We start from the raw sequence: 45,682 nt of genomic DNA, 5'->3' as shown, positions 1-45,682 counted from the left end.
CGAACGTGGTCACGGACATCTATGGCGATACCGCCGTCATGCACGGTCGCATGTGGATGGATGTGTTCGTCGTCGACGAGCGGCGCAAGGTCCCGATCGACAATCAGTTCACCGCTGTATGGATCAGGGGGCAGGAGGCTTGGCTGATCGTCGCCTGGGCATCGACACCGGTTTCGGAATCGGCGCGCGCGCGTAGCGGTTCTGAAGCTGATTCATCAGCCCAATCTTCTCCATCTCCTCGCTCAGCATGAGCCTCGCAAACGTGCGCACCGGGGCGACGTTCGAGCCTCCCTCGGCCACATTCATCGATGCCCCGAAGTCTTACTAAGGCGGAAACATACAATGGACAGAATCGAAGCAAAGGCTGGCGAAATGTCATCGAAGCACCTCGTCGATCCGGAACTTCTTGCCGCACTGGAGACATTGCCGAGCTTCACCTTTTCGAGCGAAGTCCTGCCTTTGGTGCGGCAAGGCCTGGACGATATGCTCGCCGCCCTGCCGGCGCCCGAGGGGCTGCAGGTGGATGTCACGGAGCGGCGGATTGCGACGCCGCAGGGTCATGACATCGGGGTGCTGATCTACACGCCGAGCGGCACCGGGGTGCGCCCGGCCGTCCTCCATATGCATGGTGGCGGCTACATCCTCGGAAGGGCACGGATGAACGACATCTCCAACCGTATGCTTGCGATCGATGCGCAATGCGTGATCATTTCGGTCGACTATCGGCTGGCGCCTGAGACGCCGCATCCGGGATCGTTGGAGGATTGTTATGCGGCGCTCAAATGGGTGCACGACAACGCCGAGGCGCTAGGGGTCGACCGACGCCGGATTGCGGTCTCGGGCGAAAGTGCCGGCGGCGGGCTGGCGGCCGCTCTGGCGCTACTCGCACGTGATCGCGGTGAGGTGCCGTTGATCTTCCAGCGACTCATCTATCCGATGATCGATGACCGGACCGGCACTGGCGCCCATCCGCACCCGTATACCGGCGAGTTCGTCTGGACCGCAGCATCCAACCGTTTCGGCTGGTCGTCGCTGCTGGGCCGGGCGCCTGGCGGGGAGGGCGTCTCTGCATACGCCGCTACGGCGCGCGCCGAAAATCTGGCCGGCCTCCCGGCGGCCTACATCGGAGTCGGGGCGCTCGATCTTTTCCTGGAAGAGAGCATCGAATATGCGCGGCGGCTGACGCGGGCCGGCGTGCCGACCGAATTGCATGTCTATCCCGGTGCGTATCACGCCTTCGATGCGGCGCCCGAAGCCAGGGTAACCCAGGCCGCGCAGCGCGATGCCCTGCATGCTTTGCTACGGGCGCTGCACCCGGAGATCGACTGAATCGCACAGCGGTTCCGCACCGTTTGCATCGGTGCGGTTTTCCAGGCCATGACGATGTTCGCCAGCAGGTGACCGGGCGGGTCTGAGCACTCTGGGATTCTCGCGAAAAAACGGAACACGACTGTAGGAGCGGACCTTGTCCGCGATTGTGCTCTTGAAGGCCTCACATTCAACGATCCGATCATGGATCGAGATTGACGGTTCACGAGACGTACCCGGAGGCGATGCGGATCGCCAGGCAGGAAAGTCCACGGCACTTTAACGCAGCACATCTTGAATTTTTTTGAGTGGAGAGAGAAATATAATGAGAACGTATAGCAGCAAGCGCGTCGGCGTGAGCTTGAAGCGCGTGGTAAGCCGCTCGATGTTGATAGCGGCGGCGGTCGGTGGCGGATGGGCCGCTCCGGCATTTGCGTTCCGTATCGACCTGGGCGATCCGGACCTCGATGTTCGCCTGGACAACACGATCCGGTACACCGCCGGCGTGCGCACCGGATCGATCGATTCGAGGATCGCCGACGATCCCAACTTCGACGAAGGCGAGTACAAGTTCAAGGGCGGCGATCTGGTCACCTCGCGTCTCGATCTGGTGACGGATCTCGACATCTCCTACCAGCGCGTTTTCGGCGTCCGTTTCGGCGCGGCGTCCTGGTACGACCCGGCCTACAGCAGGACCGTGAAAACCAATCCCGGCAACTACAGTTCCCATTTTGGCAGCGCTGCTGCGCTCGGCTGCGCCGGCGCCGCAACGGATCCACCGTATTGCTACACCAGCGTCCCGTATTCCGAACTCGGCAGTTACGAGGACAACCGCTATTCGAGCTATACGAGCCACTTTTCCCGAGGTCCGGGCGTGGATCTGCTGGACGCTTTCGCGTTCGGCAGCTTCGACATTGGCGATTCCACGCTCAGCCTGAGGGCCGGCCAGCACACCTTGTACTGGGGCGAAGGCCTGTATTTCGCCTACCAGGGCATCGCCTACTCCCAGTCGCCGATCGACGGCCTGAAAGCCTCGACCAATCCGGGCATCCAGGCCAAGGAAACCTTCCTGCCGATCCCGCAGATTTCCGCCGAACTGAATCTCACCGACCAGGTGCAGATCGGTGCCTACTATGACCTGGCGTGGAAGCCCAACCGCTTGCCGGAAGGCGGCACGTTCCTCGGCAGCGCAGACTTCCTCTTCAACGGCCCGGACCGGCTATTCACCGGAACCGTCGTTCCGCCGACGGTCGCCTGCGCCGGGTACTACAGCGCGACGAATTCCGCGTTGATCCCGACCTGCTTCGCCGGCGCCGCGGCAGGTTTCCCGGCCACGCCAGTTTTCTTTACGCGCATTGGTGCCGACGAACCGGATGGGCAGAACTTCGGCGTCAAGCTCCGCTACCGTCCGACCTGGCTCAACGACTCCGCGACGCTGGGCCTCTACTACCGGAAATTCGACGAAACCCAGCCCTACAGCGCTCCGCAAATTCTAAATCCCACAACAGCTGGCACCTACAACCTGGTTTACGCGGAAGGCACGCAGCTCTGGGGACTGAGCTACACCGACACTGTCGGCGTGGTCAGCGTCGCGGGCGAGGCCTCTTACCGGAAACGCACCGCGCTCAGCAATGGCGTTCCCGCGGGCGGCACCAGCGGTATTACCGCGGACGGCAAAGGGCCGCGCGGCGACATGCTGTTCGCCAGCGTCAATGCCGTCTACCTGCTGCCGAACACCTTCATCTCTCCGACCGGAACGCTGACCGCGGAGGCCGCATATGCGCGCGTGCTCAAGGTGACCGACCACCCGGAGCTGTACAAGGCAGAGGGCTATGACGGCTGCCCGACGGACGACAAATGGGATGGCTGCGCGACTCGTGATTCCGTCGCGGCCGTGATCTCCGCTACGCCGCAGTGGCCCAACGCTTTCCCGAGCCTGGACCTGTCGGCGCCGATCACCGTCCAGCATGGGATCTACGGCAACGGTGCCGGTCTCGGCGGCAGCTACCAGGGCACCACGAGCCTGGCCGTCGGTATCCAGGGTCTGTATCGCCAGGTCTACGACGTGAAGCTGCAGTACAACCTGTCCCGCGCGCATACCCAGGGCGTCGGCGCCGACGGCTACTACACCGGCGGCAACGGCGCCTACATGTACAACGACCGCGACTGGATATCGCTGGTCTTCAAGACGAGTTTTTGATGGGCTCGACTGCACGAACTGGGGAATGATGGCTTCGTGTTTTGGTGTGGCCTTCGCTGACGTAGCACTTGGCGGCCCAAACGGGCCGCTTTTTTTGGTTGCGCGATTGTCTGCGGCGCGGTGCAGTTCATTTTATGGGGCTCAACATATAAACAGTGAAACTGATTACTAGCTTCCACGATGTCGTCTGATCCGTGTTGTCCGCAGTACTGCCGGCAACGCCCACAGACTCCTTGCCATTCTTCGGGAAGCCGGTGTCATCCACCATCCAGGCCTCTACCGCGCCGGCCTTCGTCAGCTCCGTCAGCACCCAATCGCGAACCGCCGCCAGAACCGCCTCGTCGCTCCAGCGCGAGTTCGTCATGAAGTTCTGCAACTGCTGATGCCGCGCGCCCGTCGAAGCCGGCGCCAGCCGCGCCGCCATCGGCTCCATGCTCTTGCGGTCCCCATCCAGAAGCAGACCCAGACAGTAATCCCGGCACGGAACCTCCCGGTCCTTGTGCCCGAGTACCGCCACCAGTTTGTCCAGAAACCAATCCAGTCGATCCGTATCGCTGCGCATGCTTCAAGCTCCACTCGAAGTTGCGCTCACAATGCATTGAAATTAAGAACACAGTAAGACTAAGAAGCTGTGACTTCATTTTGTCCCGAAGGTTTTGATCACCTCGAGACCAATAAGTCGTGGGCTGCCTGGGCTGATGATGCCGCCCTCCTTAACATCGATATTCACCACGGTCGGGTATGCGTTGCCCTTGTACTTCTGGTTGGCCAAATTGGTGCCGAACAGACCGATCCGCGTATTCCAACGATCGAACTTTACGTAGGAGCTCGCCGTGATCAGGCCGAACGGCTTCTGCTGCAACAAGGCCGGATTGTCGTAGACGGGTTCGCGTTGTGGGTACAGGTTCGAACGGCTTCTCCACGAGTACCCGACCGCAGCGCCCCATTCGCCGAATCCGGTCTGCTGATGCCATGTCGGGCTCAGGTTGTACTGAAACTTGGATGAGTACGGCGGGATGTAAGTCGAATCATCGAACTTGAAGTCAAGGAAACTGCCGCTGGCATTGAGCAGGAGTTCATCGGTTACCGCGAAGCTGGCCTCAAGCTCCGCACCGTTGATCTTGGCGTCGCTGGCATTGATCACCTGTTGCTGATCGTCGGCGATGACGGACGTCTGGAAGTCGCTGTAGTCGGTGTGGTAGGCGGCGAGGTTGAGGCGCAGGCGGTGGCCGAAATAGTCGCCTTTGGCACCGAGTTCGATATCTTCCACGAACTCAGGCTTGAACGGCGCTGCGGTCCTGGTCGTGGTGGTGCGCGGCTGCTGGCCGCCCGAGCGCGCGCCGGTGGAGGTTTTGAGATAGATCAGCAGGCTGTCCACTGCCGGACCCAGATCCCACAGCTCGCCCGGTCGCCAGTCCAGGCCGGCGGTGTAGGTGGTGTAGTGGTACTTCTTTGTAACGTCGATATAGCACTGGGTTCCATCATTGACGACGCCGGGAGTGCTGGGGTTGAAGACACAATCCGGCGTTCCACCTAGTGTGTTGCCGTTACCTCCAACAAAGGGGCCGATCACCAGGTCGGAGGGGAGCTGGTTTAAGAGTCCGCTATCGAGGGTCGAACGGTGAGCCTGCTTGGAATCAATGATCGGACGCACGCCGGCGGTCAAGGCCAGCCAGTCGGTGAAGTGATAGGTGAGGCGCGCGAATATCGATTCGCTCTTGTTGTGAACCACCATGTCCTGCCGCGAGTTGATGATATAGGTCGTTGGCAAAATGCTGATAACGTCCGGCAGCTTGCCCAGCAGGGCCGCAAGATCCGCTGGCAGGTAGGGGCCTAAGCCGCCATTGAGACCGAGCAAAGTGATGGTCAAATCGGTATGGTCCTTACCCCGTTCCGAAAAGGCATAAACACCGGCGACATATTCGAGCCTGTCGTCGAAAAGTGTTCCGAGCAGCTGCAACTCGGTGGAGTCCTGGTGCACCTTCTGGTCGGTGTCGTTTAAGCCGGCGCCCGTACTGGTTCCGTCGACAGCCAGATGATAGGTGGCATCGAGCGCGCGGCCGCTCTGCACCAGTTTCAGGATGCCGAACGGGAGTTCATAGTTTGCCTTGAGGTAGTAGCCATCGGTTGTTGCTTCGACCTTATTCTCGTGAGCGGCATCAACGGCAGAGGTGTAAAAATCGTTTGATGAACGCACGAAGCTGATCGGACCACCCGGGATGGTCTGCTGCGCCAAGTCGCCGGAAGCCTCGTAGAGGGAGGAGCCGTTAGACTTCTGCTGCGTGTAGTCCAGGCCGAGTTCCACATCCAAGGACTCTGTCGCCCGCCAGACTCCGTTGAGCCGCGAGTAAATCTGGTCGCGGTCGTTGCTCGGCCGGCTGCCGTTAATCTGAGTCGGCGTGTCGGACAGGGTCTGCGGAACGGCGAGCAGCTGCTTCCCCCAGCCATCGAGCGTGCGCAGCGACCCGCTGAAACGGAAGGCCAGATCGGGGGTGACCGGAATGTTGCTCGCCCCTTCAACTTCGGCTGCGCCGTAAGAGCCGCCCGAGGCTCTCAGGAACCCGTCCCATCCGCCCCCGGGGACCGCCTTGACGGGGATCACGCGAATCGCCCCACCGGTGCTATTGCGCCCGTACAGTGTGCCCTGAGGTCCTTTCAACACCTCGACCCGCTCGATGTCGAACATATCCAGCAGCGAGCCCGGCGAGCGGCCCAGATAGACATCATCCAGATACATGCCGACCGAAGGATCGAGTGTCAGCGTGGTCGGATCGCTCTGCACCTGACCGCGCAAAGACACGATGGGAGCCAGTGAATTGCCCAGACCCGTGGTGACGTTGAGGCTGGGTGTCATGCGGCTCAGCCCTCTGAGGTCAAGCACCACATCGGTTTTCATTTGCTCCGCGGTTATCGCAGTGACCGCGATGTTGACGTTCTGTAGCGTTTCCTCCTTGCGCGTAGCGGTGACGACGACTTCTTCAACCTGAGGTCCTGAATGCGCGGCAGGAAGCGCCGGCTCTACCTTCGGCTCCTGGGCAACAGACACCGGCACTACATCATAATATTCGGCGTCCGCCGTGGGCGCTGCGTCCGGAGCCGGTGTGCGCGCGGTGCTGGATGGAGCAGTTATCTCCGATGTCTCCGGGGCGCTTGCGTCTTGCGGAGAACTTGGTTGTGCCGCGCCCGCTGCTTGATCCTGGGCCGCGGCGATCCTGCTGAAAGCTATGCAGATCGCCGATATAGCGATTTTCAGGAATTGCTGTTTCATTACTTCGCTTCCTTGGAAGTTGCGCTCCAACCAATGCGAGATAGGCTTTCGGCCTGCCCGCTACGGCTCGTCCTGCTCGAAGACGGTCCAAACGCGTGACGGCTTGCCGCAGAAGCGCTGGACAGCCGGCCCGCACTGCTGGCCGGGCCGTTTCCATGTAGTCGGATGCGCAAAGCGATACAAACGGCCGGCGCCGAAGTCCATCGGCTGATTGAAGCTGCCGGCGACGGCCTGGCGAACATGGCCGCCTCTGCAATTGGCGCTGGTCTTAAGCGAAGACATTGCGCATCGCGTCAGTTCAAATCGCGGATCGCCGGCTACAGACAGTTCTTTGCGTTCAAAGCAAGGCGCGCATCGTGAGAACAGCGCAGCGATTCCGATTGGCGCTGTGGCCACGAGAGTCCCATTTTCTCCCCCTGCATTTATTTATATATTTAGGCTGAAAAGATAGTCGGGTGACGCATCCACATTGTCCAATATCAAACACTGCGTTATTGATGTGAATTTGATATTGAGTGAATCCGAGGATGGGGCATCAGCGCTCCTGCGTGATGGCCTGATTCCGCGAATCACCCCGGTAAGCCGTGAGCTGCTTACCAGCTTCATTGGCGAGAAGGTGCTGCAGCTGCCGAAGTCTTACTAACGCGGAAACATACAATGGACAGAATCGGAGCAAGCGCTGGCGAAATGTCATCGAAGCATCATCCTCGGAAGGGCACGGATGAACGACATCTCGAACCGTATGCTTGCGATCGATGCGCAATGCGTGATTATTTCGGTCGACTATCGGCTGGCGCCCGAGACGCCGCATCCGGGATCGTTGGAGGATTATTATGCGGCGCTCAAATGGGTGCACGACAACGCCGAGGCGCTAGGGGTCGACCGACGTCGGATTGCGGTATCGGGCGAAAGTGCCTGGAAGAGAGCATCGAATATGCGCGGCGGTTGACGCGGGCCGGCGTGCCGACCGAATTGCATGTCTATCCCGGTGCGTATCACGCCTTCGACGCGGCGCCCGAAGCCAGCGTAACCAAGGCCGCGCAGCGCGATGCCCTGAATGCTTTGCTACGGGCGCTGCACCCGGAGATCGACTGAATCGCACAGCGGTTCCGCACCGTTTGCATCGGTGCGGTATTCCAGGCCATGACGATGTTCGCCAACAGGTGACCGGGCGGGTCTGAGCACTCTGGGATTCTCGCGCAAAAACGGAACACGACTGTAGGAGCGGACCTTGTCCGCGATTGTGGTCTTGAAGGCCTCAATCGCGGACAAGGTCCGCTCCTACAGTTCCCGTTCCTGAACCAAGCGGATGCGTTACCGCGAACCTGCTTTCAAAGCACTGCGCCGCTCGGGCGCAGCTACAGCCGCCGTCGCTGGCGCATCGTCTACCGCGCCGACATTGTCGCTATCGGGACTGCGCAGCAGGAAGTGCGACAGTGCCGGGATCAGGAACAGCGCGCCGAGCATGTTCCACAGGAACATGAAGGTCAGCAGGATGCCCATGTCGGCCTGGAACTTGATCGGCGACCAGGCCCAGGTGACAACGCCGATCGCCATCGTGAAGCCGATCAGCGCGACCACCTTGCCGGTGAACTTCAGCGCACGCAGGTAGGCCAGCGGCAGGCTGTCGCCGGCGCGCTGCCGCGCGAGCTGCACGCTGAGCAGATACAGCGCGTAGTCGACGCCGACGCCGACGCCTACCGCAATCACCGGCAGCGTCGCGACCTTGACACCGATGCCCATCGTCACCATCAGGGCTTCGCACAGGATCGAGCTGACGGTCAGCGGCACCAGGGCCACCAGCACCGCGCGCCAGCTGCGGAAGACCAGGAAGCACAGCAGGATGACGGACGCGTAGAGGATGAACAGCAGCTTGCCGTTGGCCCGGCGCACGACGATATTGGTCGCGGCCTCGATGCCGGCGTTGCCGGCCGCGAGCTGGAATTCGCGCCCGGGCACGTCATGCGCCTTGGCGAAATCCTCGGACGACTTGACCACGCGCGCCAGCGTCGCGGCGCGATGGTCCTTGAGGTAGGCCACGATCGGCGTCAGCGTGCAGCTGCGCTCACCCAGCTCGGGGCGATCCGCCTGCAGGCTTTCGATGCCGGCCTGGCGGTTCGAGGGATTGGGCGAAATCGTCGTCCACTTCGGGTTGCCCTCGTAGACGCCGCTCTGAATCAGGCGCACGACGTCGGCGGCGGAAACTACCGCGAGCACGCCGTCGACATCGCGCAGCTGCTCGGCCAGACGGTCGGCCTCGATGAGGGTCTCGTATTCGGCGCAGCCGCCGGGTGGCGTCTTCAGCATCACCACGAACTGGTCGCTGGAGCGCCCGTAGTTGCTGTTGACGAAGGCGTTGTCGCGGTTGTAGCGCGAATCCGGCCGCAGCTCGGGCGCGCCGGCGTCGAGGTCGCCGAACTGCAGCTGGGTGCTGATGGCGAAGCCGACTACCGCGAGCACCGCGGTGACGGAGATGGCAGCCAGGGCCATGCGCCGCTCGGTGAAACGCACCATGAACGGCAGCCAGAAGCCGTCGCCTGCCTGGCCCCGCTTGGCTTGCAGACTGTGCTGCGCCGCCTTCTGGCTGACGCCGACGTAGGACAGCGCGATCGGTACCAGTACCAGTTTAGTGAAGATCAGGATGGCGATGCCCATGCTGGTGGTCACGGCGAGATCGCGAATCACCGGGATGTCGATCACGGCGAGCGCGGCGAAGCCGAGAATGTTGGTGCCCAGCGCCGTCAGGCCGGCGAGGAACAGCCGGCGGAAGGTGTAGCGCGCCGCGACGTAACGATGCGTGCCGCGGCCGATGTCCTGCATGATGCCGTTCATCTTCTGCGCGCCGTGCGACAGGCCGATGGCGAAGATCAGGAACGGCACCAGGATCGAATACGGGTCGAGCACATAGCCGAACACCCGCAGCAGGCCCAGCAGCCAGACCACGCCGAGCAGCGCGGCGCCGACCAGCAGCAGCGTGCTGCGGATGCAGCGCGTGTAGAAGAACACGCAGATGCCGGCGATCAGCGTCGATGCGAAGAAGAACATCGCGATCTTGTCCAGCCCCTCGATCAGATCGCCCACGATCTTGGCGAAGCCGACGATGTGGATCTTGATCTTGTCGGACTGCAGTGCGCGGATCCGGGTTTCCAGGGCGCGTGAAAATTCGGCGTAGTCGAGCGGCTTGCCGGTGTCCTGGTCGACATCCAGCAGCGGCACCACGATCAGTGTCGAGCGGAAATTGCCGGCGACATAGCTGCCGACGATGCCGGAGCGCGCGATGTTGATGCCGAGCTGTTCGGTCGATTGGGGCGAGCCGTCCCAGTCGTCGGGCATCACCGGCCCGCCGCGGTAGCCTTCCTCGGTCACCTCGGTCCAGCGCAGGCTCGGCGTCCACAGGCCGCGCACCCAGGAGCGGTCCACACCGGGCATCACCAGCAGCGTGTCGGTGACTTTCTGCGCCACCAGCAGCGCGTCCTTGTCGAAGATCGTGCCTTGCGTGTTCTCGACGACGATGCGCACGGTATTGCCCAGGCCGCCGAGAATCTTGCGGTTCTCCAGATAATTCTGGATGTAGGGATGCGACACCGGCAGCATCTTCTCGAAGCTGGCGTTCTGTTTCAGCTGCGTGGCTTCATAGCCCAGGAACACGGTGACGATCGCGCATAGCGCGAGAATCAGCGGGCGATGGTTGAAGATCAGCCGTTCGAGCCGGTTGCCGGAGCGGCGATCGAAATCGCGCGGATCCGGCACCACCGGCATGTCGATCTGTTCGATTGGAGTAGCCACTATCGAGCCTTCCTTGGTCGCTGGGTGGGATCGTTCACGGAGCCGGAACGATCTGCGCGCCGCCCAGACCGACGATCGCCACCTGGCCGCTGCCGGTCAGCGTGACACCGGTCTGGAACATCGGAATCACGCGGGGCAGCAGTTCAAAATGCGTGGCCTCGCGGTTGCCGAGCAGCTGGCGGCCGTCCTGGGTCAACAGCAGCACGCGGCCGTCGGCGAGCCGGGTGCCGTCCATCAGGCTGGCCGCGACGGCAGCAGGAACGCTGGTCCAGTTCGCGCCGCCGTTGGCGGAGCGGTACAGGTTGCCGCGCAGGCCGTAGGCGAGCAGGTAGTCCTTCTCGCAGATCAATCCGAAGAAAGTTCCGGAATAGCCGGTCTGCGTGGGCACGAAATGCTGGGTCTTCGGGTCGAGCCGGTACACCGTGCCGCGCTCGGAGGCGATATAGACCTCGTTGCCGGCGCCGCGGATCGCGTTGTAGTGCAGGGCCCGGGTATCGTCGACGCGCTCGACCCAGGATTCCCAGGTCTGGCCGCCGTCCTGCGTGGCCATCAGCAGGCCGAAGGGGCCGCTGATGAAGCCTTCGCGCGGGTTCCGGAACCAGACATCCAGCCAGGGCTGTTCCGCGCCGTACTGGAAATTGGTCTTGATCAGTTCGAGAAAGGCCTGGGCGCCGGCATCGCCTGCGGCCAGGCGCTCCTTGAAGTGGCTCTCCAGAATCTTCTGCGCGATGCGGCCGTCGAGCTGCTTGGCCCAGCTATGGCCGCCGTCGGCGGTATGCAGCACGACGCCGTTGTGGCCGGTGACCCAGCCCTCGGACGGCGACACGAAGTAGACGGCGACCAGGTCGGAACTGAGCGGCACCTCGGCCTGCTGCCAGGTCTTGCCGTCGTCGTCGGAGAGCATGATCAGCCCGCGCTGGCCAACCGCTACCAGGCGCGTGCCGGCGCGGGCGACGTCGATCAGCGCCGCCGACGCGAGGTGTCCGGATCTGGGGGCTGGCGTGTCGAGGAGATCGGTAAACCGGCTGGCGGCCGCCGGCCCTGCGGCGAGCATTGCTGCCATGCAGATTGCCAGCGGTGCCCATTTGGAGCGATTCATCGGTCTCTTCACTAGTCGCATATTCCCGTGTATTCCCGCATATTTCTTGGCCCGGCGCAGATGCGGCCCATGCCGGCGCTCCTGCGTTGCGGATCATTGAAGGACACGGCTACCTTGCTCACAACAAAGGACGTGAGCAAGGAGTAAAGCGACGCGTCGAGCTTGAGCCGTTTGGGGATGAGGGCGACGAGGACGACGTAGAAGCGCTCCGTGCGGAGTTTCCTTAAAATGAGGTCTTGAAAGTGAGTGCCACCCAGTCTCGGTCGCTGTACATGAATTGACCATTGCCGGGGGCGTAAGTGTCGTTGGGGCCGCCCGTCTGATGATGCGCGCGCGCCATATTGTATTGAAGCGTCACCTCGTATCTCTGGCGATACAGACCTTCGATGCCGAAGGCTGCGGTCAGGGCGCCCTGGTTCCCACCGCCCACGCCGGCGTTGTTGCCGTAGATTCCGTAGTTGACACTGGTCGGAGCGCTCAGGTCCCAGCTTGGAAAGGCATTGGGCCATTGCGGCAAGTAGCTGATCTGCGCGACGACGAAGTCCTTCGTGGCACAGCCATCCCACTTGTCGTTCGTCGGGCAACCGGCATACCCGACTCCGCTGAAGAACTCCGGGTGCTGGGTGACGCTCAACACCCGCGAGTAGACCATTTCCCCGATCAGCTGCGCCGTCGGGGAAATGAAGGTGTCCGGTACCAGATAGACCGCGTTGAGGTCCGCATACAGCAGGTCGCCACGCGGACCGTTCCCATTGGCGTCGTAGCCGCCGGTGATGGCGCCCGCCGTGGAGCCCTGAGGTACGGCGTGATTGATGAGCGCGGCATGCTGACGGTAGGAAAGCTCGCCTGCGACGCTGACCGCGCCAACGGTATCCGTATAGCTGAGCCCGAACAGCTGCGTGCCCCGCGCATAAACCCCGCGATACGTTCCGGTACTCAGACCGCCGCCCGGCACGGGGGTGAACAAGGGCGCACCGGGAATTGCGCCTTGTTCATTCAAGGTGACTTCCGGCAGCGGATAAGCCTGGGTTTCGTCGAACTTGCGGTAATACAGGCCCAGCGACGCGGACTCGCTTAACCAGGTCGGTATGTAACGCAGTTTGACGCCGTAGTTCTGACCACCGGGCTTGCTTGAACCTACACGGGTGATGAACAGCGGTTGATCCTGCGCTCCGCAGACTGCGAGATTGGATAAGAGGCACGCGAGCAATGCCGGAACCACCTGGCCAGTGAACTGGCGATCCGGCCCGTTGAAACCGCCATCCGACGGCCCGAGAAAGGTGCCGCCTTCCGGCATGCGGTTATGCCGCCAGGCCAGCGCGTAATAGCCGCCCACTTGAAGCTCGTCGGTCAGCCTCACATCGCCGGAGATCTGAGGGATCGGCAGGAACGCTTCCTTCGCTTGAATCCCCGGATTGGTCGCGCCCTTCAGGCCGTCGATTGGCGACTGGGAATAGGCGATGCCGTAGGACGGAAAGAACAGCCCCTCCCCCCAATAATTCGCAAGCTGGCCTGCTTTGACGCTCACCGTGACGTCGCCAAGGTCAAAGGTGCCGAACGCAAAAGCGTCCAGCAGATTGATACCGGGACCCCGGTAGTATTTCAGGGTGTAATCAGAATAGCGATTGTCGTTATAGCTTCCAAGCTCGGAATAGGGAGCGCTGGTGTTGACGGCGGGGAGTGGGCCGAGGGCGAATTGCGATTCGTAAGTTCCCGAGCGCGTACTCACTGTGGTCCCGTATGCCGGGTCATACCAGGATGCGGCACTGACGCGAACGCCGTAGGCGCGACGGTAGGCAACGTCGAATTCTGTCACCAGATCAAATCGCGAGGTGACCAGATCGCCAGGCCCGAATGCGTTATCGCTATAGCCATCGATTATCGGGTTGTCGCCGATCTTGGGATCGATCGACCCCACCCGCACGCCCGAGGTGTAGCGGATGCTGTTGTCGAGCCGCATGTCGATATCAGGGTTGCCGAGATCGATCGGGAATGCTTGCGCGGAACCCACTTCGCCAGCTAAAGCAAACGCCATCAGGCTTGCGACGACATGCCTCGTTCCGGAAGCACCGTGGCTCTTCGATTTCATCGCTCTCTCCTCCAAATTATAGTCTTTGTCAGATTTATCTAACTTATATTTCTATATTTGATATAGATAATGATTGACTGATTCCAGCAAACGCCCGTTTGCCGATATCCATGCAGCAGGGAATCGGCCCTGTCCTTTAGAACAGCCTCTTCCCCCGGGCGTCTGAATGCCGTTCAAAGCATTCGTTAGAGCCTCGCGAAGGCTGCAGCAGCCCTGCAAAAGAAAGCCAGGGCTGCGCCGCGGGCTATAAATATGGCGACCGAACTGCGCTCAACGAACTGCCTGCGCTGCCATCGTCTCGGGAGAAAACAGCGAACTGGGCAGCTTGGTGACCGGAATGTACCCCGGCAAGCCGTAGGTTTCGTTCTCATTGGCATACGTTCCAGCGACCAGGGAATAAAAGACGGCAATTTGTGTGGGGAGCGGATAGTACGGCTTGGGGAATTGAAGGATGTAGCTCATGTTCTGCATCTGCCGCATCACTTGCCCCGCCTGGTCGATGCCGTCATAGAGCGCGATGTTCCAGCTGTCCTCGTCGATGTAGAACCATTTCTTGCTTTGAGCGTGGCGCTTGCCCGGCTTCAGCGTGGCTTCGACCACCCAGACACGATGCAGCTCCCAGCGCACGTAGTCCGGATTCATGTAATGCGCACCGAAGGCTTTCTCCGGCGGCGTATTGGTCAGCTGGGTATTGTTGTAGGGGGTGTACATCTCCTGCTTCCCCACCAGCTTGAAATCGAAACGGTCCATCCGGCCGTCGAATCCGGAGATTTCGTCGTAGAAAAATATGCCGCCGAATGTAGCGGCCACCGTGTCGTACTTGAACTCCGGCGCCAAGCGGACGCGGCGTTGCCCGGGCGTATACGCCCAGGAGTTGGAGTCCTTGATGTCGCCCCGCGTCGGGACGAAGCGCAGATTGGTCTCACCTACTTTCGCGGCCGGCGCGGTAAAGGCCACCCAAAGCCGATAGACATAGTCGCTCGCGGACTTCAGCGCAGGGTCCCAGTACGTTCTCTCGTATTCGAAGCGTTCCGTACTGATCAAGGAACGGGTCCCGTTCTGATCGATCAGCCACGAATTGATCGCCGGTCCCTCGAAATAGGGCGGGAATAAACTCAATTGGACGTTCCACATCGCCTCGTACCCGGTCTTGGGGATCGGGAACGGTGTACAGGCGTGCGCACCTTCCACACCCTCGCCACCGCCGACGGTTTTTGCGCTCAGCGCACACTGCTTGTTGTTTTCGACGATCCAGTCCGGATACGACACCGAGCGATGCGTGGGATAGACATCGACGCGGTAACCGGGACGGGTCCGCAATAAAACCTGCGTTCCCTGGTCCAGCTTGTCGGCATATTTATCCACGTTCTCCTTGCTGATTGAGAACAAGGGCTTCTCGGCGGCGTAGGGGTCATTCCATGGCTGGCCGCCGCGCGGGTCCTTCGGTTTGTAGATTCCAACGGGCCCGGTGATGGCCTTGGCCGGATCATAGGCGGGGATCGTGCCATCCTTGTTGCCCGCTTTTTCCGCCCCCCATCCGGTCAGCGTATTGCCCAACTGCGCGGCTTCCTCCGGGGTAACCGCCGCAGAAGCGGGGGCAAGCACAGCAACTGCGCCGCAAATAACAATCGCGACGGCACCAACGAAACCTATCTTGATCACGGTGAAATCTCCTCCGACATTCCGCATGCGTTTTGCCGCATCTGTTTTAGTGAGAACACCCTTGTTGGCGTGGTGCCAGTGTCCTGCTCGCGCTTCTGCGCCGTGACGACGATCTTCTAAAGTCCCGGTAGCGGCAGACGCCGCGGCGGTGTCTTCAGGTCGCGGTCACATCCTGCGTCCAATTCACGCTGGTGAGCGAGCCCACCCAGCAGAGTAGCGATGCCGTTTGGAACTGTGGCTGTGGGTGCCCATTTGGATCTCCTCCAAATTTGTTCTTGATTTAGCTGGAGTCGAAAATAGTGGGGGCGACGCTTCGTGTTGTCCAATATCGAACGCCGCATTATCAATGTGAATTTGATATTGATCTGCTGTGCGCGCTGACCAGCACCTGCTTCGAATCGACAGCGCCGTTCGATGAGGGCGACAGGCGCCCCTACAGCGACTCGCGCGATGAGCGCTCGGATTACGTGCAGATCGTTATCGCGCTGGTGGTGACGCCCGAAGGACTGCCGCTGGCCTGCGAAGTCCGCAGGCGCGTGGGCAGCTCAGACAGTAACACCGAGGATGCGCCTTCAGCCAGGCCCTGGCGAGATCAGCAGAATGAAACTTACTTGCCGCCCGCGATTTCGAGCAGCTTGGTATTGCCGGTCTGATAAAAAGTCTCGAGCTTCATCGCACGGATCTTCCACATCGCCCCGTCTTTGCCGATCTGGAAGACATAGTGGCCGGCGATCATCCACTCATCGCCACCAACGGTTTCCTTCATATAGTGATAACCGCGGACGTGGCACCGGGCAGTTGCCGAGGCGCCGTTCACCTCTATGACGATCGGGCCAAGCAAATGCTGCGTCACAATGGGCGTCAAGAGCTTGCGCCAGGCCTCGATGAGCTCGTCCCCGCGCTGATTCTGAATCGTGCCGCCGAAAAGCGACGTGTAATCGAGTTGCACCGTATCGGCGTAGAGTCCGCGCAAGTCGCGCCATTGTTTGTGATCGATAAAGTGGGCAACATTCGACACGAGGGCTCCAAGCTCTTCGCGCTCGCTTATTTCCGAATTGGCCATCACAGCTCCTTTCGAGGTTGATGAGGTGTGGGCGCACCGCCCACACCGAGGCAGAGGTCGATGGCGCCGACCGCCATCGCTCTAATCAAAGCGTATTCTCAAAGCGTATTCCGAAGATGCTCGATGCTCTTGATCCCCGGTTCATTCTTCTCATTCTTCATGGCCAGAACCGTATAGCCCGCGCTGGCGCAAATCGCCAGCACTCCCATCCGCTTCGCATCCACGTTGGCGTTCCCTTGCAGAAAGCGAACGGCTGCTCCGATGTCTTCGGCTTTCGCAGCCGCAAACTCAAGGCCATGTGGCTGCCCTTCGCTTTCACCGTATCCGCGGAAATCGAACGTTACTCGTTCAACCGTAATGGGTTCAACCCTCGTGGCCATCGCCGACTCCTGATGAATTGTTGAGAGATGCTGGCCGCGACTCGATTCGCATCCAATGTGCGGCATGAATCGACTATGCCCTCCCTTCAGGATCAACTCTTGAACGAAATTGACCGTGAGCGAGGTGCTGGCCGCATGGCGAAAACGCTGCGGCGGATCTGCTTTGCATACTCGCCCGGTGTGATTCCCACGATGCGCGTAAAGTGACGCGCCAGATGCGCCTGGTCGGCGAACCCAACTGCGGCCGCCACATCCACCGGTGCGCTGCCCCTCGCGTCCGCAGTAGGTGGGCGAAAAACTCACAGCCTCTCAGGCCAGCGCTCTGTCGATCATGCTTCGAGCCATGTCCGATATGGCGTCCGATGTCGAACGCAAATCCCGGCCAAGCAAGCGCTGCCCGCTCGATGCGTCATATTGACGAACAATACCGAGATAACTGCGTCCATCCCTCAGAGAGCTATCGAAGAGGCCAAATACAACGGCGAGCCAGCCTGGCATCCGCCGCCCGGAAATTTTGTCGGCACGATCTGGCTCTGCGATACGCAGCATTTCGGCAATCGCGGTGAGGGACACAGCCGGATTCGTCAGAATATGGCGACTTCCTGCGGCAGGAGATCTCGATATCGCAGCCACATGCGCCGCGGCGACATCGCGAACGTCCACATAGGGCAGGATCATGTCCGGCACCATCGGCACCTTACCCTTCAGCAGCCGCTGAATCACCAGGCCGGAGGTACCGGGATCGTCGTCGAGCAGCGGTCCGACGATCGATCCCGGATTGATTACGCACAGACGATCCCTTGCGCCGCGAGCCTCGACAAGTTTCCAGGCCTCGCGTTCGGCGAGCGTCTTCGACTTGATATAAGCGTTCACTTGCGGGCCGTTCGGATCGCTCCAGTCCGCCGTTGTGAATACCCGATCGTAGTCAAGGTGTCCGCTGTCGACCGCGGCCAACGACGAGGTCAGCACGATGCGTTCATGCCCTGCATCCAGAGCGGCGCGAATGGCGCGTCGGGTCCCTTCTACGGCAGGTGCGATCAGTTCGTTCTCGTCCTCCGGCATCACCAGAAGGAACGGCGAAGCGACATGCAGCAAATAGCGACACCGACTGGCAGCCTCGCTCCAGCCAGCATCGTCGAGCAGGTCGAGCTCGCAAAACTCCAGCCGGGTTGTATCGGCGCCTGCTGCGCCCAAGGCCTGTCGGACGTGTGCCGCCTTTGCAAGATCGCGGACGCTGCCGAGAACGGAGTAGCCCTGTCGCAGCAGTTCCAGAGCAACGTGTCCGCCGAGGAATCCGGAGACGCCCGTCACCAAAACACGTACCAAAACACGATGGTCTTGAGTCATACTGAGCTCCTATCTTTACGCCGTAAAGATTCGAGGGCATCATGAAGCCGAAACCTGACAGTGTCAAGATTGAGCGGGCATACCATCACGGGAGCCTGCGTGCCGCATTGATCGACGCCGCAGAGGACGTTCTGGCCGAGCGCGGCGTCGAAGGCTTCAGCCTGCGTGAAACGGCACGCCGCGCCGGAGTGTCGCCCGCGGCACCGAAACACCACTTCGCGGATACGCGCGCCCTGCTCACCGCACTCGCCGCCGGCGCCTACTCGCAACTAGCGGAGCGACTCGAATCCGCAGAGGCCGAAGCAGGGAAGCTGCGCGCGCACCGCATCCGCGCGCAGGGCCTCGCTTATGTCGGATTCGCGCTCGACCAACCCGCGCTCTTCGATCTCATGTGGCGGGCGGCCTTGCTCGATTTCGGCGACGAGAATCTGTTGATGGCTAAGGAACGAGCCTTCAATGCGCTGGATCGGCTTGTGCGGGCAGGGGCCTCGCCACCTGCGAGTAATACTGACGCGGCGATGGCGCCGACGATGGCCTGCTGGTCACTGGTGCACGGCTTCGCACGACTTGCGCTCGATGGCGCATTCGGCACCGACAAGAAATCGCGACAGCGCGCGGTATTGGCGCTGCTTCCTGCGGTGATTGACCTGCTCGTGCTGCGCGGCAAGGGTATATGAAAGGGTCCTTGTCGAAACAGTTCTTTCGCGGCCCCGACGTTTGAATTCACCGAACGCGCGCCGCAGGCGCGAGATCCGGTGGAATCATGGGTGTACGCCCGACACGGGCATGAACTGATGGGGTGTAAGTCCCCTGTGGGACTCCGGCTAGTCGGCCGCACTCTTGGAATGTTTCAGTATTTTGACCTTGTGCCAGGCGATGATGTCCATGAGTTCAGGCGAGAAGGCATCATAAGAGGGGATGCCGAGGGCCGCGAGGCGCTTGCGGATCGCCGTCATGTGTGACGGGCTTTTGCCGGCTTCGACGAGAGAGGAGGTGAACCCGGCGAATTCCGGCGCGGGCATATCGGCCTCGATCGCAAGTTCGGGGTGCACGAATTCGAGGCCGTAGAAGTGATGATCGACATCATCGACACGCCCGAACATGTGGACGCCGCAGTCGCGGCACGCATGGCGTTTTATCGACTGAGACGCGTCGACAAGGCTGAGCTTGTCTTCGTTGGCGATGACATGCAGCGTTCCGGCGGGCACGACAGCGGTCTGCGCAAAGAGCGCGCCGCCGGGCTTCCAGCATTTGCTGCAACCGCAAAGATGGTTATGCACGAGCTTCACATCGATCCGCACTTCCACCGGATGCTCGGCGCAATGGCAGCGGAGCGTGGCGCCGGCCGATCCGCTGCCGGTCGTGACTCCGCCATCGACGGCGGGGTGCAGCATCGGCCGTATCGCCTCCATGGCTTCGGCGCGCGCTTTCAGCGCTTGGTTCATGTTGATATAGACGGGCCGCGTCACGGCTTCGATGCCCGGCCACATTACCGTGACAGCGGGACCCTCGAACTCCTCGTTGTGCACGAAATGCGTGCCGCCCGCCGCGGTTGGCGTGAGGATGAAGTAATGCTCACCGCTGATCCCCTGCTCCTCGGCCACGGTGATCCAGCGCAATTCGCGCGCGCCGACAACACGGAGCAAGGTCGGCGTGAGCGGAAACGCCGGCACGTTGTGCAGCACAATCGTACCGCTCAGCACCCGGCCCACGGTTGTGCGGCCGGAAAACTCCGGCACGAGCGGGTTCCATTCGGGATAGCGTTCAAGATCATCCATCACGCTCCACACCGTTTGCGGCGATGCATTGATCTCGATTTCGGTTTCTACGCGCTCCATCCTCATCACCGCGGAACGAGCGTCAGCGGGAGGCGCTCGTAACGCCGAACCTGCAGGCTCTCGACCCATTGGGGCGGCTGGTCCGCGTCGAGAGTGAAGCTGCTGGTGCGTTCGAGCAGCACGCTGAGCACCGTCCGCCCCTCGATGCGGGCCAGGGGCGCGCCGACGCAGTGATGGATGCCCTTGCCGAAGGTCAAGTGGCGTCGCGGCCGTTCAAGGACGAGTTCTTCGGGGTTTTCGAACGCCGCGGGATCCCGGTTGCCGGCGCTCCAGAACAGCAGGACCGTGGAGCCGGCCGGAATCTCGACCCCGCCAAGCGTCGTATCCTTGGGGACGGACCGCAACATGGAGCGGAAAGGGGCCTCCAGCCGGAGCACTTCCTCCACGAACGCCGGGATGAGGTCTGGTTGTTGGCGCAGCTTCTGTTGCAGCTCGGCGTTGTCCGCCAGGATGCGCACGGCGTTGCCGAGCAGACTCGTCGTGGACTCGCCGCCAGCGGCCAGCAGGATCATCAGAATCCCCGTGCCCTCTGAGGCGCTGAACGCCCCGCTTTCCACGCCGTTCCTGATCGAGGTCAAGATATCGTCACCCGGCTCGGCCGCCGCGGCGGCGACCTGTTCGGCGATCCAGGACTGGGTTTCAACGCTGCGCCCGACGCACTCGAACAATTGTTGTTGAGATAGCGCTCCTCCCACCAACGCGGTTGAATCGAACGCGGTTTGCAGAAGGCGTTCCAGATTGCTGTTCCGAAAGCCGATCAGACGGTTGATGACGGTGATCGGAATGAGGTTGCCGACTTCGGCCATGAAATCGACGTTTCGCCGATCGATGGCCCGCTCCACGAGGCTGGTGGCGAGCTCGGCGATCTCCGGCTCGAGAAGGCTCATGCGTTTCCCGACGAACTCCGGAAAGACAGCACGCTTGTGCACGCCGTGGGACGGCGGATCAGCGGTGGCGAGAGCCTGGATACCCGCCTCGCCGAAGGAAAGACGCGCCGGCAGCCCGTCCTCATCGCGATAGAGCAGGCAGCGCATATTCGATGAGAAATCTTCGACCCGGGCGGCAGCCTCCTCCAGCAGCGCGTAGGAGGTCACGACAAACACCTCGGTGCCGGGAACCCGCCATACCGGAGCCTGAGTCTGGAGCTGGAGGTAGAACGGATACGGATTCTCGAGAACGGCGCGATCAAGCAGCATCGTTCCGGGTATCTCCTGTGTCATCGGGTGCCCCTCTTCGAAGGCGGTGGTGATGTGTCGGAAGCGTTTCGAACTTCGGTTTCGAACTTCGGAAGCGGACCTTGGCAAGAAGTGGATCAAGCAGCATCTGCGCATCGAGCAGTTCTACCGCACCGGCGAGAACGCGGTCAAAACGCAGACTTGTTGCCGCGTCTGCCTATATCCACTGGTCGCATTGTCAAGAAGGAGCTGCAACTCATAGTGGAAGAGCGAAATGGCTTGAGTCCAATATGATTTGATGCCTTATTAGTATCCTGATGGTATCGATGGATCCGCTATGGCCTCCATCAAGGTCGGATTTATTCGGCAAGTTCAAGCTGGCAGGAACCAAGCGCGCCTGATTGAGTCCGCGCTATATTGATATGAGATTGGTATGGATAAGCGGTTTCATTGGCGGGCGAGGGCATAGTATCGATGATGGATTTCAGGGCGCTGCGGCACTTTGTCGCGCTGGCGGAGGAGTTGCATTTCGGACGGGCCGCACAGAAGCTGGGCATGACGCAACCACCGCTCAGTCAATCGATCAAACGCCTGGAAAAGCAGCTCGGCGTGCGGCTCGTCGAACGCTCCAGCCGGTCGGTATCCCTCACTCTCTCGGGTGCTACGTTCGCCATCGAAGCCCGCCGACTCCTGCAGCAACTCGAATTCATCGAACGGCGGGTCAAGCAGACGGCGGCCGGCGAAGTGGCAACGCTGACGGTGGGCCTCATCTCGCCGGCGCTGTATCGAATTCTGCCGCGCACCTTGGACCTGCTGCGGGCGCGCATGCCCCAGCTCGAAGTGCGTCTCGTGGAATTGCCGTCCGAAGAGCAGATCAAGCTTCTGCGCTTTGGCCGTCTTGATCTGGCGATGATCTCTCCCACACCGATAGATTTGCGGGGACTGGCGGTGCGCCCGGTGGAGAGAGGCAGCACGGTCCTCGCGATTCCCGCCGATTGGCCGTTTGCCAATCGGACCGAGCTGCATCTGGCCGAACTCAAGGATTATCCCTTCGTGCTCATACCGTTCGAGCGCAACCCGGCAAGCCGCAGCGCATTTTTCAACGCCTGCTTCAATGCCGGCTTCACTCCGAAGGTGGTGCAGGAAGCCACCCAGACCAACACCCGACTGAATTTTGTCTCAGCCGGGCTCGGCGCTGCCATCGTCACCGCGACGGCGCGATACACGCAGTACCACGGAGTGCGCTTCCTCTCCATCGTCGACCAGCGCGACGAGGCCCTGAAATGGGAGCTCTCGATCGTGTGGCAGCCGCAGGGCGTCAGCCGCGCGCTACGCACGCTGATCGAATGTTTCGGCAAGGCCAGCGGCGATCTCGAAGCGCTCCCGGTGAGAATACTGCCCGAGCGCTAGCTGGAACTGTAGGAGCGGACCTTGTCCGCGATTGTGCCGGTGCAGCCTCAATCGCGGACAAGGTCCGCTCATCCAGTGCCGCGAATCGGGCGGCCGTGCTGATCGATCAGGGTTTGCCGGGTTCTTGTTTTGTGGGTGCAAGGCTGCTGCAGATCAAACCGCTGGCTCCGGTTCGAGCTCAGGCCCGCTGGTTAAAGCGACGTCCTACCATCGCCGCGGCAATGTTGACCTTTTGTATGTCGACGGCGCCACCGGCGATCCCCCAGCCCCAGGCATCGCGCAGCCGGCGCTCCATCGCATATTCAGTCGAATAGCCGTAGCCGCCCATGAGCTGCAACGAAGCGCCGGTGACTTCACGACAGATTTCGTTGGAAAAGCACTTCGCCAGAGAGGAGTCGAGAATGTTCGGCAATCCATCCTCGGCGTTGCAGACGGCCCGATGAATCAGCAGCCTTGCCGCTTCGACCTTCATTTTCATTTCGGCGAGACGCAACTGCACCGCCTGGAATTCGACGATCGGGCGTCCGAACTGCTTGCGTTCCTGAACATAGGCGGTGACGTCTTCGAGGGACGCAGCGGCCTGGCCCAGCGCCATGGTCGCGTTGCCGCAGCGCTCCAGATCGAAGGCTTCCATCAGCTTTGGAAAGCCGCCGGCCGGCACGATCATATTGTCGAGTGGCACTTCGACCGCATCGAGATAGATATCGCTCGATGGAACGCCGCGAAAGCCCATCAGACGTTCTTGCGCCCCGAAGGTCAGGCCCGGCGTTCCCTTCTCGACGAAGACCGCGCCGATTCCCTTGGCGCCCGGTGCGTCCGACAGCCGGCAGTAGACCACATAGCCGTCAGCATGACCGCCGCCGGAACACCAGCGCTTGGTCCCGTTCAAGACGATCTTGTCACCGTCGATGATGCCCCTGGTGCGAAGATCGGTGAGCGCGGTTCCGGCCTCCGGTTCGGACATGGACACGGCGACCACGATTTCGCCGCGGCAAACGCGAGGGATCAATTTCTCCTTCAGTCGTTCGCCGGCGAAATGTTCGATGGCCCGGATCGGGCCTACACAGGATTCGAAGACGGGGAAAGCGACCGCCGAGGAGATCTTCGCAAATTCCTCGAGCACCAGCAGGGCCTCGATACTGCCGAGTCCCGCGCCGCCGTAACGCTCGGCGACATTGATTCCCAGGAATCCCATCTCGCCATAACGCCGCAACCAGTCCTGCGGTACCGGTTCGGACGTCTGCTCGAGTTGCTTGGCAAGCTGCGGCAGTTGCTCGGTGGCGAAACGACGGGCAGCCAATTGCAGCGCGAGTTGCTGCTCGCTCAGACGGAAATCCATGACCGGGCACCATTTACGTTGGAAAGAAAATTTGGATAGCTCGCGTCGGCGCGACTTGTCAGGCCATCGCCGCCTCCCGATGGATCCAAGGCATGACGAGATCGGTGAATCTGCGCGTTATAGATATTTTCCCGGATATCTTCCCGATGTTGCCAGGCGCCGGCGTCGAGGCATGAACCGCGATGTTTTATGGACCTTAATAAGTCTTTTTAGTCGGAGCGCTTTCAAAGGTCCAATATCATTTGGCGCGGCACTCAGTCCGCTTGCATATCGTCCGGGGATCGGTGGGCATTGCGCACAACAACCGCGTCGCCACGCCGTTCGTACACTTTGTACTCACTGAGGATTCAGCTAAATAATTCCCTTGGCCGCGAGTTCGTCGATCCGCGATGCCGATAGCGCGAGCCGCTCGGCGAGGACCTCACGTGTGTGCTCACCGAGCAGCGGCGGTGCGCTGCGATAGGCCACCGGAGTCTCCGAGAAGCGCAGCGGATTCGCGACCAGGGACACTTTCCCGGCGACTGGATGCGGCAGCTCGATTTGCATGTCGCGGGCCCGAACTTGAGGATCGGCGAATACCGCATCGATGGCGTTGATCGGACCGCAGGGCACACCGGCGCTTTCAAGGGCGGCAAGCCAGTGCGCGGTCGAGCGGGTTCTGGTGACCGTGCACAGCCGATCCACCAATGCGATGCGATTCGCGACTCGCTGCTGGTTGGTGGTGAAGCGCGGATCCGTTGCGAGATCCGCCAGACCCAACTCGGCGCATAGACGATTGAACTGAGTGTCGTTGCCCACGGCAATGATCATGAAGCCGTCAGCGGTCGGGAAATCCTGGTAAGGCACGACGTTGGGGTGCGCGTTGCCCAGACGCTGCGGCACCTTGCCGCCGACCAGGTAGTTCATTGCCTGATTCGCAAGGCAGGCGACCTGCACGTCCATGAGCGCCACATCGATGTGTTGACCGACGCCCGTTCGTTCGCGATGAGTGAGCGCAGCGAGAATCCCGATCGTCGCGTAAAGGCCCGTCAGCAAGTCGGTGACGGCAACGCCCGATTTTTGAGGTCCGGCACCCGCCTGGCCGGCTTCGCGCCCGGTAATGCTCATCAACCCGGCCATCGCCTGGATCAGGAAATCGTAGCCCGGTCGTGAAGCATAGGGACCGGTTTGACCGAAGCCGGTGATCGAGCAATAGACCAGCCGAGGATTGATGGCCTTGAGTGATTCATAGTCGAGCCCATAGGCCTTCAGTCCGTCAACTTTGAAGTTCTCCAGAACGACGTCCACGTCGCGCGCCAGATCTCGCACGATAGACTGGCCTTCCGAGGTCGTGATATCGACCGTCACGGATTTCTTGTTGCGATTCGCGCACAGGAAATAAGCGGCGTCCGCGCTGTCCTCACCCGCAGTGCCACGCAGGAAAGGCGGACCCCAACTGCGCGTGTCGTCGCCCATGCCCGGACGCTCCACCTTGATCACATCCGCGCCCAAGTCGGCGAGTAATTGCCCGGCCCAGGGACCGGCCAGGATGCGCGACAGATCGAGCACGGTGACGTGCGACAGCGAATGATTCATGAGTGCCATTTTTCCGATACCCGAGGCGGACTCAGCGTTGGTTCCAGCACTCCCTTCGCTGGCAGTGCCTCGAGATCTGCGACGGCCTTGTCAAAGCTTTCGATCAGCGTGCGCAGCGCGCGCGAGGCGCCGCGCGGTTCCCACACGATGGATAGCTCCCATATGAAGGCGTCGTCGCACAGATCGACCGCGGAAAGAAAGCGCACCCCCTGATAGTGCCGGTATCGTGCCGTCTCGGTGACGAGGGCGGCGCCCAATCCCGCCGCGACCAGGGCCAGCCTGGTGTTGGTCAGGGTGGCTTCCTGGACCACCTTCGGAGTGAAGCCGGCTTTATTGCAGGCGTCGACAAAGGCGGCGCTTACTGGGCCGCGATCGAACGGGGTGAGCACGAAGGGATAATCCTTGAGTTCGGCCAGCCGCACCTCGGTCCGGTTGGCAAACGGCCAATCGGCGGGAATCGCGAGGACCGTGCTGTTTCTCTCCACCGGGCGCACCGACAAACCCTTCAAGTCCATGCGGGTGGGCGATATGACGGCCACATTGAGCTGGCCATAGCGCAAGCGCTTGATCTGCTCGTCGGGCGCCATTTCCTCGAGACGCACGTCCACACCCGGCATACGTACCCGCAATAGTTCCAGGGTGCGCGGCAGAATTCGGTACAGCGCCGGTCCGATGAACCCCACCATCAGCCGGTCCACTTCCCCGGCGGCCGTCTGCTTGACCAGCCGTTCGACAAATTCGACCTGTTTCAGCAGCTGGCGCGCTTCGGCGGCGAAAGTGGCGCCCGAGAGGGTAAGGGATACCGACCGGCTGGAGCGTTCGACGAGTTGTACGCCGAGGCGCTGCTCCAGCCGCTTGATTGATTGACTGAGCGGCGGTTGGGACATGTGCAGTTTTTGTGCGGCTCGTCCGAAATGCAGTTCCTCCGCCAGAGCGACAAAGTGCCGCAGTGCCCTGAAATCCATCATTGATACCATGCTCCCGCCGGGCCAATGAAACCGCTTATCCATACCAATCTCATATCAATATAGCCATATACACGCGCGTGTTTCAAATCAAGTCTCCTGTCAGCGAGGACTGAGGGGCGCCAACTTCGTCATAAGCGACTGGAGCTTGGCTGTCTAATGACAACTCCCGCGTCACGAAGCTGCGGCGTCGGGCTGTTGCCGCCGACAATCGGCTTTACCATCGTCATGCCTATCGTCGAGGGTCGATTTATATCCCCATTCGTATCGATCCGCTGCGAAATGCTATTGGACTTGGGGTGGCTGCCCTCGCATTGTGACGACAACAAGCGAAGGGGAAGGCATGAAAACCTGTGGCGAAATCATCCTTCGGCACGGACGGCGAAGCCCGGATCGCGTGGCGGTGGTCTTCGAGGGACGGCGCACGACCTACGGCGAACTGCTGTCGCGCTCGAAGCGCCTGAGCCAGTCCCTGCGTCAGCGCGGGGTAGGCGCCCAAGACCGGGTGGCCGTGCTTGCGATGAATTGCAATGAATGGTTCGAGCTGGGCTTCGTCTGCCACTTGAATGCCTTCGTCATGGCGACGGTGAATTTCCGTCTGGCTCCCCCCGAGATCGCCTATATTCTCAAGGACAGCGCGCCCAAAGTGCTGATCTTCGAGCAGCAATATGCGGAAACTGTAGCGGCTCTGCGCGAGCAGCTACCGTCTATCGAGCACTACATCTGTATTGGCAAAGCGCCGGACTGGGCGTTGGACTATGAAGGCCTGCTGGAGGGCCTGCCGGCAAGCGGCCGCGAAGACGAGCCGCCAGTGGAGCCGCAGTCTTCCGATTTGGCCCTACTGATCTACACCAGCGGCACCACCGGCCGGCCCAAGGGCGTGATGAAGACCCAGGCCGCGACCTTGGCCAGCTTCAAGGTCAATGCCTACAATCTCGGGCTGCGTCCCGACAGTCGCATTCTCATCATCATGCCCATGTTCCATGTCGGCGCCATGTCGGAAGCCAATGCCATGATGTATGCCGGCGGCACCGTGGTCCTGCAGCGCAAATTCGAGCCGATTGAGGTTTTAAGGACTATCGAAAGCGAACGCATCACTCACGTCCATATGGCGCCGACCATGGTACAAGCGCTGCTGGACGAGCCCTCGATCCAAAGCCATGACACGTCCAGTCTGCGTATTTTCAACTATGCGGCGGCGCCAATGCCGGTCAGCCTGTTAAAGCAAGCGATCGACCGCTTCGGACCCATTTTCATGGACATTTATGGCAGCACCGAAGCGCCCGGGACCATTCTCTTTCCGCACCAGCATGTCCTGGACGGCGACCCCGAACAGGTGAAGCGCCTGGGATCGGTTGGCCAATCCAATGCCATTACCGATTTGCGCATCGTCGACGATGGCGGAAAACCCTGTGCGCCGGGAATCGCCGGGGAAATCCTGGTGCGGTCCGAGGCGGCCATGGCGGGTTATTGGAACGACAGCGTAGCGACCCAGCAGGCGGTGCGGAATGGCTGGTTCCATACCGGCGACATCGGCTACCTGGACGACCAGGATTATCTGTTCCTCGTCGACCGCAAGAAGGACATGATCATCTCGGGCGGCGAGAACATCTATTGCCGCGAAGTCGAAGAGGCGCTGATGGAGCATGGCGGCCTGCAGGACGTGGCGGTTATCGGCATTCCGGACAGCTATTGGGGCGAGGTCGTGCATGCGGTTGCCGTGGCCAAGGCCGGTGTCAGTGTGACGGAAGCCGATCTGATCGCCTTTGTCGGCACGCGGATCGCCCGTTATAAACGGCCCAAGAGCGTGGAATTCGTCGCCGAACTGCCGCGTTTGCCGAGCGGCAAGGTGATGAAGCATGTGCTGCGCGACCGCTACAAGTCGAAGTAATACTTTGGCGAAGACGGTATCTCCCGTCAGGGAGGAGCAAAGTGCAAGAACAGCCATTGGCCGGTGACACGGTTACCGCTCTGCAGGCAAAGACGAGCCTGGCCGGCATGGCCGGAAGCCGTGCCTATTACGCGCTTGGGCTGTTGTCGGCTGCCAATCTGTTTAACTATATCGACCGCAATCTTCTCTCGATCCTGGCCGAGGCCATCAAGAAGGATCTGCAGATAAGCGACGCGCAACTCGGCTTCCTGCTCGGCACCTCATTCGCGACTTTGTTCGCGGTCGTCGGCATCCCGGCCGGCCGCATCGCCGATCGGGTCAGCCGCAAAAGCATGATGGCAGCGGGCCTGGCGCTGTGGTCCACCATGACCGCACTATCGGGTTTCGCAGTGACTTTCACATCGCTGGCGCTTGCCCGGGTCATGGTGGGAGTGGGCGAAGCCTCGGCCAATCCCTGTAGCCATTCCCTGTTGTCGGACATCTTTCCGCGCCGCCGCCGTGCCAGCGCGCTGAGTATCTATCTGGCCGGAAGCTATGCAGGCCAGGCGCTGTCGCTGGCTATCGGCGGGCTCATTCTGGCGCGATGGTCCGATATCTGTAGCGTTTCGCCCGAGCTCCTGTGCGGCGTGCGTCCGTGGCAGGCGGCTTTTTTTATTGTCGGCCTGCCGGGGCTGGCCTTGGCTGTACTGATCACCAGACTGCAGGAGCCTGAGCGCGCCACCGCTCCCAACCACGATCTGCCGAAATTGATCGGCACCGAATTCGCCGCGTCGGTACCGCCTTTCACTTTTTTCAGCTTGCTGCGTGTGGGCGGCATCGCTGCCGCTCGCGCCAATTTGCTGCTGCTGGCAGCGGTGGTGGTGTCGGCATGGCTGCTGGTCTGGGCAACCGACAGCGCAGCACAATGGATTTGCGTTGCCATCGGCAGCTACTCGATCGGATCCTGGATTCAAGGTCTGAAATGGCGGGATCCCGCCCTTTATCGGGTTACCTTCGGTTCGCGCCTGTTTTTGCTGCTGGTTGGGGGCATGGCCACCCTCGGCTGCATGAACGCGACGGTGAATGTGTGGTCGGCACCCTATGCCATCCGGGTATTGGGCTTGTCGCCCAAGGTGGCGGGCCTGGCCATTGGCGTGTCCATGGCCGCGGTCTCCATTATCGGCACTGTCCTCGGCGGCTTCATCACCGACCGTTGGAAACAGCGTGACCCGCGAGCGCCCATCTGGGTGGCGCTGTTGTGCATGGCGGGCGCCTTGCCGGGTGCGGGAATGATGTATCTCACCCATGAACCCACGTTCTTCTTCGTCGGCTTGGTTCTGCAGGGGCTCTTCTCGACCGGCTGGGGCGGCGCCGCCGCCGCCTTGATCCAGGATCTGATCGAGCCTCGCATGCGCGGCACGGCGGCGGCTGCCTTTTCGCTCGTTCTGACCCTGGTTATCCTGGCAATCGGCCCTTACTGGGCCGGCAAGGTCAGCACGGTGACTCATTCACTCGGTTTTGGCGTCGCCAGCATTCATCTCCTGGCGCCGTTCACGGTGATTTTGCTGCTGATGGCAGCCAGGCAGATGGGAATCGCATCCCGGCAGGGCGAGCCGCAGTGAACGTCGCCGACCGAACTGCCATGGTGGTCGGTGGTGGCGGCGGCATCGGGACTGCGGTTTCGGCTCGTCTGGCGGCGGAAGGGGCCCAGATCATTATCGTCGGCCGCTCCGTCGAACGGGGTGAACGAGCCCTGGTTCGCTTGCGTAGCGAGGTTCCCGCTGGGCGTTTTCTGTTTCGCCGCGCCGACATCAACCAGATCGATTCCTGCCGCGATCTGTTCAGTTGGGTGAACGGCGCAGTCGGCGGGCTCGATGCGCTGGTGAACTGCGCCTCTCCGGAGACGTCGGAAAGTGGCGAAGCCAACCGAGCGGAGGGGTCCATTGCCGGGCCGTTCGCTGGCATCGATCCGGCAGCAGTCGGCACTTTTCTGCAAGCCAGCCTGGGATCGCTGTTCTTGCTGTGCCATAGCGCCTTAACCAGTCTGCGTGCGGCGAAAAGCGCATCGTTGGTGTTGTTCGCCTCGGATTCCGGGCGAGTTGCCGCGCCCAACCAAACGATGATCGGCGCCACTCGCGCTGCCATCATGATGTTCACCCGGTCGCTGGCATTGGAACTGGCGCGCGAGGGTATTCGCGTTAATTGTGTGTCGCCATCCTTCGTCGCCCACACGCCTGTTTATGACCGCGTCATGCAAGGCCCGGGAGCGTCGCGGGCGCAGAGCGCGGCTGCACGCGCAGGTCTTGGATTGGCAGTGCCGGAAGACATCGCGGCACTGGTTGCCTTTCTGTGTGGCGCGGGTTCCGCTCGATTGACCGGTCAGATCATCAGCGTCAACGGCGGCCTCACGGCGGCATAAGAGTCAGATGCTCAAGCGCGAACGACATTCGAAGATGGTTTGTGATTTTAGGATTTGTAATTTCAAAAGTGAGGCGATATGACTGAGACATTCGAGGCCGTGGTTCACTACTCCCAGAATGATGAAATTGCCGTGGTGACGATCGATGCACCGCCGGTCAATGCCATGGGAGTGGCCGTCCGTGCAGGGCTGCATAAGGCACTGTCTCGCGCTTTCGCCGAGCCCTCGGTCAAAGCGGTGGTGTTGATCGGTGCCAACGACAAATTCATTGCCGGCATCGATATCAAGGAGTTCGGTGGTCCGCGCAATGGGGTCAAGTTATCCGATCTGCAGGCATTGATCGAACAGGCCGACAAGCCGGTGGTGGCCGCGATCGATGGCTTCGCCCTCGGCGGTGGCTTGGAACTGGCGCTGGCGGTGCCGTTCCGCATCAGCGCAGCACGGGCACGACTGGGCTTGCCCGAAGTCAATCTGGGTCTGTTGCCCGCCGGCGGCGGCACCCAGCGTTTGACCAGGCTGCTAGGCCCTGAAGCGGCGCTCGATATCATTCTTTCGGGGCGTCACCTGACAGCAGAGGAAGCACTCAGGAAAGGTTTGGTCGACAGGACCGTCGCGACGGCATTGCTGCCGGCGGCCCTGGAGTTCGCCCGTACCGTGGTAGCGGCCTCGACGCCGATCCGCAAGATCATCGAGCTGACCGACAAGGTAAGCGGCGTCGATTTCGAGATTTTCACCGCCATTCGCAAGAAAAACGAGTCGAAATGGCGTGGCATGGTGGCGCCGTACAAGATCGTCGAGTGCATCGAGGCGGCCTGCCGCCTTGGCCCGCGCGAAGGGCTGGAGGTCGAGCGCAATGCTTTCCAGGTCTGCCTTGATGCGCCGGCACGCGCGGCCCAGGTGCATTTGTTTTTCGCTGAACGCAAGGCGGCGAAACTGCCGGCTGGCGATGCTGCGGCGCGGCCGCGGCCGATCAAGAGCACAGCAGTAATCGGTGCCGGGACCATGGGGGGTGGCATCGCCATGGCGCTGGCCAATGCCGGTTATGAGGTGAAGATTCTGGAAATATCCCAGGACGCGCTGGATCGCGGACTGGACCGGGTGCGCTCCAACTATGCGACCTCGGTTACGCGCGGCTCCACGTCCCAGGCAACAGCCGACGCTGCGCTGGCGCGGATCAAAGGGGTGCTCGACTACGGCGCGCTCGGCGACGCCGATCTGGTGATCGAGGCGGTGTTCGAGGACATGGCACTGAAGCAGGAAACCTTCCGCAAGCTCGATGCGGTCGCCAAGCCGGGCGCGATCCTGGCCACCAACACTTCGACCATGGACATCGACGCCATCGCGGGTGCGACGAATCGCCCCGGTGATGTGATCGGTTTGCATTTCTTCAGCCCCGCCCACGTCATGCGTTTGTTGGAAATCATTCGCGGCACCAAGACCTCGTCCGAGACCGTGGCGACCGTCATGTCCTTTGCCAAGGAAATCGGCAAGATGCCGGTGCTGGCCCGCAACTCCGACGGTTTCATCGGCAACCGTATTCTCAAGGTCTATGGCCGCGAATCGGAATTCCTGTTGGAAGAGGGTGCGACTCCCTGGCAAATCGACAAAGCACTGCAGGCGTTCGGCTTTCCCATGGGCGTCTTTCTGATGCGCGATCTGGCCGGCCTCGATGTGAGCTGGCGGGTGCGGCAATATCGCGCCCGGTTCCGCGATCCGAACGATCGCTACTCGCCGGTCGCCGATCGGATCTGCGAACTCGGGCGATTCGGTCAAAAGACCGGAAAAGGGTATTACCGCTACGACGGCCGCACCGCTGTGCCAGATCCGGAAATCGAGGCGCTGATCGAGAAGGTGTCAGCCGATCTCGGCATCGGGCGCAAGCCCATCTCCGATGACGAAATCGTCACCCGCATTTTGACAGCGATGGTGAATGAAGGCGCGTTCATTCTGGGCGAGGGCGTTGCTCGCCGGGCCAGCGACATCGATGTCGTTTATGTCCATGGCTACGGCTTCCCGAAATATCGCGGCGGGCCGATGTTCTGGGCGGAGAATCAAGGACTGGCCAAGGTGTACGAGACGGTGCAGGGCTTCCATGCGCGGTTCGGCAAACTGTGGCGCCCGGCACCGCTGCTGGCCGAATTGGCCGACAGCGGCTCCGGTTGGCCGACCGGCGAAGAAAGCTAGACCGTCTGCGCTGCCGATAGTGCTATTTCGGACCGAGGCCCGTCGTGATACGGCGGACGACTGAATAAGCAGCGTTTTGATATTGGACGCCTACTGGAGGCTGCTCTCAGTATGAGCGCTAGAGTCTGTGCGAGCCCAAGCTAGAGTGGAGATGGATTATGGAAATCGGCTGTCTGCAGCAATGCCAGAATTTCGAAGACCGGCGTACCGATCAGGAAGTGATGGAGAATATTCTCCGTATCGCCGATCTGTACGAGCCGGCCGGATTCGATTTCCTGCTCATGGCGGAGCACCATTTCCATGGTTATTCCATGACGCCGACTCCGCCGAACTTCCTGGCCTACATGGCGGGAAGAACCACCAAAATCAAGCTGGGTTCCGGAGTCATCATCGTTCCGTGGAACGATCCCTACCGCGCCGCCACCCAGGTTCTGATGCTCGACTATCTGTCGAAGGGCCGGGCGGTGCTGGGCTTAGGGCGCGGCTTGTCCAAGATCGAGATGGATAATTTCGGCATCGACATGTCGTTGACGCGCCCGATGTATGACGAGGGTGCGCGCAAGATCATCGAGACCTTGAACACCGGTATCTTTCCGGGTGGTGGTGAGTACTACAACTCGATGCAGCGCTGCGAAGTGCGACCCGCGCCACTGAGCAAAGACTGGTCGGACCGCACCTACTGTGTCGGTATGAGCCCGGATTCGGCTATTGAAGCGGGCAGGCTCGGTGGGCGCCTGATGACGTTCACGTCGATACCCTGGGAAATGTATATACCGACCTGCTTCAATCCCTACAAGGAAGCATTCATTGCAACCCACGGACGGGAACCTGGCCCAATGGTGTGCGGCGACTGTATCTATGTGCACGAGGATGAGGAGCGAGCCAAGGAAGTCGCCTACGAGCATTTCGGCAATTACGTAGAGTGGACTTCAAAATTCTACCAAACCGATGGCGCGCATATGCAGAAGGCCAAAGGCTATGAATCCTATGCCAAGAGCGGGGAAATAATGCGCGCGGTCGGCATTGCCGGCATCCGCGAGCATTTCTGCAGCATGCAACTGTGGGGTACCCCCAAGCAAATCGTCGAAAAAGTGCGGGCTCGCCAGGAGGTCATCGGGCATCCCTTCGACCTTTGCGCCCTGTTCGGCGTCGGCGGTATGGATTACGGCGTGCTTGAAGACTGCATCAAACTGATGGGCAGTAAAGTCATTCCTGAGCTCAAGAAGCTACAGGATCATCGATCGCTTAAAGCTGCGTGAATCAGTCGAATAACAGAGCGATAGAGTTTGGGGGATAGCGCTAAGGGTACTCACTCCAGCTAAGTCGGCGGAGTGCTTGCCCGGCGTTTGGACAGAAATTTCGGCCAGGATAACGTCACGATGAAAATCATCATTACGGGTGCGGCCAGCGGAATCGGCCGCGCCATGGCCGCCAGTGTCGCGGCGACGGGCACGACGGACAAGCCCGCCGAATTGCTGCTCGCTGATCGCGACAGCGAAAAATTGGGCATCGCTACCGACGAAATCTATTCCGGCCATGCCAAGGGAACCGTCAAGATCGTCGCCAGAATCGGCGATCTGGCTGATCCAGAGCTTCCGGCCGCGCTGGTTACTCACGCTAAAGCGTCGTTCGGCGGACTCGATGCCATCGTCAGCAACGCGGGCGTTCTGCTGCCCGGCATGCTGAAGGATCTGAGTCTGGAGAATTACAACCTTTCCTTCGACATTCATGCACGGGCTACCTGGCTGCTCGGCAAGGCCGCGCACCCGCTGCTCTGCGAGTCGCGCGGCGCGATCGTGGCGACCGCGTCGACGGCGAGCGAGCACCCGACACCGCCATTCGGAACCTATGCGGCAAGCAAGGCGGCGCTGGTCATGCTGATCCGGCAGATGGCGCTCGAATGGGGACCGGATGGCATTCGCTGCAACTGCGTATCTCCCGGGCCGACCGTGACGGGCATCGCCGTCGGCGGCATGCCGCTGGCGGGATTGCAGGAAAAAATCGAGAAGGGGATACCGCTGGGCAGGATGGGGAGCGCACAGGACATCGCCAACGCGATGATGTTCCTACTGAGTCCCGCCGCGTCACAGATCACCGGCGCCAATCTCCTCGTCGACGGCGGCCTGACCACGACCTTGATGCAGGCGGCCTTTCGCTGAGCATCACTGAATCGAATGGCGAGGGGCGAGAGCGACATGACGTATGAGACGATTTTGTTCGAGGTCAGCGCCGACAAGGTGGCGACTGTCACCATCAATCGACCGGAGGCGCTCAACAGCTTCAACAAGCAGATGTGCGTCGAATTCCGCGATCTGTGGGCAAGGTTGCGCGACGACGACAGCGTTCACGCCGTGGTGCTGCAGGCGGCGCCGGGGCGTGCTTTCTGCACCGGCGTCGACGTCAAGAATGCGAGCGATATCCTGATGTCCGACCAGCTGTGGTCGAAGGTCGACCCCGGCGAATATCTAGGTCCGAAATTCAATAAGCTGTGGAAGCCGGTCATCGCCGCCGTACACGGCTATTGCGCCGGCGGGGCGCTTTATTGGATCAATGAGTGCGATATCGTCATCTGTTCCGACGATGCGGCCTTCTTCGATCCGCATGTCACCTATGGATTGGTGGCGGCGCTTGAGCCCATTGGTCTCAGGCAGCGCCTAAACTTAAGCGAAGTGCTGCGCATGGTGCTGATGGGCAATGACGAGCGGATCGGTGCGCAGACCGCACTGCGCATCTCGCTGGTGACCGAGGTGACCCGCCTCGAAAGCTTGCGTCCGCGCGCCCACGAAATCGCCGCGCTGATCGCCGCCAAGCCGACACTGGCGGTGCAAGGTTCGATCCGCGCCATCTGGGAATCCCTCGACGCCACTCGCAGCTCGGCACTGCAGACCGCGCTCAAGTATCCGCTGCTGGCCAATCGGGAATCCGTGCCGCGTGTGAACCGCGAGGCCGTGATGAAAGCGGAAAAGGTCTTCGTCACACGGTAATGGCACGAACATGCGCGCCTGCTGCGACCGCTTTAGGCGATCGTGCCATGCACTCAACAGTCAGGTCAGACAAAAGTCTGGTCGGACAAACGGAGAAAAAATGCCCTCGAGCGTTCTAGTGGAGAGGCGTGGTCGTGTCGGAATCGTCAGCCTGAACAGGCCGGAGCGGCACAATGCCATGACCGACGAAATGACCGCTCTGATGCGCAGCGGGTTCGCCGAATTGCTGGCCGACCCGCAGATTCGGTCGCTGGTGGTTCGAGGTGAGGGCAAGTCCTTCTGCTCGGGACGGGATACCACCGTTCTGGGCACCCGCGTTCACGACGAAGGCCATTTCACTTTTCTGCGCCGCGGGCAGGAGGTACGCATGTCGATGTACGAAAGCCCAAAGCCGATCGTCGCCGCATTGAGGGGTTACGCCATCGGCGGCGGCGCCGAGATCGCTTTGGCCTGCGACATTCGGGTGGCGACGGCGGACCTGCAAATGGCCTTGCCCGAAATCAATTTTGGACTGGTCACCGACACCGGTGGCAGTCAGGCCTTGACCGCAATCGCCGGTCCCTCCCGCGCCAAATACATGATCCTGACAGGCCGCAAAGTCGACGCTCAGACTTTGCTCAATTGGGGCGCGATCGACTTCATCGTCGAGGATGACAAGCTCGAGGAGACAGCGTTCGAGATTGCCGAGGAGATCGCTTCGAAGCCGCCGGTCGCAGTCGCCATGGGCAAACAACTGATCGAACTGGTCTATGGCAGCACGATTCGCAGCGGCATACGCCAGGAATTGATCGCCCAGGTCGCGCTGTTCGGAACCGAGGATTACAAAGAGGCCGGCAGCGCAAGGCGCGAAAAGCGCAAGCCGGATTTCAAGGGCCGATGAACATGGGACTTCCGCGTCCGCCACCCGAAGGGTCCTGCATGCTGGCCGCGGATACCTACGAGGGACAGCTCGTTCTCGTCACGGGTGGCGGTACCGGCATCGGCAAAGGAATTGCCACGGAGTTTGCCCGCCACGGGGCGAATGTCGTGATCATGAGCCGCAATCCCGAGCACCTCAAAAGCGGGGTCGATGCTATCGAGGCTCTGGGTCGCCGGGCCCTCGGCATATCGGCCGACATCCGGGACGCCGAGCGCGTGAAGGCCGCGTTTGACGAGGCCGAAGCCCATTTTGGCAACGGCGTCGATATTCTGATCAATAACGCCGCCGGCAATTTTCCGGTCCCGGTCGAGAAAATGTCGGTCAATGCCTGGCGATCCGTGGTGCAGATCGTCCTCGATGGCACCTTCATCTGTTCGCGTGAATTCGGAACACGGCGCATCGCGGCGAAGAAGCCCGGCAGCATCGTCAACATCGCCTCGACGCTTGCCTGGACGGGTGGGCCAGGCACCGCGCATTCGGCGGCGGCAAAGGCCGGGGTCGTGAATCTGACCCAGTCTCTGGCCGTCGAGTGGGCCCCCGACGGCATCCGGGTCAATGCGATCGCGCCAGGCTTGTATCTCAACCCTGAGGGGCACGGTCATTTCAGATCCTCCGGCCATTCAGTGTCACCGGAACGGACCATACCCGCGCAGCGTACCGGCGAGGTGCGCGAATTGGGCTGGGCAGCGGTTTATATGTGTTCGCCTTTCGCCGTTTATATGTCCGGTCACACGCTGGTGTTGGACGGCGCGAACTGGTTGCGTCGCCGGCCGATGCCGGAGTTCATTCCGATCAGGGACCAGTTCCCGTCCTGATTGTCAGCGAATTCGCCATGCAACTTGAATTCGACGCGTTTCACCAGGCCTTCCGCGAGGAGATCCGGGCGTTTGTACGCGAGAATCTGCCGCCGGAGATGGCGCGACGCCAGAAACAGCTCTCCTTTCCGGGGAACCGAAGCGACATTCTGGAATGGATGCGCATCCTGCACCGCAGGCGCTGGTCGGTCCCCAACTGGCCGGTGGAATACGGTGGAACCAACTGGACGCCGCTGCAGCATTTCATTTTTGAACGCGAATCCCAGGAGGCTGACGCACCCGGACTGTTCAGGGGCGGCACGCACATGGTGGGGCCGGTCATCTATACGTTTGGCTCCGAGGACCAGAAGAGCAAATTCCTCCCCGCCATTCGCGAGGGACGCTTCTCATGGGCCCAGGGATTCTCGGAGCCGGGTGCCGGTTCCGATCTAAGTTCGCTGCGCACGACGGCGCTGCTGCGTGGGGACCGGTATGTCGTGAATGGCCAGAAAATCTGGACCAGCGGTGCGCATCTGTCGGCCTGGGGCTATTTTCTGGTTCGGACCGACACCGACGTAAAACCGCAGAACGGCGTCTCTCTGCTGCTGATCGATCTCGCGACTCCCGGAATCACGATTCGACAGATTCCGCAGATCGATGGGGATGCCCATCTCTGCGAGGTCTTTCTGGAGAATGTCGAGGTGCCGGCCGAGAACCTGGTGGGCAAGGAGGGGGCCGGCTGGACCTACGGGAAGTTTCTGCTCGACAACGAACGGACGTTCAGTTCCTTCATCTACTGGAACATCCGCGAATTGCGCAAGGCCAAGGAGATCGCCCAGCGTGAAACCATGGACGGGACACCGCTCGCGCAGCTGCCGACGTTCCGCGCGCGGCTCGCTCAGGCCGAGGCGCGAGTTCTGGCGCTCGAATGGTCCGTGCTGCGCGTGCTGGCTCAAGAAGCCAGACCCCATAAGCTGTCCGTGATCGCCTCGGCGCTGAAATTACGCGGCTCCGAATTGCAGCAATTGATCACCGAGCTGCAAGTCGATTTGCTCGGCGCGAGATCACTGCGCTTTTACGCACCCAGCGAAACGGAGCAACTTCAGTCGCCGGACGATGCCTTCTGGCCGGACTATGTACCCGGCAAGACGGGCATCGCGCTGATCACACGAGCAGCGTCCATCTATGGAGGCAGCAGGCAAGTGCAGAGAAATCTCATTGCAAAGCATGCCTTCGGTCTTTGACTGATAGCCCGAGCGATGGATTTCTCTCTGTCCGATGAGCAGGTCCTGCTGCGCGATTCAGCCGAGCGGTTCGTGCGTGAGGAATACAAGCTGGACGCCCGGCGTCGGCTGGTCGCGGCCGGCGACCCGATCAGCGCCGAACACTGGCGCCAATATGCCGAACTCGGCTGGCTCGCTCTGCCGATACCGGAAGATGTCGGCGGACTCGGCGGGTCCTTCGTCGATCTGATGGTGCTGATGGTGGCCCTGGGCAGCGGTTGCGTGCTGGAGCCTTACATTCCCAACCTCGTGCTCTGCGCCCCTATTCTCGACCGCTCCCCGGCTCGTTCTCTGCTCGGCGCGGTCGCCGACGGATCGCTGCGCCTGGCATTGGCTCACGACGAAGCGGGTGACCGGTTCAATCTCGCTGGGCCGAGAACAACGCAGGCGACTGCGGCCGGCGACGGCTTCCTGCTGACTGGCGCGAAGACCCTGGTGCTGGGCGGCCCGTCCGCGGACCGTTTCATTGTCTCGGCCACGATCACCGGCGAGCCCGCCTGCTCCCTGTTCCTGGTCCATCGCGATCAGGTCGAAGATCAGGTCGAACAGGCGCTGTCGCGGTATCCGCTGATCGACGGAACCTGGGCGGCCGATCTGTCGCTCAGCGTCGAAGTGTCGGCGGACGCCTTGATCGTCCGCTCGGATCGGGCAACGGCTCTTCTGGACGAGGCGATCGACCGCGCCACCCTGGCGTATCTCGCCGAGGCCGTCGGCTCGATGGAGACCTGTCTGGAGATCTGCAGCGCATACCTCAAGATTCGCAAGCAGTTCGGACAAGCCATCGGCAAGTTCCAGGCCCTGCAGCACATCCTGGCCGAAATGTTCGTCGAGGCACAGGAGGCGCGTTCCATTCTCTATCAAGCCCTGTCGCAGATCGGCGCGGATGCGAGCCTGCGGCGGCGGGCGGTGTCCGCGGCGAAAATCGTGATCGGGCAGGCGTCGCAGATCATCTCGCGGCAGGGCGTGCAGCTTCATGGCGGCTATGGCGTCACCGACGAATACCCCATCAGCCACCATTTCAAGCGCCTGATGGTGATCGAAAAGCTGTTCGGCGACATCGAGCACCATACGACGCGCTTCGCCGGCACGGCGCCGGGCCTGCAGGCTCCGGACTCATCACCAGCAGCGTAGCAAGGGGCAATCCGTGGATCTGGGTCTTGCAGGCAAGGCGGTCGTGATCGTCGGCGGAACCAGCGGAATGGGTTACGCCACCGCGGAAATCCTGGCCGCCGAAGGCGCGCGGGTCGCACTGATCGGCCGCAACGGCGAGCGCGCGGAACTCAAGGCGCAGCGGTTGCGCCAACAAGGCGGCGAGGTGATCGCCCTGGCCGCCGATGGTCGGATCCCGGGATCGGTGGAGGCCGCAATTGACAGCGCTGCCGATCACTTTGGTGGGCTGGCCGGCCTGGCGGTCACGGCCGGACCGGGTCCAGCTTATGGCAGCTTTCTCAATTTCAGCGATAGCGACTGGGAAGAGCAGTTTCAGACCATTTTGATGATGACCGTGCGCAGCTGCCGCGCCGTTATTCCACACTTGCAACGAGTGGGTGGCGGTCGTGTGGTGGTGACGGCGTCGATGTCGACGCGGGTGCCGCGACCGGCGCTTGTGCCCTATGTGGCGATGAAGGGAGCAGCCGCGACCTTGGCGAAGAATCTGGCGCTGGAATTCGGCAAGGACGGGATCCGGGTCAATTGCGTGTGCCCAGGCGCGGTATTGACCGAAGTCATGGGATCGGCGCTGACCAAAGCCGTCGCGACCTATGGCGAACCGGCCGACGCCGCCTTCGATCGCTATGCGCGGGAGAACTGGGGCATGAAAGTCGCGCTCGACCGGGTCGGCCGCGCCCGCGAGTTGGGCGAGCTTTACGCCTTCCTGCTGTCGGAGCGTGCCGGCTACACCACCGGCGCCACCATCAACAGCGACGGCGGCACTTCCTTCTTCTGATCTTCCCTTGCAAGAGCCCGGAGCCAGTTCATGTCCTATTCCACCATCGTGGTCGATCGCGCCGACGGCATCACCACCCTCACGCTCAATCGACCGGATGCGCTGAACGCCATGACCACGGTGATGGTCGAGGAGATCAGCCGCGTGCTCGACGACATCCGCGACAATCGCAGCGCCCGGGTTCTGCTGCTGACCGGCAGCGGACGGGCGTTTTGCAGCGGCCTCGACATTTCGGGCGACGACAAGGGGCGCGAAGGCATGCGGGTCGGCGACGGCATGCTGCTGGAACGCCTGTTCAATCCGCTGGTGGAACGGCTTTATGCGCTGCCGGTGCCGATCGTGGTGGCGGTCAACGGGCCGGCTGTCGGCGCCGGTTTCTCGGTGGCCTTATCGGGCGACTTCGTGGTCGCGGCCAGCTCGGCCTATTTTCTGCTCGCCTTCGTCAAGATCGGCATGGTGCCGGATATGGGGATCAGCTGGCTGCTGCCGCGCCTGTGCGGACGCGCAAGAGCACAGGCCATCATGATGCTCGGTGATCGCGTCTCGCCGCAGCAGGCGGAGGACTGGGGGCTGATTTACAAGGCCGTCGCTGACGCGGAACTACTCACCGCGGCGCGATCGATCGCCGAACGGCTGGCCAAGGGACCGACCACCGCGTATGGGCTGATCCGCCAGGGTGTCCGCGCTTCCCTCGAGCAAGGCCTGAGCCAGACCCTGTGGACCGAACGCACTCATCAGCGCCTCGCCGGGCGCACGGCCGATTGCGAAGAAGGAGTCACCGCGTTCCGCGAAAAGCGCCCGCCGCTGTTCACCGGCAAATGACTTTGCAGGAAACGAGCATGGCGAGAGAAAAGCTCAGGGTCGGCATCATCAGCGCCAATTGGGGCGCCATGGCGCATCTGCCCGCCTGGCGCGGCTTGCCCGACATCGATGTGGTGGGCATCTGCACCTCGCGGCGCGAGACGGCAGAGGCGGCGGCAAAGAATTTCGATATTGCCCAGCCGTTTTGGGATTATCACGCCATGGCGGCATCGCCGGATATCGACATCGTCGATTGCGGCACCCGCCCGAATATCCGCCGCGACATGGTTCTGGCCTGTTTCGCCCAGGGCAAGCATGTCTACAACGGCATTCCCTTCGCCGATTCTTTCGACTCGGCCCGCCTGCTGATCGAGGCCCAGCGCAAGTCGGGCTGCGTCGCCATGGTGGATGCCTTCACCCAATGGGTGCCCGGCCATCGGCTGATGAAGGAGATGATCGACGACGGCTATCTGGGCCGCGCGGTGCAGGTCAATCTGGAATTCCATCTGCCGCTGTTCAATCCGCCGCAAGAAATGATCAGGGGCTTTGCCTGGTTTGCCGAGCCGGAAAACGGCGCCAGCGCGCTGCGCAATCTGGGCAGCCACGGCTTTCACCTGCTCGTGCATCTGTTCGGAATGCCGGTTTCCCTGGTCGCCGTCGACTGCCGCTATGTCGACGAATGGCGCTTCGAGAGCGGCGATGTCTTCCATCCGCAGGTCAACGACACCGCTACGGTGCTGCTGCAATTCGCCAGCGGCATGACCGCGATCGTCAGAACCTGCTGGACGCCGGTGGCGGGCCGAGGCTGGACTCTCGACGTCCAGGGAACCGCCGGCCGGCTCAGGACCGAGGCGCCCTCGTTCCCGACCCAGGACGACACGATTTTGTCAGCGGCCAAGCGCGGCGATTTCGCCCTGGCGCCGGTGGCGATTCCCGAGCGCTGCGGGTCCATGGACGGCGTCGATTTCGGTGATCGCTATCCGCTGCCGCATGCCCGCTCCATGGCGCTCGCCATGCGCACCATGGTCGACGCCATTCGCGGCGTCTCGACCCCGGTGCAGCCGGACTTCGAACAAGCCTGGGCGGTGGCCCGCATTCTCGAAGCGGCGCGACGCTCGGCGGCGCAGCAGGAGTGGGTCAGGCTCGACGCGGTGGTGTAGCTTTCTCCAAGCGATATGGAGAGGGGCTCAATATCGGCTGGAGTCATATTGGATTCGTCATCGAGGGGGTAAATAAGTGCTGAGCGCACGCTCAACCGAACGCCCAGGCGGCGGCCGTTCACCGGCCCGCACTGCTTGCCTTGCACATCCTGTTCAATCTGCTGGTCGCCCCAGATCTGCGAACGCCCGAGTTCGATGCCTTCTTAGGTAAGCACGGTGCGGAAGCGGGCCGCCCTAGCATTGAAACGGGTCCTCAACGCTCACCAAGACTGGACGCTTGAGGACCATGGGGCTGCGTTGGAGCTGCCCAACAGGCCGAGATTGTGTCCGCCGCTGCAGACGCTCACCTGGTTGCAGGCGAGCCGGCCTCAAACGATCATCCATACCTCGCCCGTAAGGGCGTGCAGGCCAACGGCGCGATTGTCGATAAGGTCGGCCCTATCGCAATGGTGCCAAGTGACGCCGAACCGCAGCGGAGCAAAGCGGGCAATCTCTTAATCCCCGTCCGCGACATGGGCGGCAGTCACCTGTTAGGCGACCTGGCGACGCTTGGCCCGCTTCTCATAGCGGAGGGATTCGCCACGGCCGCGACGCTACACGAGGCGACCAGCCTGCCCGTGGCTGTCGCCTTCAATGGAGGCAAGCTTGAAGCCGTGGCGAAGGGCTATCGCGAACGCTATCCCGACCGTGCGTTGCTGGTTGCCGGCGACAACAATCACCGCAAGGAGCTTGAGCTAGGCCCGGACGGTCAGCTCAAGCCGAATGTCGGCAAGGTGAAGGCCGAGGCCGCAGCCGCAGCCGTTGGAGGGGCAACCCTGTTGCGGCCGTTCAAGACGGAGGAGCGCGGTAGCGATTGGAACGACTTCGCGGCCAGCAGGGACCGCGAGACGTTCATGCGTGAGCTGCGCAGCGGCTTCGCCATTGCACAGCGCCAGACACTCACCAAAGAGGCCAAGGCCGAACGTCTCGCCCCGCAGCTCACCCAGGAACAGGTCGCGTCGCTATGACGCTTCAGCGGCCTTCGCCGCCATCGTCGCGTGGGCCCATTAGACGAGCTCATCCAAAGCCGACTTTGTGGCGGCAAGCAGGGTTGCCTCGATGTCTTCGACGGGCTTGTTTGCACCCATCGGGGAGGTCGACATGAAGTCGGCGCCGGGACCTGTCAGGGCTTCACGAACCGATAGGCGAAGCGATCGGTCTGGCCCTTGATCGAGGGATCGAACACCTTGATCGAATGCGGATCGTCCTTGTTCGCGAGCATGGTGCTTTCCGCGTCCAGTACGAAGCCGGCCGCCTCCGCCTCCTTGCGAACGGATGCAGGCTCAATCCGATGCAGCGTCGGGGCGTCGCTCGTGCCCGCTCCGATAGCGGCGGCGTGGTCTACGATGACGTAGGACCCACCGGACTTCAGCCGCTTGTAGACGGCTCGATTGAAGTCGGCCGCCGTCGCGCCCCTGGCCTGGATCAGCGCGGTGTGGAGATCGTGGTAGAACAGGTGCAGCCACAGGACATCCGCAGGTTGCGTGGCTTCCGTCATCGCGACGAGGTCCGCCGAGACGGCTTCGACGTTCTCCCGGCCAGGCTCCCTGGCAAGCGTCCGCATGCGGCCGACCGGATCGTTCTTGAAGTCGGCGACTTCGGCCGGCACGAAGCTGTAGACCCGTCCTTCGGGTCCGACGATGTCGGAGAACAGGCGCGTCCAGTCGCCGTCGCCTGGGTAAACGTCGATGACGGTGGAGCCCGCATCGACTCGTGCGAACCGGATCAACTCGGATAGCTTGGATTGGTCGTACATCGGGATCTCCTTAACGGTTGGGCATCCGACGAGCGCGCGGCGTGCGAGGCGGCGATCCACGGCTCATTCACCATCGACTGTTCGCCGTATTCGTAGGCCTCACGAGGCTCGTTGTGCGGCTCCGGTATCGGTGGGCGAGGGCGTGGGGTTCGCGTCCATCTCCGAGGCCCGCGCCAGGGCTTGGGTGTCGATGTACTCCCGGATCTTCGTCACCTTGCCGTTTCGAACGGTGATGGCGAAGACCCAGTCGTCCCTGAACGGCTTGTTCGTGGCGTTGATTTTCCCGGTCGCCACACCAAGAACCAGAACCCGGTCTCCCTGCGCCACGTATTCAGGGGGCTCTGGGGATGTCATTTCTATCTGTTCGGACGCCTTCTGAATCACATCCGCCAATCCCGCGTGCCCGCGGTGCGTGCCGGCCAGCGGCCAATCCTCGCCCGGAATGATCCACTCGATGTCTTCGGCGACCAGCGCCAGCACACCCTCCCTGTCGCCGCCGCCGATCGCGGCGAAGAAGTCCTTCACGGTCTGGACGTTCTTCTCGGTGCTCATAGGAATTTCTCCACTTTCCTCGGACCGGATCGCGATCGAGCCGGTCGCGTGCATCGCACCCCTGCCGTTCGTCGCGTCATCAATCGAACTTGACCAGGTCCTTGAAGATCAATTGACCCCAGCTATTTCCGCGCGCCTGCACAAGCAGTCCGCCTTCAGAAAGCCCACCAAGTTTGATCGGCGAGAAACCTAGCTTCTCCGCGAGCTCAGCAATCTCCGCCGCGGCGCCATCATCGTCACTCGCCAGGAACACGACTCTCCGGCCACCATGTACGGCCGGATCTTGGTCAAGGACGGCAGCGACTAAATGGTTGAAGCCCTTGACCAGTTTCGCACCAGAGAAGGCTTGCGAGACGAACTTGGAAGAAGGTTGTCCTCCCAGGTCCTCAGGGGGCACGCCGTAGGCATTGGTCACATCGATGATGGTCTTGCCCTGCCAGGCGGGGAGCGCCTTCGCGACATCCGGGTGCGC

At 61.6% G+C, this 45,682-nt stretch carries 41 protein-coding genes and 2 pseudogenes; 24 read left to right on the top strand and 19 right to left on the bottom strand.

The annotated features are described in order from the left end of the window. The 3 genes and pseudogenes from JWQ90_RS06150 to JWQ90_RS06140 form a co-directional block, all read left to right on the top strand. Positions 1-251, top strand: a pseudogene (locus tag JWQ90_RS06150) (hypothetical protein); the annotation flags it as partial. 121 nt (positions 252-372) lie between these two features. After that, positions 373-1,329 carry an alpha/beta hydrolase gene (locus tag JWQ90_RS06145; protein WP_366919448.1) on the top strand — a complete coding sequence of 319 codons (957 nt, stop codon included), beginning with the start codon at positions 373-375 and terminating at the stop codon, positions 1,327-1,329. 304 nt (positions 1,330-1,633) lie between these two features. Beyond that, the gene (locus JWQ90_RS06140; RefSeq protein WP_299690779.1) at positions 1,634-3,508 is read left to right on the top strand and encodes a DUF1302 family protein; all 1,875 of its coding nucleotides are present in this window, start codon (positions 1,634-1,636) and stop codon (positions 3,506-3,508) included. A gap of 127 nt (positions 3,509-3,635) precedes the next feature. Here the strand turns inward: JWQ90_RS06140 and JWQ90_RS06135 are convergent, their stop codons facing one another. From JWQ90_RS06135 to JWQ90_RS06125, 3 genes are all read right to left on the bottom strand, one after another. Further along, positions 3,636-4,070, bottom strand: coding sequence for a transposase (locus JWQ90_RS06135; RefSeq protein WP_299690777.1), 435 nt, complete (start codon positions 4,068-4,070; stop codon positions 3,636-3,638). Positions 4,071-4,145: 75 nt separating this feature from the next. Then, positions 4,146-6,776, bottom strand: coding sequence for a TonB-dependent receptor (locus JWQ90_RS06130; RefSeq protein WP_299690774.1), 2,631 nt, complete (start codon positions 6,774-6,776; stop codon positions 4,146-4,148). A 60-nt stretch (positions 6,777-6,836) separates the two neighbouring features. Beyond that, positions 6,837-7,058 carry a hypothetical protein gene (locus JWQ90_RS06125; RefSeq protein ID WP_299690771.1) on the bottom strand — a complete coding sequence of 74 codons (222 nt, stop codon included), beginning with the start codon at positions 7,056-7,058 and terminating at the stop codon, positions 6,837-6,839. 439 nt (positions 7,059-7,497) lie between these two features. Between JWQ90_RS06125 and JWQ90_RS06120 the strand changes: the two genes are divergently transcribed. Together JWQ90_RS06120 and JWQ90_RS06115 are read left to right on the top strand one after the other, a co-directional pair. Next, positions 7,498-7,725 (top strand): alpha/beta hydrolase fold domain-containing protein, encoded by a 228-nt coding sequence (locus tag JWQ90_RS06120; RefSeq protein WP_366919446.1) that lies wholly within the window; start codon positions 7,498-7,500, stop codon positions 7,723-7,725. A gap of 11 nt (positions 7,726-7,736) precedes the next feature. Continuing rightward, complete coding sequence (locus JWQ90_RS06115) at positions 7,737-7,871, top strand: dienelactone hydrolase family protein (RefSeq protein WP_299690768.1); 135 nt, start codon at positions 7,737-7,739, stop codon at positions 7,869-7,871. A gap of 219 nt (positions 7,872-8,090) precedes the next feature. Here the strand turns inward: JWQ90_RS06115 and JWQ90_RS06110 are convergent, their stop codons facing one another. The 4 genes from JWQ90_RS06110 to JWQ90_RS06095 all read right to left on the bottom strand — a co-directional run bounded on the left by JWQ90_RS06110 (position 8,091) and on the right by JWQ90_RS06095 (position 15,412). After that, the gene (locus JWQ90_RS06110) at positions 8,091-10,535 is read right to left on the bottom strand and encodes an MMPL family transporter (protein WP_366919447.1); all 2,445 of its coding nucleotides are present in this window, start codon (positions 10,533-10,535) and stop codon (positions 8,091-8,093) included. A gap of 61 nt (positions 10,536-10,596) precedes the next feature. Beyond that, entirely contained in the window at positions 10,597-11,661 is a 1,065-nt protein-coding gene (locus tag JWQ90_RS06105) for a YCF48-related protein (protein WP_299690763.1), read from the bottom strand. Positions 11,662-11,884: 223 nt separating this feature from the next. Continuing rightward, positions 11,885-13,750, bottom strand: coding sequence for a DUF1302 family protein (locus JWQ90_RS06100; protein WP_299690761.1), 1,866 nt, complete (start codon positions 13,748-13,750; stop codon positions 11,885-11,887). Positions 13,751-14,020: 270 nt separating this feature from the next. Beyond that, the gene (locus tag JWQ90_RS06095; RefSeq protein WP_299690759.1) at positions 14,021-15,412 is read right to left on the bottom strand and encodes a DUF1329 domain-containing protein; all 1,392 of its coding nucleotides are present in this window, start codon (positions 15,410-15,412) and stop codon (positions 14,021-14,023) included. Between the two features lie 299 nt (positions 15,413-15,711). On the opposite strand from JWQ90_RS06095, the gene JWQ90_RS06090 reads away from it, so the two are divergent. Beyond that, entirely contained in the window at positions 15,712-16,065 is a 354-nt protein-coding gene (locus tag JWQ90_RS06090; protein ID WP_299690794.1) for a hypothetical protein, read from the top strand. Here the strand turns inward: JWQ90_RS06090 and JWQ90_RS06085 are convergent. The 4 genes from JWQ90_RS06085 to JWQ90_RS06070 all read right to left on the bottom strand — a co-directional run bounded on the left by JWQ90_RS06085 (position 16,020) and on the right by JWQ90_RS06070 (position 18,202). After that, positions 16,020-16,475 carry a nuclear transport factor 2 family protein gene (locus tag JWQ90_RS06085; RefSeq protein ID WP_299690757.1) on the bottom strand — a complete coding sequence of 152 codons (456 nt, stop codon included), beginning with the start codon at positions 16,473-16,475 and terminating at the stop codon, positions 16,020-16,022. The two genes, JWQ90_RS06090 and JWQ90_RS06085, sit on opposite strands and share 46 nt — an antisense overlap. A gap of 98 nt (positions 16,476-16,573) precedes the next feature. Beyond that, a complete protein-coding gene (locus JWQ90_RS06080) occupies positions 16,574-16,855 on the bottom strand; it encodes a hypothetical protein (protein WP_299690755.1) in 282 nt (93 codons plus the stop codon). A gap of 92 nt (positions 16,856-16,947) precedes the next feature. Next, on the bottom strand, positions 16,948-17,106 hold the full coding sequence (locus JWQ90_RS06075) for a hypothetical protein (protein ID WP_299690788.1): 159 nt from the start codon (positions 17,104-17,106) through the stop codon (positions 16,948-16,950). 58 nt (positions 17,107-17,164) lie between these two features. Then, positions 17,165-18,202, bottom strand: a complete 1,038-nt coding sequence (locus JWQ90_RS06070) for an NAD-dependent epimerase/dehydratase family protein (protein WP_299690753.1) — start codon at positions 18,200-18,202, stop codon at positions 17,165-17,167. A gap of 41 nt (positions 18,203-18,243) precedes the next feature. Here JWQ90_RS06070 and JWQ90_RS06065 point away from each other — a divergent pair, with 41 nt between their 5' ends. Beyond that, positions 18,244-18,879: a TetR/AcrR family transcriptional regulator gene (locus tag JWQ90_RS06065; RefSeq protein ID WP_299690751.1), complete on the top strand. Its 636-nt coding sequence runs from the start codon at positions 18,244-18,246 to the stop codon at positions 18,877-18,879. Positions 18,880-19,026: 147 nt separating this feature from the next. On the opposite strand, the gene gfa is transcribed toward JWQ90_RS06065, so the two are convergent. Next, a complete protein-coding gene (gfa, locus tag JWQ90_RS06060) occupies positions 19,027-20,040 on the bottom strand; it encodes an S-(hydroxymethyl)glutathione synthase (protein ID WP_299690749.1) in 1,014 nt (337 codons plus the stop codon). A gap of 5 nt (positions 20,041-20,045) precedes the next feature. Continuing rightward, positions 20,046-21,236: a cytochrome P450 gene (locus JWQ90_RS06055; RefSeq protein ID WP_299690747.1), complete on the bottom strand. Its 1,191-nt coding sequence runs from the start codon at positions 21,234-21,236 to the stop codon at positions 20,046-20,048. Between the two features lie 109 nt (positions 21,237-21,345). Here JWQ90_RS06055 and JWQ90_RS06050 point away from each other — a divergent pair. Further along, a pseudogene (locus JWQ90_RS06050) lies at positions 21,346-21,462 on the top strand (IS4 family transposase); the annotation flags it as partial. A 227-nt stretch (positions 21,463-21,689) separates the two neighbouring features. Further along, positions 21,690-22,625, top strand: coding sequence for a LysR substrate-binding domain-containing protein (locus JWQ90_RS06045; protein ID WP_299690745.1), 936 nt, complete (start codon positions 21,690-21,692; stop codon positions 22,623-22,625). A 178-nt stretch (positions 22,626-22,803) separates the two neighbouring features. On the opposite strand, the gene JWQ90_RS06040 is transcribed toward JWQ90_RS06045, so the two are convergent. The 3 genes from JWQ90_RS06040 to JWQ90_RS06030 all read right to left on the bottom strand — a co-directional run bounded on the left by JWQ90_RS06040 (position 22,804) and on the right by JWQ90_RS06030 (position 26,549). Then, a complete protein-coding gene (locus JWQ90_RS06040; RefSeq protein WP_299690743.1) occupies positions 22,804-23,964 on the bottom strand; it encodes an acyl-CoA dehydrogenase family protein in 1,161 nt (386 codons plus the stop codon). Positions 23,965-24,315: 351 nt separating this feature from the next. Then, on the bottom strand, positions 24,316-25,539 hold the full coding sequence (locus tag JWQ90_RS06035) for a CaiB/BaiF CoA-transferase family protein (protein ID WP_299690742.1): 1,224 nt from the start codon (positions 25,537-25,539) through the stop codon (positions 24,316-24,318). Further along, positions 25,536-26,549 (bottom strand): LysR substrate-binding domain-containing protein, encoded by a 1,014-nt coding sequence (locus tag JWQ90_RS06030; RefSeq protein ID WP_299690740.1) that lies wholly within the window; start codon positions 26,547-26,549, stop codon positions 25,536-25,538. The genes JWQ90_RS06035 and JWQ90_RS06030 overlap by 4 nt, the downstream gene beginning before the upstream one ends. Before the next feature lie 298 nt (positions 26,550-26,847). Here JWQ90_RS06030 and JWQ90_RS06025 point away from each other — a divergent pair, with 298 nt between their 5' ends. The 15 genes from JWQ90_RS06025 (at position 26,848) to JWQ90_RS05955 (ending at position 43,870) form a co-directional block, all read left to right on the top strand. Further along, positions 26,848-28,395: a long-chain-fatty-acid--CoA ligase gene (locus tag JWQ90_RS06025; protein ID WP_299690739.1), complete on the top strand. Its 1,548-nt coding sequence runs from the start codon at positions 26,848-26,850 to the stop codon at positions 28,393-28,395. 41 nt (positions 28,396-28,436) lie between these two features. Continuing rightward, complete coding sequence (locus tag JWQ90_RS06020; RefSeq protein ID WP_299690738.1) at positions 28,437-29,996, top strand: MFS transporter; 1,560 nt, start codon at positions 28,437-28,439, stop codon at positions 29,994-29,996. After that, the gene (locus tag JWQ90_RS06015) at positions 29,993-30,793 is read left to right on the top strand and encodes an SDR family oxidoreductase (protein ID WP_299690737.1); all 801 of its coding nucleotides are present in this window, start codon (positions 29,993-29,995) and stop codon (positions 30,791-30,793) included. Before JWQ90_RS06020 ends, JWQ90_RS06015 begins: the two co-directional genes overlap by 4 nt. A gap of 78 nt (positions 30,794-30,871) precedes the next feature. Then, positions 30,872-32,977 (top strand): 3-hydroxyacyl-CoA dehydrogenase NAD-binding domain-containing protein, encoded by a 2,106-nt coding sequence (locus tag JWQ90_RS06010; RefSeq protein WP_299690736.1) that lies wholly within the window; start codon positions 30,872-30,874, stop codon positions 32,975-32,977. A gap of 158 nt (positions 32,978-33,135) precedes the next feature. Next, complete coding sequence (locus JWQ90_RS06005) at positions 33,136-34,236, top strand: LLM class flavin-dependent oxidoreductase (protein ID WP_299690735.1); 1,101 nt, start codon at positions 33,136-33,138, stop codon at positions 34,234-34,236. Positions 34,237-34,356: 120 nt separating this feature from the next. After that, positions 34,357-35,136 carry an SDR family oxidoreductase gene (locus tag JWQ90_RS06000; protein ID WP_299690734.1) on the top strand — a complete coding sequence of 260 codons (780 nt, stop codon included), beginning with the start codon at positions 34,357-34,359 and terminating at the stop codon, positions 35,134-35,136. A gap of 36 nt (positions 35,137-35,172) precedes the next feature. Next, positions 35,173-35,961, top strand: coding sequence for an enoyl-CoA hydratase/isomerase family protein (locus tag JWQ90_RS05995; protein ID WP_299690733.1), 789 nt, complete (start codon positions 35,173-35,175; stop codon positions 35,959-35,961). A gap of 10 nt (positions 35,962-35,971) precedes the next feature. Next, a complete protein-coding gene (locus JWQ90_RS05990) occupies positions 35,972-36,841 on the top strand; it encodes an enoyl-CoA hydratase/isomerase family protein (protein ID WP_366919445.1) in 870 nt (289 codons plus the stop codon). A 38-nt stretch (positions 36,842-36,879) separates the two neighbouring features. Continuing rightward, positions 36,880-37,695: an SDR family oxidoreductase gene (locus JWQ90_RS05985; RefSeq protein WP_299690731.1), complete on the top strand. Its 816-nt coding sequence runs from the start codon at positions 36,880-36,882 to the stop codon at positions 37,693-37,695. Positions 37,696-37,712: 17 nt separating this feature from the next. Further along, positions 37,713-38,918 carry an acyl-CoA dehydrogenase family protein gene (locus JWQ90_RS05980; RefSeq protein WP_299690730.1) on the top strand — a complete coding sequence of 402 codons (1,206 nt, stop codon included), beginning with the start codon at positions 37,713-37,715 and terminating at the stop codon, positions 38,916-38,918. A gap of 15 nt (positions 38,919-38,933) precedes the next feature. Beyond that, positions 38,934-40,088 (top strand): acyl-CoA dehydrogenase family protein, encoded by a 1,155-nt coding sequence (locus JWQ90_RS05975; protein ID WP_299690729.1) that lies wholly within the window; start codon positions 38,934-38,936, stop codon positions 40,086-40,088. A 13-nt stretch (positions 40,089-40,101) separates the two neighbouring features. Continuing rightward, positions 40,102-40,902 carry an SDR family oxidoreductase gene (locus JWQ90_RS05970; protein ID WP_299690728.1) on the top strand — a complete coding sequence of 267 codons (801 nt, stop codon included), beginning with the start codon at positions 40,102-40,104 and terminating at the stop codon, positions 40,900-40,902. 30 nt (positions 40,903-40,932) lie between these two features. Beyond that, complete coding sequence (locus JWQ90_RS05965; RefSeq protein WP_299690725.1) at positions 40,933-41,724, top strand: enoyl-CoA hydratase-related protein; 792 nt, start codon at positions 40,933-40,935, stop codon at positions 41,722-41,724. Between the two features lie 17 nt (positions 41,725-41,741). Next, positions 41,742-42,863 carry a Gfo/Idh/MocA family oxidoreductase gene (locus tag JWQ90_RS05960; protein ID WP_299690722.1) on the top strand — a complete coding sequence of 374 codons (1,122 nt, stop codon included), beginning with the start codon at positions 41,742-41,744 and terminating at the stop codon, positions 42,861-42,863. Between the two features lie 323 nt (positions 42,864-43,186). Continuing rightward, positions 43,187-43,870, top strand: coding sequence for a toprim domain-containing protein (locus JWQ90_RS05955; RefSeq protein WP_299690719.1), 684 nt, complete (start codon positions 43,187-43,189; stop codon positions 43,868-43,870). 155 nt (positions 43,871-44,025) lie between these two features. On the opposite strand, the gene JWQ90_RS05950 is transcribed toward JWQ90_RS05955, so the two are convergent. The 3 genes from JWQ90_RS05950 to JWQ90_RS05940 all read right to left on the bottom strand — a co-directional run. Next, positions 44,026-44,658 carry a class I SAM-dependent methyltransferase gene (locus JWQ90_RS05950; protein ID WP_299690716.1) on the bottom strand — a complete coding sequence of 211 codons (633 nt, stop codon included), beginning with the start codon at positions 44,656-44,658 and terminating at the stop codon, positions 44,026-44,028. Positions 44,659-44,757: 99 nt separating this feature from the next. Next, positions 44,758-45,210, bottom strand: a complete 453-nt coding sequence (locus JWQ90_RS05945; RefSeq protein ID WP_299690713.1) for a nuclear transport factor 2 family protein — start codon at positions 45,208-45,210, stop codon at positions 44,758-44,760. Positions 45,211-45,289: 79 nt separating this feature from the next. Further along, the coding region (locus JWQ90_RS05940) for a hypothetical protein (protein WP_299690710.1) at positions 45,290-45,682 on the bottom strand (393 nt) is incomplete at its 5' end.

It is taken from the genome of Hydrocarboniphaga sp. (genome assembly GCF_028291725.1).
Classification (GTDB): Bacteria; Pseudomonadota; Gammaproteobacteria; order Nevskiales; family Nevskiaceae; genus Hydrocarboniphaga.
This window is presented reverse-complemented; position numbering and strand designations above follow the sequence as displayed.

What these genes read in the sequence shown, in the direction of transcription:
- JWQ90_RS06145 (WP_366919448.1), top strand. Translation starts at nt 373, where the DNA reads ATGTCATCGAAGCACCTCGTCGATCCGGAACTTCTTGCCGCACTGGAG.
- JWQ90_RS06140 (WP_299690779.1), top strand. Translation starts at nt 1,634, where the DNA reads ATGAGAACGTATAGCAGCAAGCGCGTCGGCGTGAGCTTGAAGCGCGTG.
- JWQ90_RS06135 (WP_299690777.1), bottom strand. Translation starts at nt 4,070, where the DNA reads ATGCGCAGCGATACGGATCGACTGGATTGGTTTCTGGACAAACTGGTG.
- JWQ90_RS06130 (WP_299690774.1), bottom strand. Translation starts at nt 6,776, where the DNA reads ATGAAACAGCAATTCCTGAAAATCGCTATATCGGCGATCTGCATAGCT.
- JWQ90_RS06125 (WP_299690771.1), bottom strand. Translation starts at nt 7,058, where the DNA reads ATGTCTTCGCTTAAGACCAGCGCCAATTGCAGAGGCGGCCATGTTCGC.
- JWQ90_RS06120 (WP_366919446.1), top strand. Translation starts at nt 7,498, where the DNA reads ATGAACGACATCTCGAACCGTATGCTTGCGATCGATGCGCAATGCGTG.
- JWQ90_RS06110 (WP_366919447.1), bottom strand. Translation starts at nt 10,535, where the DNA reads ATGCCGGTGGTGCCGGATCCGCGCGATTTCGATCGCCGCTCCGGCAAC.
- JWQ90_RS06105 (WP_299690763.1), bottom strand. Translation starts at nt 11,661, where the DNA reads ATGAATCGCTCCAAATGGGCACCGCTGGCAATCTGCATGGCAGCAATG.
- JWQ90_RS06100 (WP_299690761.1), bottom strand. Translation starts at nt 13,750, where the DNA reads ATGAAATCGAAGAGCCACGGTGCTTCCGGAACGAGGCATGTCGTCGCA.
- JWQ90_RS06085 (WP_299690757.1), bottom strand. Translation starts at nt 16,475, where the DNA reads ATGGCCAATTCGGAAATAAGCGAGCGCGAAGAGCTTGGAGCCCTCGTG.
- JWQ90_RS06080 (WP_299690755.1), bottom strand. Translation starts at nt 16,855, where the DNA reads ATGGCCACGAGGGTTGAACCCATTACGGTTGAACGAGTAACGTTCGAT.
- JWQ90_RS06070 (WP_299690753.1), bottom strand. Translation starts at nt 18,202, where the DNA reads ATGACTCAAGACCATCGTGTTTTGGTACGTGTTTTGGTGACGGGCGTC.
- JWQ90_RS06065 (WP_299690751.1), top strand. Translation starts at nt 18,244, where the DNA reads ATGAAGCCGAAACCTGACAGTGTCAAGATTGAGCGGGCATACCATCAC.
- gfa (WP_299690749.1), bottom strand. Translation starts at nt 20,040, where the DNA reads ATGGAGCGCGTAGAAACCGAAATCGAGATCAATGCATCGCCGCAAACG.
- JWQ90_RS06055 (WP_299690747.1), bottom strand. Translation starts at nt 21,236, where the DNA reads ATGCTGCTTGATCGCGCCGTTCTCGAGAATCCGTATCCGTTCTACCTC.
- JWQ90_RS06045 (WP_299690745.1), top strand. Translation starts at nt 21,690, where the DNA reads ATGATGGATTTCAGGGCGCTGCGGCACTTTGTCGCGCTGGCGGAGGAG.
- JWQ90_RS06040 (WP_299690743.1), bottom strand. Translation starts at nt 23,964, where the DNA reads ATGGATTTCCGTCTGAGCGAGCAGCAACTCGCGCTGCAATTGGCTGCC.
- JWQ90_RS06035 (WP_299690742.1), bottom strand. Translation starts at nt 25,539, where the DNA reads ATGAATCATTCGCTGTCGCACGTCACCGTGCTCGATCTGTCGCGCATC.
- JWQ90_RS06030 (WP_299690740.1), bottom strand. Translation starts at nt 26,549, where the DNA reads ATGGATAAGCGGTTTCATTGGCCCGGCGGGAGCATGGTATCAATGATG.
- JWQ90_RS06025 (WP_299690739.1), top strand. Translation starts at nt 26,848, where the DNA reads ATGAAAACCTGTGGCGAAATCATCCTTCGGCACGGACGGCGAAGCCCG.
- JWQ90_RS06010 (WP_299690736.1), top strand. Translation starts at nt 30,872, where the DNA reads ATGACTGAGACATTCGAGGCCGTGGTTCACTACTCCCAGAATGATGAA.
- JWQ90_RS06005 (WP_299690735.1), top strand. Translation starts at nt 33,136, where the DNA reads ATGGAAATCGGCTGTCTGCAGCAATGCCAGAATTTCGAAGACCGGCGT.
- JWQ90_RS06000 (WP_299690734.1), top strand. Translation starts at nt 34,357, where the DNA reads ATGAAAATCATCATTACGGGTGCGGCCAGCGGAATCGGCCGCGCCATG.
- JWQ90_RS05995 (WP_299690733.1), top strand. Translation starts at nt 35,173, where the DNA reads ATGACGTATGAGACGATTTTGTTCGAGGTCAGCGCCGACAAGGTGGCG.
- JWQ90_RS05990 (WP_366919445.1), top strand. Translation starts at nt 35,972, where the DNA reads ATGCGCGCCTGCTGCGACCGCTTTAGGCGATCGTGCCATGCACTCAAC.
- JWQ90_RS05985 (WP_299690731.1), top strand. Translation starts at nt 36,880, where the DNA reads ATGCTGGCCGCGGATACCTACGAGGGACAGCTCGTTCTCGTCACGGGT.
- JWQ90_RS05980 (WP_299690730.1), top strand. Translation starts at nt 37,713, where the DNA reads ATGCAACTTGAATTCGACGCGTTTCACCAGGCCTTCCGCGAGGAGATC.
- JWQ90_RS05975 (WP_299690729.1), top strand. Translation starts at nt 38,934, where the DNA reads ATGGATTTCTCTCTGTCCGATGAGCAGGTCCTGCTGCGCGATTCAGCC.
- JWQ90_RS05965 (WP_299690725.1), top strand. Translation starts at nt 40,933, where the DNA reads ATGTCCTATTCCACCATCGTGGTCGATCGCGCCGACGGCATCACCACC.
- JWQ90_RS05960 (WP_299690722.1), top strand. Translation starts at nt 41,742, where the DNA reads ATGGCGAGAGAAAAGCTCAGGGTCGGCATCATCAGCGCCAATTGGGGC.
- JWQ90_RS05950 (WP_299690716.1), bottom strand. Translation starts at nt 44,658, where the DNA reads ATGTACGACCAATCCAAGCTATCCGAGTTGATCCGGTTCGCACGAGTC.
- JWQ90_RS05945 (WP_299690713.1), bottom strand. Translation starts at nt 45,210, where the DNA reads ATGAGCACCGAGAAGAACGTCCAGACCGTGAAGGACTTCTTCGCCGCG.